Here is a 56230-nt window from a genome sequence, read left to right as displayed (position 1 = left end):
TGCTCGTCGTCGGCGGCGGCGTCACCGGCTCCTACACCGCGCTGGACGCCGTCAGCCGGGGGCTGAAGGTCGCCCTCGTGGAACGGGACGACTTCGCCTCGGGCACGTCCTCCAAGTCCTCGAAGATGGTGCACGGAGGCCTGCGCTACATCGAGCAGGGCAACCTTCCGCTGGTGCGGCGCTCGCTGCTGGAGCGGCAGCGGCTGCGCCGCAACGCCCCGCATCTGGTGCAGCGGCTCCCCTTCGTGTTCCCCGTGCTCACGCAGGACGGCGTGTTCGACCCGCGCATCGCCAAGGCGTTCGAGGGCCTGCTGTGGACCTATGACCTGGCGGGCGGCTGGCGCATCGGGCGGCTCCACCGGCGGCTCACCGCGCCGGAGGTCCTCGTCCGCGCGCCCCGGTTGCGCGCCGACCGCCTCCGCGGCGGCCTGCTCTACTACGACAGCCGCACCGACGACGCCCGTCTCACCCTGACCATCGCGCGGACCGCCGCGCACTTCGGCGCGGCCGTCCTCAACGGCGCCGCCTGCCGCGGCCTGGTCCGCGAGGGCGGGCGCGTGCGCGGCGCCACCGTCCATGTCGACGGCCGCGATATCGACGTGCGCGCCGGAGTGGTCGTCAACGCGACGGGGGTCTGGTCCGACACGCTCGACGCGCTGTCGGATCCCGGCCACCGGCCGCGCGTCCGACCCGCCAAGGGCGTGCACATCGTGGTGCCGTGGACCCGGCTGCCGATCGACGGGACCGTGACGGTGCCCGTTCCCGGCCGGGCGCGCCGCGCCACGTGCACCCGATGGGGCGACGTGGTGGTGGTCGGCACCACCGACACCGACTACGACGGGCCGCTGGACGAGGTGCTGTGCACGCGCGAGGAGATGCAGTACCTCCTCGACGGCGCCAACACCGCGTTCGACGCCGGACTGGGCGCGGACGACGTCGTCGGGTCGATCGCCGGGCTGCGGCCGCTCGTCGGCGGCAAGGAGGGCGCCACCCTCGACATGAGCCGCGACCACCAGATCACCACCGACGCCCACGGGCTGGTGACCGTGACCGGCGGGAAGCTCACCACCAGCCGCCACATGGGCGAGCTGGTCGTGGACGAGGCGCTGAAGGAGCTCGGCCGCAAGGCGCGCTGCCGCACCGTCCGCCTTCCGCTGCTGGGCGGGGCGGGCTACGACGCGGAGGCCACCTCGGCGACCGGGGGGCTGGGCGCGCACCTGGGCGAGCGGTACGGCACCGAGGCCCGCTTCGTCGCCGACCTCATCGCCGAGGACGCCTCGCTGGCCGAGCCGGTCATCGAGGGCGGCGGGCACCTGCGGGCCGAGGTCGTGTACGCGGCCCGGTGCGAGATGGCGCGGACCGTCGACGACGTGTTGTCGCGCCGCACCCGGATGCGGCTGTTCGCCCGTGACCTGTCGGTCAAGGCGGCCCCGGAGGTCGCGCGGCTGCTGCAGCGGGAGCTGGGGCTGTCCGACGAGGAGGCCGGGCGGCAGATCGAGGACTACGTCTCCGGCGTCGAGCGGGAGCGGACCGTACTGATGGAGGAACTCAGTTGATCAGCAGGCAGACCATCACCCACCCCTTCAACCGCGGCGACTACGTCGTGGGGGCGCCCACGCCGCCGCGCTGGGCCGCCGACTGCCCGCCCGGCGACGGCGAGGCGAGCCTGCAGGAGGGCGTGGTCCGGGTGCCCGAGGCGGTCGTCGCCGAGCTGCGCGCGGCCGCGGCCGCCGTGCACACCGCCCGGGACGAGGTGGTCCGGCGGACCCGCGACTGGTGGGCGGGCACGTCCATCGGCGAGACCGACGGCCGCCCGGCCACCCCCGAGGCGGTGGTCGTCGAGGCGGCCGACGAGGAGCAGGTGGCCGCCGTGGTCCGGATCTGCGCCGCGCACCGCGTCCCGCTGACGGTGTCGGCGGGGCGCAGCAACGTGCTCGGCGCGGCGCTGCCGGTGTCCGGCGGGGTCGTGCTCGACGTCTGCCGGCTCGACCGGATCCTGTCCTTCGACGCCGAATCGATGATCGTCGAGGTGCAGGCGGGGATGTTCGGCGACCTGTTCGAGCAGGAACTCCAGGAGGTCCACGGCGCCACCGCGGGGCACTGGCCGTCGGCGTTCGCGATCTCCACGGTCGGCGGCTGGGCGGCCTGCCGCGGGGCGGGCCAGCTCTCCACCCGGTACGGCAAGATCGAGGACATGGTCGTGGGGCTGGACGTGGTCCTGCCCGACGGATCGTCCGCGAGCTTCGGGACCCACCCCCGGGCGGCGGTCGGCCCCGACCTGCGGCAGTTGTTCATCGGCTCCGAGGGCACGCTCGGCGTGATCACCCGGCTGCGGCTGCGGACCCACCGGCTGCCCGCTTACGCGTCGGGCCTGGCGTACGGGTTCGCCACGTTCGCCGACGGGCTGGACGCCTGCCGCGAGATCCTCCAGCGCGGCGCGACCCCCGCGGTGCTGCGCCTGTACGACGCGCACGAGAGCGGCACCCATTTCGGCGAGCCGGACACCAGCCTGCTGCTGATCGCCGATGAGGGCGACCCGGTGCTGGTGGACGCGACGATGGCCGTGGCGAAGGAGGTCTGCGCGGCCCGCGCTCCGGTGACGCTGGACGGGGACGCGGTCCTGGCCCGCTGGCTCGACGAGCGGATGATCGTGGGCAAGTCGGGCGACGGGTTCGCCAAGGGGCCCGGCTTCGTCGCGGACACCTGCGAGATCGCGGCGCCGTGGTCGTCGCTCACGGCGCTCTACGACGAGGTGATCGCGGCGGTGGAGGCCGTTCCGGGGACGCTGCGCGCCTCCGCGCACCAGTCCCACGCCTACACCGACGGGGCCTGCCTGTACTTCTCCCTGCGCGGCGACGTGGAACGCTCCCGCCGGCGGGAGTGGTACCGGGCCGCCTGGGACGCCGCCAACGATGTGCTGATCCGGCACGGCGCCGCGATCAGCCACCACCACGGCGTGGGCCTGCTCCGATCGCCCTACGTGCGGCCCTCCCTGGGCAGCGGCTTCGGCACCCTGGCGGCGGTCAAACGAGCCCTCGACCCGAACGGGATCATGAACCCGGGGAAGCTGGGCCTGCCCGGATTCTCCGAGGACATCTGAGCGCACATAGGGTGATTTTGTGGGTCATCGTCCGAAACGTCCCGTGGACCGGCGGCTGCTCGCCGCGCTGGCCGAGCACCCGGTCATGGCTTCGATCGTCGGGGTCGCCATGGCCGAGCGGTTCGCCGCCCGGTCGGCGCCGCTCGGCATCCTGGCGTCCGTCCCGCTCGGCGAGCTGGAGGCCACGGTGGCGGCGACGGTCGCCGCACGCAAGATCGTCTTCGTGAACATGGACTCGACGCCCGGCCTCGGGCACGACCCGGGCGCCCTGACCTACCTCAAGGGGATCGGGGCGATCGGGGTCTGCTCCACCCGCGCGGCGATCATCGAGCGCGCGGGCGGGCTGGGCCTGCTGACCATGCAGAAGGTCTTCGTCACGGACCGGTCGAACCTGCACCGCAGCGTGCAGTCCATCGGCCGGTCCCACCCGGACCTCGTCCAGCTCATGCCCGCGGTCATGCTGCGCTACATCGAGCGCGAGGCCCGCGACCTCGGCGTGCCGTACCTGGCCGCCGGTTTCGTCCAGGAGGAGGCGGACGTCTCCGAGGCGCTCCGCCACGGCGCCGCGGGCGCGTGCACCTCCGACGACGCCCTGTGGGATCTGCGCCGGTCCGCCCTGCGCACGTCCTGATCGCTCTGCGCACGTCCTGACCGCTCTCCCCCGGCCGACGCGCCGGCCCGCCCACCCGTGCCGCCCCCGCGGCCGGGCGGGCCGGTCGCGTGTGCCCGCCCCGTAACGGAAGGACCCTCGATGAAGCCGGGGACCCCCGCTCCTCCCCCGCCGACCAGCACTCATAAGCCCGCCGACACCGCCCAGAGGAGGGACGGCCACCGGAGGACGAGGGCAGGAGCGGCGCTGGCGCCCGCCCTGTTCACCGTCCTGTGGAGCAGCGCTTTCGTGGCGGGCGTCCCCGGCGTCAGGGCGGCCCCGCCGCTGCTGCTGATGTTCGCGCGGTTCTCCGTCGCGGGGGCGCTGCTCGCCGCGTACGCCCTCGTCACGCGGGCCCGGTGGCCGCGTGGGCGGGCGCTGGCGCACGTCGCCGTCACGGGACTGCTCATCCAGGCGGTGCAGTTCGGCTGCTTCTACACGGCCCTCGCCCTGCACTACCCGGCGGCCGTGATCTCGCTCGTCCAGGGCCTCAACCCGGTGGTGATCGCGTTGGCGGCGCGGCTGCTGGGCGAGACCGTCACCCGGCGGCAGGCCCTGGGCTTCGCCCTCGGCGCTGCGGGCGTGGTGCTCGCGGTCGCCGACCGGGTGAGCCTGTCTGCCTGGGGCGTCCCGCTGTGCCTGGCGGGCCTGGGCGGGCTCAGCCTCGGCACCCTCTACCAGAAGCGTTTCGTCCCGGACATGGACATCCGGACCGGGACCGCCACGCAGGTCCTCGTGAGCGCGGCGGCCGTGGGCCCGCTCAGCCTGGCCCTGGAGAGCCCGCGCGTGTCGGACTGGACGGCGTTCGGAGGGTCGGTCGCGTGGATGGTGCTCGTCAACTCCATCGCGGCGTTCCTGCTGCTCAACTGGATGCTGTCGCGCTCGTCGGCGACCAGGGTGAGCACGGTGTTCTTCCTGACCCCGTCGGTGACGGCGGTGCTGGCCTGGCTGGTCACCGGTCAGGCGCTGGGCCCGCTGGTGATCGCCGGCCTCGGGCTCGGCGGCGCCGGAGTCCTGCTCGCCGCCGGGCGGGGACGATAATGGTCGTCCACCATCCGACGGAGGAACTGCAACGATGGCCGATGCCGGTCCCAAGCCGCGGTTGCGCGCGCCGGCCCGCCGGGCCCTGATCACGGCCGCGGCCGTGAAGGTCTTCGCGGCCAAGGGGTACCACGGCACGTCCCTCGGTGAGATCGCGGCGGCCGCCGGGGTGGCGAGGACGGTCCTGTACGACCACTTCCCGTCCAAGCGCGTGCTGCTTCTGGCGGTCATGCAGGAGGAGAACGCGTCACTGATCGAGTACGTAGGGGGCCGGATCAGGGCCTCCGGCACCGCCGAGGACCGGATGCGGTCCACGATCGAGGCCTACTTCAGCTTCGCCCAGAGCCGCCCCGACGCCCGGCGCCTGCTGTTCGACCGCACCGGGGAGGACGATCCGGAGGTCCAGATCGTCCGGCAGGGCATCCGCGAATCGCGGACCCGCGCGGTGACGGCGCTGCTGGCCGACGACGTCCGCACGGTGGGGGTGGAGCCCGGCGAACCGATCGCCGAGGCCATGGTCGAGCTGATCATCTCGGGGCTGGACGGGGTGGCGCAATGGTGGGAGCGCAACCCCGACATGCCCAGGTCCATGCTGGTCGACGGCGCGATGCGGCTGCTGTGGACCGGACTCGGCGGGTGAGCGCTCAGCCCACGCTCGTGTCGTGGTGGTCGTAAGGAGTCCCGGCGACCCCGGACCTGGCGGCGAGCTTGGACGCCAGGGCGACACCCCGCCGCTGCCACGCGTCACCGTGGCGGGTCCTCGCGTCCCTCCTGCGCCGGGCGCCGGGCAGGCGGTCACCGATCCGGCGCACGGCCACGTTGAGGTGGACGAGGCGTCCGGCGATCCATTCCCAGGGCTGGAGGCGCAGATTCGCGAAGGGTGAGGCGCGGAGCAGGGCCCGGACGAGCGGTTCGCCGGTGAGGGCCGAGACCAGGCCGAGCAAGGGGGCCGATGCGTGGATCTGGAGGCGGCGCAGCACCAGGTTGCGGCTGAGGATGTGGTCGCAGGCCGCCCTGACCGTGATGTCGGTCCATCCCGTCGGGCCGCCCGCCGTGAGGATCATGTGGTGGGCCATCTGGAGGCCGTCGACGGCGCCGCGGGGGATGAGCTCGTCGGCGACGCCCATCAGATGGGCGATGTAGGCCCAGTAGAGCATGACGCTGTCGAGGTCGCCTGGCGTGACCCGCCGGCCGTGGGCGTGGTCGAACAGGAGCGGGAGCAGGCCGAAGGTGACCGCGGCGCCCATGGTCATGGCGTTGGAGATGGGGTTGCCGTGCCGGGCGAAATGCTCGTCCCCCCAGATCCGGCGCAGCGCGAGCCGCGCCTGGGCGTGCATCAGCCTGACCCGGACGATGCTCTTGAAGACCTCGGAATGCCGGTCGGCGCCCCCGGGCCGGGTGACGTCGTGGAACCAGGTGACGGTCTCCAGTTCGCGGCGGCGGAAGTCCGCGAGGAACCTGCGCGTCTGCCCGGTCGCCGCCGACACCTCGGCGCCGACGAAGGTCCCCATGGCGTCGCTGAGCATCATGGTGGTCTTTCCGGCGAGGGACGCGTTGATCCACAGGCGCCGTCCCCGCTCCCAGGTGCCGGCGTCGAACCATTCCGGAGGACGGTCCAGGTGGCGGAAGAGGTCGACGAGCGCGGGCGGCGCGTCCTCGACCGTGTCGATGCCGTTGTCGAGGGCTTGGTCGAGCATCCTGCGGCCACGCGACATCCCGATCTTCGTGAAGGCGAGGACGACGGCGTCCATCGGCTCGTCGCCCTGCCAGCGGTGGTCGTCGAACAGCCGGGTCAGCGGTGTCCCCACGGGATCGGCCCGCACCGGGATCCAGGGTGAGAACTGCTCGATATGGGGCTCGGTCAGCCAGAGCGGTGAGGCCTGCGCGGTCTCGGGCGCCGGCCGCAGCGCCATGCCGTCCCGGTAGTAGTAGTCGTGAGGGTGCATAGGGATCCCGTACTCCGCGTCCATCGGGGCGAGCGGCCCCCATCAGTGTTCGAGGTGGTAGTCGGTGGGGTCGAGACGGCGGGTGCGGCGGCGGTAGCCGGTCATGGAGCCGGGCCAGTTGTTGGTGTTGCGGCGGTCGGCGTCGAGGTACCAGCTGTCGCAGCCCCCCTCGTTCCAGACGGAGGTGGACAGGCGCTCCTGGGCGGCGGCGTCGAAGCGGTCGAGGACGTCGGCGCGGACGTCCATCGAGGTCGCGCCTCCCGCGAGGAGGCGGGCGGCCTGGACGATGTAGGCGGCCTGGCTTTCGAGCATGTGGACGATGGAGCCGGAGCCGACGTTGGTGTTCGGCCCGTACATGAGGAAGAAGTTGGGGAATCCGGTGACGGCCAGGCCGAGGTAGGCGCGGGCGCCGTCCTTCCAGGCGGCGTTGAGCTCCTGTCCGTGCGCGCCGAAGACGCGCATGGGCGCGACGAAGTCCTGGGAGCGGAACCCGGTGGCCCAGATGAGGGTGTCGAAGGCGTGGCGGCCGCCGTCGGCGGTCCGGGCGCCGTGGCCGGTGATCTCGACGATGGGGCTGCCCACCACGGCGACGTCGGGGCGGTTCAGCGCCGGGTAGTACTCGCTCGAGGTGAGGATGCGCTTGCACCCCGGCTCGTAGCGGGGTGTCAGGCGCCGCCGCAGCCGCGGGTCGCGGACGGACCGGAGCGCGTACCGGCACAGCAGGCGGACGGGCGCCGACAGGACGCGGCGGCCGCGCGGGGAGACCAGCGCGGGGTTGAGGACCAGCTCGAACCACAGGAAGATCCCCAGCCTCGACAGCCTCTGCACCGCGGGCAGGCGGCGGTTGAGGGCGTGCCGCCGGCGCGGGTAGAGGCGGTCGGGTTTCCGGCTGATCCAGTGCGCCTCCCGCTGGAAGATCGTCAGGTGCGCGGCGGCGGGGGCGATCAGCGGGACGAACTGGACGGCGCTGGCGCCGTTCCCGACGACGGCGACGCGCCTGCCCTCCAGGGCGTGGTCGTGGTTCCAGCGGGCGGAGTGGAACGCGGTACCGGCGAAGCGGTCCAGCCCGGGCAGGCGGGGCACGGCCGGGTTGGACAGTTGCCCGCAAGCGGCGACGAACAGGTCGTACTCGTGAACACCGCCATCGCCGGTGTGCAGGCGCCAGCGTCCTGTCGCGGCGTGGAAGTGCGCGTCGGTGACCGTCGTCCGGAACCGGAAGTGCGGCGTCAGGCCGTACTTGTCGGCGCAGTGCCGCAGGTAGGCGAGGATCTCGTGCTGCTCCGCGAACCGGCGTGACCAGTCGGGTTTGGGTTCGAAGGAGTAGGAGTACAGGTGGGAGGGCGCGTCGCAGGCGGCGCCGGGGTAGGTGTTGTCGCGCCAGACGCCGCCCGGCCCGTCGGCCCCGTCGAAGATGGTGATGTCCTCGAAGCCGGCCCTTTTCAGGGCGATGGCCAGGCCTATTCCGCTGAACCCGCTGCCGACGACGGCGATCGAGATCGTGCGGCGCCGCACGCGTGGGCCTCCCGCCCCGCCGGGCCGACCGGGCGCCGGCCGCGGTCGCGCTTTTCCGACACTCGTGTCGGTTAGGGTGGCCGCACCGGAGGACGGGAGTCAAGACCATGGGCAAGAATCCGCCCAGGACGCGGATGCGGGGGCCGGCGCGGCGGGCGGTCATCACCGGCGCGGCGCTGGAGCTCTTCGCGGGCAAGGGCTACCACGGGACGTCGCTGGGCGAGATCGCCGCCCGGGCCGGCGTGGCCCGGACGGTCCTGTACGACCACTTCCCCTCGAAGCGCGGCCTGCTGCTGGCCGTCATGCAGGAGCAGAACACGGCGCTGATGAGCCACGTCGGTGCTCGCATCACCGCGGTGGGAGCGGCCGAGGATCGGATGCGGTCAACGATCGACGCCTATTTCAGTTTCACCGAAACGAGGTCCGCCGCGCGCAGACTGCTGTTCGACCACGCGAACGAGGACGATCCGGAGATCCGGATCGTCCGCCAGGGCATCCGGGAGTCCCGGGCCCAGGCGGTGACCTCCCTGCTCGCCGACGATATGCGCGCGATGGGCGTCGACCCCCGCGAACCGATCGCCGAGGCGATGGTCGAGCTCATCATCACCGGTCTGGACGGCGTGGCGCAGTGGTGGGAGCGCAACCCCGACATGCCCAGATCCCTGCTGGTCGAGGGGGTCGCGAGGCTGCTGTGGAACGGTCTCGGCCGGCCGCGGTGACTCACCGCGCCCGCCAGCGGAGATCGCGCCGGGGGGCTTGACGGCCCGCGGCGGCGTGCTCATAGTGAGGGGCCATCCGCAACCGACATGAGTGTCGGTTAGCACACCACCCCCCAAGGAGTGCGCTGTGGAGGACAAGACTCCATCGCAGAACCCGTCGCCCCAGAGCGAGCCGGAACCGAGCGGGCGGGCGGGCGCCGGCGGCGGGCTGGACCGCCGCCGGTTCGTCACCGGGGCGATCGCGGCGGCCGGGGCGCTCGCCGCCTCCGGCGCCCTCGGCGCCGGGCAGGCCGCGGCGGCCGCGCCCACCGCGCGCCGGGCCCCCCGCACCGGCCGCGCGGCCGCCGGACGCCGGGTAGCGATCTTCGGCGGCGGGATGGGCGGCCTGTCGGCCGCCCACGAGCTGGCCGAGCGCGGCTTCCAGGTGACCGTCTACGAGCGCAAGGCCTGGGGCGGCAAGTGCCGCAGCATGCCCGTCCCGAACACCGCGGGCGGAGGCCGCCAGGACCTGCCCGCCGAGCACGGGTTCCGGTTCTTCCCCGGCTTCTACCAGAACCTCCCCGACACCATGTCCCGGATCCCGCTGCCCGGCGGCGGCAAGGCCTTCGAGAACCTGGTCGCGGGCGACCAGGTCGCCGCCTTCTACAAGGGCACCAAGTTCACCCTTCCGGCGAAGGGCAGCATCATCGGCACGCTGAGCCCGGACTCGCTGCTGGCCTTCCTGCAGACCGCGCTCAACGTGGTCGGCGCCGTCCCGGCGGTGGAGGTCGGCTACTTCCTCCAGAAGATGATCGCGTTCGTCACCAGCGGGCCCAAGCGCCGCTACCAGCAGTGGGAGAACATGAGCTTCTCCCAGTTCGTGCACGCCGAGAAGATGTCCAAGCCCTACAACGAACTGCTGGTGGAGATGTTCACCGGCACCCTCGTGGCGGCCAAGCCCGACAAGGCCAACGCCCACACCATGGGCCTGATGGCCGAGGCGTGGGTCTACAGCACCCTCGGCCTGGGCGGCTACAAGGCTCCCGACCGGCTGCTGAACGCCCCGACCAACGAGGCGCTCATCGACCCGTGGGTGGCCTACCTCAAGTCGCTCGGCGTGACCTTCCAGTCCGACGCCACGCTCACGCGGCTCGACGTCCAGGACAAGAAGATCAGCGGCGCGGAGATCACCGGTGCCTCCGGAAGCGGCACCGTCGACGCCGACTTTTACGTGCTGGCGGTCCCGGTCGAGCGCGCCGTGCCGCTGCTCAACGACCAGATCCTGGCCGTCGACCCGAGCCTGCGGTCGCTGCGCGAGCTGACGACCGACTGGATGAACGGGATCATGATCTACCTGCGGCAGCCGATCGACCTGGCCAAGGGGCACGTCGCCTACGCCGGGCAGCCGTGGGCGCTGACCTCCATCAGCCAGGCCCAGTTCTGGAAGAAGAGGTTCGGCACGACCTACGGCAACGGCGAGGTCAACGAGTGCCTGTCGATCGACCTCTCGGCCTGGGACAAGCCCGGCATCCTCTACGGGAAGGCGGCCAGGGACTGCACCCCCGACCAGATCTTCAAGGAGGTCGTCGCGCAGATCCGCAAGGCTCTCCCCTGGAACGGGATCATCCTCAACGACGCCAACATCCACTCCTACTTCATCGACCCGGCCATCACCGGAAACGGGACCTCGCAGGCCGCCAACGACGAACCGCTGCTCATCAACAGGCCCAGCTCCTGGAACTACCGGCCGGAGGCCGCCACCGCCCTGCCCAACCTGTTCCTGGCCTCCGACTACGTCCGCGCCGACATCAACCTGGCGACGATGGAGGGCGCCAACGAGGCCGGCCGGAAGGCCGCCAACGCCATCCTGGACGCCTCCGGCGCCTCCGGCACCCCGGCCAAGCTGTTCAAGCTCTACCAGCCGAACGAGTTCAAGGGCTTCTTCGACGACGACGACCGCCGCTTCGACCGCGGCGAGGCCAACTTCTTCGACCTCTACGACCCGGCCAGGCCGTGATCCGCGAAGTCCCGCTATGAGCCGCCGCCCGCGGCCCGGCCGAGCGCGCCGACCGGCCGGAGCCGCGGGCGGCCTGGGGAGGTGGCGTGGCCGATGACCGCGCCCGAGTCGCCGCCCTTACCCGGACGGCCCCTGGACGAGCACGCGGTCAGGTGCCTGCGCGAGAGCGTCCCGCACATCGCCGCCTCCGCCGCGGACGCCGCGCGCTCCCGGATTCCGGGCTACGGGTGGGCCCGCCGGACGGCCGACCGCGATCTTCTGCGCGGGGCGATCGCCCTCGCGCTCAGCGGTTTCCTCGATCCCTCCGCGGACTGGTCCGGCGAGCCCCGGCCGGCGGTCCTGGAGGCCTTCCGGGACCTGGGCGAAGCCGAGGCCGCCGAGGGCCGCGCCCCCGACGACCTGCAGGCGGCCCTCACCGTCGCGACCGGCGTCGCCGCCGAGCACCTCACCCGGCAGGCCCTGCGGCGCGGGCTGGCGCTCACTCCGCGGCACGGCGGGACGGCCGTACAGAAGGGCCTGGCCTACACCGACCGGCTCCGGCGGGCCGCGGCGGCCGGCCATCTGTCGGCCACGGCGCGCGGCGCCGCCCAGGGCGGGCCAGAGCAACGACGCCTGATCGACCTGATCCTGAGTCCGCACTGCGAGATCCGGACCCTGCGCGAGGCCGCCGCCCGTGCGAACCGGCCCCTTCCGCGGACCGTCGCCGTCATCGCCGTCGACGGTCGCCGCCGGGACGCTGCAGCGCCGCGCTTCCTGCCGGAGGACGTCCTGAACGGGCTCCACCTGAAGGTGCCCTGCCTGGTGTTCCCCGACCCTGAGGGACCCGGTCGCCGCGCCGCCCTGGAGGCGATGCTGGGCGACCATCCGGCCGTCGTCGGCCCCGCGGTCGCCGTCACCCGCGCCGCCCTCTCCCTGCGTCTGGCCCGGCGCGGTCTCGACCTGCTCCCGCCCGCCGTGCTCGCCGCCGGCACTCCCGTGCACGTGGGCGAGCACATCCCCGCGCTCCTGCTCGTCCAGAACCACGATCTGGCCCGACGCCTCGTCGACCGCAAGCTGGCGCCGTTACGCCGGCTGCGCCCGGCCCAGCAGGACCGGCTGGCGAAGACGCTGCTCGCCTACTTCGAATGCGGCTTCAACGCCTGCACCACCGCCGCCCGCCTGCACACCCATCCCCAGACGGTCCGCAACCGCCTTCGCCTGCTCGAACCTCTCTTCGGCCCCGAGCTCTACGCCCCCGCCAGCGCCCTCGACTACCTCATGGCCCTGCACGCCTGGCAACTCCTCACCGACCGGCCGGAAGCCGGCCCCGGGAAGAGACCGCCGCATACTTAGCCGTTGCGCTAACCATGACGCTCGGGCAATACTTAGCTTTATGGCACAGTATTCGCCGGAGCTGGACGGCGTGTTCGTCGCCCTCGCCGACCCGACCCGGCGCGCCGTCGTCCGGCGCCTCGGGCTCGGGCCGGCGAGCGTCGGCGACCTCGCCCGCGAGTTCCCCATGACCCTCCCCTCGTTCATGAAGCACGTGCGGACTCTGGAGTCGAACGGGCTCATCCGCACCCTCAAGTCCGGTCGGGTGCGCACCTGCGTGCTCAACCGCGAAAGGCTCGATCTCGTCGACGACTGGCTCGCCGAGCAACGCCGGATCTGGGAGGGGCGCACCGACCGCCTCGAACAGTTCGTCACCGACCCGAAAGAAGAAGGCCGATGAACCCCGATCTCGACCTCGGCCTGGAGCGGATCATCCGCGCTCCGCGCGCGACCGTGTGGCGCGCCTGGACCGATCCATCCCAGCTCGAACAGTGGTGGGTCCCTGCCCCGTCCCGCTGCCGGGTGGACCGTCTGGACACGCGGCCCGGCGGAGCGTTCGTCACGCGGCTGAGCGATGACGGCGCCGACTTCGGCCCGCACATGGACGCGTGCTTTCTCGCCGTCGAGGAGCCCCACCGGATCGTGTTCACCAACGCGATCGACAGCACGTGGCGTCCCGCGCACCCCGCACCGGTCGCGATGACCGCCACGATCACGATGGACGACCATCCGGACGGCACGGCCTACCGGCTGGTCGTCCAGCACCGCGACCCCGAGGCCCGCGCCCGCCACAGCGAACTCGGCTTCGCCGACGGCTGGACGACGGTCGCCGGCCAACTGGCCGCCTTCGCGGAGAGGATCACCGCACGATGAAGATCACCCTCACCGAGTTCGTCACGCTCGACGGAGTCAGCCAGGGCCCCGGCTCGCCGGACGAGGACACCACGGACGGTTTCACCCGCGGCGGCTGGCTCGTGCCCCACCTGGACGCGACGTTCGTCCGGCGCGCCTCCGAGTGGCTCGACCTCGCCGACGGCCTGCTCCTCGGCCGGCGCACCTACGAGGCATTCGCGCGCGACTGGCCGAAGATCACCGATCCGGCCGACCCCTTCACCGGACGGATGAACGCGCTGCCGAAGTACGTGGTGTCCGACACCCTCACCGAGGTGACCTGGCACCCCGCCACCGTGCTCGCGGGCGATCCGGTCCAGACGGTCGCCGGCCTCAAGGCGCGACCCGGGCGGGAACTCCAGATCCACGGCAGTTCCCGCCTGGGGGACTCGCTGCTGTCGGCGGGCCTGATCGACGCGCTCCGCCTCGTGGTCGCGCCCGTCGTGGTGCGGAGCGGCCGGCGCCTTCTGCACGCGCAGGGCGCCCCGAACGGGCTGCGCCTCGTCCGCCACGAGGCCACCCCGGCGGGCGTGCTGCTCCTCGAATACGAGACGACCGGCCGAGCACCTCAAGGCCAGTACGAGGGAGTCGCAGCGTTCACCTAGTACGGGAGAAGGACGACCCACGGGCGGCGGCTCGACGGGCTCCGAGTGAGTCCGTCGAGCCGCGGTCCGCCGTTCGGGTCAGCCGCGCTGGGATCGGACGGTGACGCGGCGGATGAGCTGCACGTCGGTGAGCGGGCCCGTGGACGCGGCGAAGCCGAACTTGACGGTGTTCGGGACGGGCGCGGGAGCGGCGAACCTCAGCACCCGCTTGAAGCCGGCACCGTCCCGGAAGTCGATGTCGACCGTCGCCACCGGGTTCGGTCCAGGCGACACCGCCACGCGGACGACCCGCTTCACCGGTTCCAGGAGCCTTTCGGCCCGGCTCGGCGTGACACCGGCGGGCATCGTCTTCAGGTCGCCGTGGAGCCGCCCGGGAAGGGACGACCGCCAGGGGCCCCGGGTCGTCTTGTTCTTGGTGGTCGCGCCGAGCAGGCAGTATCCGGTGACGCCGTTCCCGGGCCCGCGCGCGGTCACGACGTTGGGGCCGGGGGCGGGCGGGCGGAACGCCGTCCCGGCCGGGGAACGCCGCTCGCAGCCGTTCCCGCGCCCTTCCCCGTCGCCGAAGTAGTCGCCGAGCACATCGAGCCCGATGCCGAGGTACCCGCCGTCGACTCCGGGAATGAATTGCCCGCCGGCCCGGCCGCCCGGCAGTTTCTGGGCGTAGCCGAGGCTTCCGCCGAATGCGCCCGGCGTATTGAGGCTCCTGGCGCCGTCGGTCAGGAAGAACGAGATCCCGTCGGCCGGGGCGCGCGTGGTGTTGCCGTACTGCCATTGTTCGAAGGTGACCTCCAGGCCGCCCCGCGTGGGGATCGGCGAGTCGAACAGCGCGGCGCCGGTCTCTTCGAAGTGGGCGTCGGTGAGCTGGAGGTATCCGCGCGACGCGGCGTTGCCCGGCGGCACGGGGCCGACCGGGTCCCGGCGGCAGCCCCCGAGCGGGTGGTTCGTGGCCTCCGCCGCGGCGCTCCCCCGCGCCGCGCCCGTCAGGCAGGCCGCCCCGTACCCGACGAACCGCGCGTCCGCGGTGGCTCTGGTGAACGATTCCTGGACCAGCACCGATCCCGGACGCCGGTCCGCCGCCGACGCGTGCCCGAATGACGCGACGGCCGCGACGACACCGACCGCCGCCGTGATGCAAGCTCCCCGATGCCTCATGCCGTTTCTCCCCACGGAGGTCCGAAGCGATCTTCCTTCCGCGTTCATCTGAACACACGATCACGTCGAGACCCCCGGATTGCCGGTATCGCGGCAATACATGAAGTCATTCTTTACCGGAATGCATGGCATCCCATGAGATGGCCGAGCTTTCACCACGAAAGCAGCGAACGGGGTACCACCGAGTACGCGACGGCCATTTCGGAGCGGGCGGAGTCGCCTCATCCCAGCCGGGTCAGGGCTTGCGGGCCAGCCCTCCCGAGCAGGACACCTCGGGGACGTCCTCCTGGCCGGGGTCGGGCCGCCATCGCGTCACCGGCACGACACCCGGCTCCAGCAGTTCCAGGCCCTCGAAGTAACCGGCGATCTGCTCCTGCGTGCGGGGGATGTAGGGGACGGCGCCGCTGGCGGAGTTGTAGGTCCGGATGGCCTCGGTGTAGGCGGGGTCGGCATCGGTGCCGTCATAGACGGCCAGGTAGCTGCCGGACGGCAGGGCCGCCATGAGCCGGTCGACGATCGAACGGGCCTGGTCGTAGTCGCCCACCAGCCCCAGGATGCCCATGAGCATGAGCGCGACGGGCTCGTCGTAGTCGAGGGTGCGGGCGGCTTCGGTGAGGATGGCGCCGGGGTCGCGGACGTCGGCCTCGATGTAGTCGGTGGCGCCTTCGGGCGTGCTGGTCAGCAGCTTCCGGGCGTGCGTCAGCACCAGCGGGTCGTTGTCGACGTAGACGATGCGGGAGGCCGGCGCCAGCCGCTGGGCGATCTCGTGGGTGTTGTCCATGGTGGGCAGCCCGGTCCCGATGTCCAGGAACTGGCGCACGCCCGCCTCGCCCGCCAGGTGCCGCACCACCCGCCGCAGCATCCGCCGGGACTGCCGGGCCATGGCGACCATGCCGGGAAAGACGGCGAAGATCCCCTCTCCGGCCTGGCGGTCGACGGGGTAGTTGTCGGTTCCGCCCAGCAGGAAGTTCCAGATGCGAGCCGAATGCGGCACGGTCGTGTCGATCTCGGATTGTGAGCTCATCGCGGACGGCCCCCGGGGTCTCGGATTCCTTGCCGGCTCTATTACCCATCTGCGCCCCGCTGAGCGCCGCCGGGCGGGCGGGGTATACATGAGCGCTGTTATATTAGCGCTGTGACATCTATGGATCCGACCGCGACGCCGGGACGGTGGCATGCGCTGCACACCCTGCTGGCGGGCCTGGACGCCCAGATCGAATCCCTGTACACCGACCGGGGCGTCCGAGGGGTCCGCCCCCGCTTCGCCTACCCCCTGATCCGGCTCGCGCATACCGGCCCGCTGACGATCCGCGAACTGGCCGCCTCGCTGGACCGCTCCCACTCCGCGATGAGCCAGACGATCGCGGCGATGCGCCATGAGGGGCTGGTCACCACCGAGCCCGGCACGGACGCCCGCACCCGGCGCGTCACCCTGACCGACCGCGGCCGCGCCCTCGTCCCGTTCCTCGAGGCCGAGTGGCGCGCGACCGAGGCGGCGGTCGCCGAACTCGACGACGAGGTGCCGCACCCGCTCAGCGCCGTCGTCACCGAACTGGAGCGCGCGCTGGCCCGGCGGCCGATGAAGGACCGGATCCTCTCCCACCTCGACGCGCCCCCGGCCGGGCCGTAACCGTGGCCTTGCGCGAGCGGCTCGTCGACGTCCGCCCGCTGCGCGGGAGCAGGCCGTTCCGCGCCCTGTGGGCCGGGTCGGTGCTCGCCTCGATCGGGCAGCAGATCGCCGTCGTCGCCATCCTGCAGCAGGTCTGGGAACTGACCCGCAGCCCGCTGTGGACCGGGGCCATCGGCCTGGCCACGGGCGTCCCGCTACTCGTCCTCGGGCTGGTCGGCGGATCGCTGGCCGACGCCGTCGACCGCAGGAGCCTCGTCCGCGCCGCCACCGGCGGCCAGGCCCTGGCGGCCCTCGGCCTCATGGTCCAGGCCGCCGCAGGGAACCGGTCGGTGACGCTCCTGCTGGCCCTGGTCGCCGCCGGGGCCGGCTGCTCGGCGCTCGGGGCACCGGCCCGGCGCACCTTCCCCACCCGGCTGCTGCCCGCGGACCAGGTCGCCGCCGGGCTCGCCCTGCAGAACGTCGCGTTCCAGGCGTCCATGCTGGTCGGCCCCGCCGTCGCCGGGCTCGTGCTCGCCCGGTGGCACTACCCCGCCGCGTACGCGATCCAGGCCCTGACCACCGTCGCCTCGATGATCGCCGTGATCCGGCTGCCCGCGATGCCCGCCCCGGGGCGCGGCGAGCGGCACCCGGCGGGGCGGGGGCGTCGCGGGCCGCCGCCGGGAGGGTGGCTCATCGCCTTCCGGCATCCGATCCTGTGGGGTTCGTTCGGCGTCGACCTCGCCGCCACCGTCCTGGCCATGCCCATCGCGCTCTTCCCCATGGTCAACGAACTCCGGTTCGGCGGCGATCCCCGGACGCTGGGGCTGTTCCTGTCCGCGGTCGCGGTCGGCGGGCTCGGCGCCGGCCTGTTCTCGGGGACGGTCACCCGCCTGCGCCGCGGCGGCCTGGCCCAACTCGCCGCCGCCACGGTCTGGGGCCTGGCCCTCGCCGGTTTCGGCCTGGCGGAGCCCCTGTGGCTCGCGCTGTCCTGCCTGGCGGCGGCCGGCGCGGCCGACACCATGGCCGTGATCACCCGCGGCGCCCTGATCCAGGTGGAGACCCCCGACCACTTCCGGGGACGGGTGTCCTCGGTCGAGCACGTCATCGGCGTGGCCGGCCCCGAAATCGGCAACTTCCGCGGGGGCCTCCTCGCGTCCCTCACCTCCGCGCCGCTGGCCCTCGTGGCGGGCGGACTGGTGGCGGCGGCCGCGGTCGTCGCCGTCGGTCTCGCGAATCCTCCCCTGCGCCGGCACCGGACGACGCACGGGCACGAGGACGTGCGACCGCCCGCCGCACCGGCCCCGGAGCCGGCCGATCCCCGCCGTCTGGTCGCGGCGGACCGCCCCGAGACCCCGAGCGGGGACCGCGATGGGGTCTGAGAGCACCCTGGGCTGCGCCCTCACCGGCGAGTTTCGCCTAGGGTCATGTCCGGTTGGGTCTGAAAACATGTCCAAAACCTCATGGGCGGCGATCAAGGACGGCCAGAGGGCGGTACGCGCGTGCCGTGCATGCTTCGGGCGGCCACGGAGATCATGGAGAAGGCGGGAGAGGGTCATGGACGTCGAGCGGACTTCGCTGCCGGGCATCGGGCTGCGGCACGTGTTCACCACGGGGCGGGGCCGGCAGATCGGCGTGGTGTCGCACCGCACGGGCCGCCGGGATCTGGTGATCTACGACAAGGACGATCCCGACACCTGCGTGGTGTCGGTGGCGCTGGCGGCCGAGGAGGCCAACGCCGTGGCCGAGCTGCTCGGCACCGGCCGGGTGGTGGAACGGCTGGCCGAGCTGAACCGGCAGGTCGAGGGGCTGGTGACCGAGCAGATCCTGCTGACGGCCGCCTCGCCGTACGCGGGCCGCCGGCTGGGCGACACCCGGGCCCGCACCCGCGCCGGCGCCTCGATCGTGGCGGTGGTCCGCGACGGCGAGGTCATCGCCAGCCCGCGCCCGGACTTCGAGTTCCGCGCCGAGGACGTCGTGGTGGTGGTCGGCACCGACGAGGGCACCGCCGCCGTCGCGACCATCCTGCACGGCGGGTGAGAGGACCATGCACGCTGCGACACAACTGATAGAACTCGGGGCGATCGTCCTGGCGCTGGGCCTGCTGGGCGCGGTGGCGGTCCGCTTCTCCATCTCCCCCATCCCGCTGTACCTGGTGGCGGGGCTGGCCTTCGGCTCGGGGGGCATCCTGCCGCTCGGCGCCAGCGAGGAGTTCGTCTCGCTCGGCGCCGAGGTCGGCGTGATCCTGCTCCTGTTCACCCTCGGCCTGGAGTACACCGCGGGGGAACTGGTCGGGACGCTGCGCACCTCGGCCCCGGCGGGACTGGCCGACCTGGTGCTCAACGCCGCTCCCGGGGTGGCGGTGGCGCTGATCCTGGACTGGGGGCCGGTGGCCGCGGTGGCGCTCGGCGGCATCACCTACGTCACCTCGTCCGGGATCACCGCCAAGGTCATGGGGGACCTCGGCTGGCTGGGCAACCGGGAGACCCCGGCGGTGCTGTCCATCCTGGTGTTCGAGGACCTGGCGATGGCCGCCTACCTGCCGATCCTGACCGCGCTCCTGGCCGGGGCGTCGCTGGTCGCCGGGGCGACCACGCTCGGCATCGCCGCCGCCACCATCACCGTGATCCTCTACGTCGCGCTGCGGCACGGCCGCCTGGTGGAGCGGTTCGTGACCAGCCCCACCGACGAGGTGCTGCTGCTGAAGGTGCTGGGGCTGACCCTGCTGGTCGCCGGGCTGGCCCAGCAGCTGCAGGTGTCGGCGGCGGTCGGGGCGTTCCTGGTCGGCATCGCCCTGTCGGGACCGCTCGCCCACACCGCCCGGGAGCTGCTGGCTCCGCTGCGGGACCTGTTCGCCGCGGTGTTCTTCGTGTTCTTCGGCCTGCACACCGACCCCGGCCAGCTGCCCCCCGTGCTGGGTGTGGCCGCGCTGCTCGCCGTGGCCGGGATCGCCACCAAGCTCACCTCGGGCTGGGTGGCCGCCCGCCGCGCGGGCGTGGCCGCCCGCGGCCGCCTGCGCGCCGGAGCGGCACTGGTCCCGCGCGGAGAGTTCAACATCGTCATCGCCGGGCTGGCCGTGTCCGACGGCGTCAACCCCCGGCTCGGGCCGCTGGCCGCCGCCTACGTACTGATGCTGGCCATCGCCGGGCCGCTGATCGCCCGTGGCGTCGAACCCTTCATCCGCTGGCGCGGCATCCGGCCCTCGCGCACCCGGCCGGGCGCGGCACGGGGGGAGCACGCCGTCCCCCGGCCCGCCGACGGCGCGGCCGACGACCGGGTCGACGGGCAGGAGGACGTGGAGGACGTGGAGGACGTGGACCGTCCACCGGCGCCCGACCGGCACTGACCCCGGGCCGGCCTCTCAGCGCCCGGGCCGCGGAGGGGTGAAGGTGCAGGGCAGGCGCTTGTAGCCGTTGATGAAGCCGGACATGAGCCGGTCGGGCTCCCCGGCGGCGATGTCGGGCAGGCGCGTGAACAGCTCGCGGAACATCACCGTGATCTCCCGCCGCGCCAGGTTGGCGCCCAGGCAGAAGTGCGGGCCGGGGCCGCCGAAGCCGACGTGCGGGTTCGGCGAGCGCGTGATGTCGAAGCGGTCGGGGTCGGCGAAGACCGCCTCGTCGCGGTTGGCGGACCAGTAGAACAGCGTCACCCGGTCGCCCTTGCGGAAGGTGTGGCCGTTCATCTCGTGGTCGCGGGTGAGGTTGCGCCGCATGAAGATGACCGGGCTGCTGAAGCGCACGATCTCCTCGACGGCGCCGGCGATGCGCCCGTCGAAGTCGGCCAGCAGCAGCTCGCGCTGGTCGGGGTGCTCGGTGAACAGCTTGAGGCCGTGCGCGATCGCGTTGCGGGTCGTCTCGTTCCCGGCCACCACCAGCAGCAGGAAGAACGTGGCGAACTCGCGGGGGGTCAGCCGTTCGCCGTCGACGTTGGCGTTCACCAGCGCCGAGGTCAGGTCGCCGGTGGGAGCGGCCCGGCGCTCCCGTCCGAGCCGGGCCGCCAGCCGGTGCAGCCGCCACCCCGCCGACGCCACCGTGCCCAGCATGCGCAGCGTGCCGAGCCGGCCCAGCTTCGGGACGCCGTCCCTGTACTCGACGGTGGCGCCCACGTACTCGGGGTCGCTGTAGCCGACGATGATGTTGGTGAGCTCGACCACCCGCCGGTGGTGCCGGGCGGGGATGCCCAGCATGTCGCAGATGACCTCGACCGGCAGCCGCGCGGCCGCCCCGGACACGAAGTCGCCGCCGCCGGCCTCGATCAGCTCGTCCACGATCCGGGCGGCCCGCCGCGCGATGTCGTCCTCGGCCTTGGCGAGCATCTTGGGGCTGAACGCCCGGGAGACGATCCGGCGGATCTTGGCGTGCCGCGGATCGTCCATGTCGATCATCGAATTGAAGTAGCCGTCCATCCAGCGCGGCATGTCGGCCGGGCTGGTGGCGCTGGGCTCGCTGCTGAACACCTCCGGGTGGCGGCTGGCCTCCGTCACGTCGGCGTGGTGGACCAGCGCCCAGGACCCGGGGCTCTGCCCGAGGAAGGGGAGCTTGGGCAGGGTGAAGAACACCGGACCCGGCTGGGCGCGCAGCAGCGCGAAGGCCCGCGCCCGCTCCTCCAGCGGCCGGGCCCAGAACCGCAGATCGCTCAGGTCGATGTCCGCCAGCTCCGGCTGCGGGGGGATCTCCGTGGCCACCGGGCCTCACGCTCCCGTCTCGTCGCGACCCAGATTTCTGGTGAACCAATACACCAGAAATATCTGGTGTGTACCGTCTCCAGATTTGCGGGGGAAGTCAAGGGATGCGGCACAATCGGGTGGTGACGTCCCAGGCCCCCGGCGCGCGCCCCTACCGCGGCGTGCCCGCCGACCAGCGCCGGGCCCGCCGCCGCGCCGCGCTGCTGGCGGCCGGGCTGGAACTGCTGGGCACCCAGGGGTGGGCCGCCACGACCGTCCGGAAGGTGTGCGCCGAGGCCGGGCTGAACGATCGCTACTTCTACGAGAGCTTCCCGGACCGCGACGCCCTGCTCCTGGCGATCGTCGACGAGCAGGTCGCCCAGGGCACCGACGTGATCCTTTCCGCCGCCCGGCGGGCGCCGCGCCACCCGCAGGCCCGCACGCGCGCCGTGGTGACCGCCGTGTTCGACTTCCTGACCACGGACCCGCGCCGCGCCCACATCCTCACCCACGCCTTCCCCTCCTCCCCCCTGCTCCAGCGGCGGCGGATCGAGATCATCCGGACCATGGCGGCGATCTTCACCGTCCAGACCCACGAGACGCTCGACCAGGTCCTGCTGCCCGACGTGGACGTGGAACTGACCGGCCTGACCCTCACGGCCGGCCTCTGGGAGCTGTTCACCACCTGGTTCCGCGGAGACCTGGACGTCGATCGCGACCACCTGATCGACTACACCGTCGCGCTGATGCTGAGCACCATCGAGCTGGCGGCGCCCCTCCACCACCGCCTCCACTGACGACCGCACCGGCCGCCCCACCGCCGGCACCCGGCGCGCGGGAGCATGAAAGGGGCGCGGACGCGGAGTGAATTCATCCTGAAGAGAGCATAAAAAAGAGGTCATGACTCTCGTTTTGACATGAAATTCCATTGCCGGTGATGAGATCGATGTCACTCGTTCCGGAGGGCGTTTCCGCGACCGCCCGCGCCACGGGACGTGCTTTCTGATGCGCCGATCGCCGATCGCGGCACGGATACGCCTGTCCGGACAATAGATGCACAGCGCAAGTATTGTCGTGGGCAATGATGGAGAGTAACGTCCAGCGATCGGTGGCTCGCGTGCCCGTCGACCTCCCGATCCGCGTCATGACCGCGTACTCCCCGGTCGTCGGCCCGCACGGTGGCCTTGGACCAGCGGGAAGGAGCGTCTGGCATGGCACTTCGTGGAGCCGGCGAGAAGGGAATGCAGGCGGCCGACGCCGCCGCGGAGCGATTGCCCCGGGCGGGCGGACTGTTACGCCGCGCCGTCACGACACCGGATATGCGCGCCGTATATCGCCCCGACCAGAAAGTGAATGATTCTCCCTATCGACAGCGCGCTGGGCGCACGACAAAGTGGTGCGTTCCACGCATGGAGTGAACTGCACCGGATCGTGCTCCTGGAAGGTGTACGTCAAGGACGGCATCATCACCTGGGAGACCCAGCAGACCGACTACCCGTCGGTGGGGCCCGACCGTCCCGAGTACGAGCCGCGCGGCTGCCCCCGGGGCGCGTCGTTCTCCTGGTACACCTACTCGCCGACCCGCGTGCGCCACCCGATGGCGCGCGGCGTCCTGGTGGAGATGTACCGGGAGGCGCGCGCCCGGCTCGGCGACCCCGTCGCCGCCTGGGCGGAGATCACCGGGGATCCGTCGCGCCGGCGGCGCTACCAGCGGGCGCGCGGCCAGGGCGGCCTGGTGCGGATCGGCTGGGACGAGGCGCTGGAGATCGCGGCGGCCGCGCACGTGCACACGATCGCCGAGCACGGCCCGACCGGATCGCCGGGTTCTCCCCGATCCCCGCGATGTCGATGGCCTCGCACGCGGTCGGCGCCCGGTTCATGGCACTGATCGGCGCGCCGATGATCTCGTTCTACGACTGGTACGCCGACCTGCCGATCGCCTCGCCGCAGGTGTTCGGCGACCAGACCGACGTCCCCGAGTCGGGCGACTGGTGGGACGCCGCGTACCTGATGCTGTGGGGCTCCAACGTCCCCGTTACGCGCACGCCCGACGCGCACTGGATGGCCGAGGCGCGCTACCGGGGCCAGAAGGTCGTCGTGGTCTCGCCCGACTACGCGGACGCGACGAAGTTCGCCGACGAGTGGCTGCACCCCCACCCGGGCACCGACGGCGCGATGGCGATGGCGATGGGCCACGTGATCCTCACCGAGTTCTTCGTCCGCGAGCAGGTGCCCTACTTCACCGACTACGTCCGCCGGTTCACCGACCTGCCCTTCCTGGTGGAGCTGGACGAGCGCGACGACGGCACGTCCGTCCCGGGCAGGTTCCTGACGGCCGCCGACCTCGGCGACGGCACCGGCGACGATGCCGATGCCGACCGGTGGCGCCCCGTCGTCCTCGACGCGGCGACCGGGCGGCCCGTCGCGCCGAACGGGACTCTCGGCGACCGGTGGTCCGACCGCGGCGAGGGCCACTGGAACCTCGACCTCGGCGGCATCGACCCCGCACTGACCTTCCACACCCCGTCCGGCGACACCGCCGAGATCCTGCTGCCGCGCTTCGACGCCGATCCGGCGGCCGCGGAGGCGGGGACGATCCGCCGATCGGTCCCCGTCCGCACGATCGGCGGGCGCCGGGTGACCACGGTGTTCGATCTCATGCTCGCCCAGTACGGCGTCCACCGCGAGGGGCTCGGCGGCGACTGGCCGGACGGGTACGGCGACGCGTCGCGGCCGTGCACCCCCGCCTGGCAGGAGACCGTCACGTCCGTCCCCGCGAGGGCGGTGATCCGCGCGGCGCGGGAGTTCGCGCGCACTGCGGAGAGGACCGGCGGCCGCTGCATGATCGTGATGGGGGCCGGGACGAACCACTGGTTCCACTCCGACACCGTCTACCGGTCGTTCCTGTCGCTGCTGCTGCTCACCGGCTGCCAGGGCGTCGACGGCGGCGGCTGGGCGCACTACGTCGGGCAGGAGAAGGTCCGCCCGCTGACCGGGTGGCAGCAGCTGTCCACGGCGGCCGACTGGGTGCGGCCGTCCCGCCAGATGGCCGGTACGCCCTACTGGTACCTCCACACCGACCAGTGGCGATGCGAGCGGCACCGCGCGGACGCCCTCGCGTCGCCGACCGGGCGCGGCCTGTTCGCGGGCCTGCACACCGCCGACCTCGTGGCGCGGTCGGCGCGGCTGGGCTGGATGCCGTCCTACCCGACGTTCTCCGCGAACCCCCTCGACCTCGGCCGGCGCGCACGCGAGGACGGGCGCCCGCCCGCGCAGTGGGCGGCCGCCGAGATCGAGGCGGGCCGGCTCCCGTTCGCCTGCGAGGACCCCGACGACCCCGCCAACTGGCCGCGCGTGCTGACCGTGTGGCGCGCGAACCTCATCGGCTCGTCGGCCAAGGGCAACGAGTTCTTCCTGCGGCACCTGCTCGGCACCGCCGACAACGCGACCGCGGAGCAGGCCGCCCCGGGCGACCGGCCCGCGGAGGTCGCCTGGCGGGAGGAGGCGCCCTGCGGCAAGCTCGACCTGCTGCTGGCGCTGGACTTCCGGATGACCTCCACCACGCTGATGGCCGACCTGGTGCTGCCCGCGGCGACCTGGTACGAGAAGCACGACCTGTCCAGCACGGACATGCACCCGTACGTGCACGCGTTCTCCCCCGCGATCAGCCCGCCGTGGCAGGCGCGCACCGACTTCGAGATCTTCCACGGGCTCGCGGCCCGGCTGGGCGAGCTGGCCGCCGGACGGCTGGACACCGCGCACGACCTGGTCGCCACCGCGCTGCAGCACGACACGCCCGGCGAGACCGCGCAGCCGGGCGGCGGCGTCCCCGACTGGCGGGACGGGCACCGCGCCGTGGCCGGGGTCAACCTGCCCGTCCTCACGCTCGTCGAGCGCGACTACACCGCGGTCGCCGACAAGCTCGCCGCGCTCGGCCCGGTCGCCGAGCGCGACGGCATGACGTCCAAGGGCGTGACCGTGCACCCGGGGCCTGAGGCCGGCTGGCTCGCCGCCCGGTCGGGCACGGCCGCCGGCGGCCCGGCGCGAGGCCGCCCGCTGCTGGACACCGACGTCAAGCTGTGCGAGGCGATCCTGGCGCTGTCGGGCACCACCAACGGGCGGCTCGGCGCCGAGGGGTTCTCCGCCCTGGCCCGGCGCTGCGGCCCGGGCACCGGTCTCGGCGCCCTCGCCGAGGCGGTCGCCGAACGGCGCATCGTCTTCTCCGACACCCAGCAGCGCCCCGTCCAGGTCAGCGCCAGTTACGAGTGGTCGGGGAAGGAGGCCCCCGACCGCCGCTACGCGCCGTTCACCGTCAACGTCGAGCACCGCAAGCCCTGGCACACCCTCACCGGCCGCCAGCACTTCTACCTCGACCACGACTGGGTCGCCGAGCTCGGCGAGCAGCTGCCCGTCTACCGGCCGCCGCTGGACGCCGCCATGGTGGGCGGCGCGCCGCCGCCCGGCGGCGGGCGGTCGGTGACCGTCCGCTACGTCACGCCCCACTCCAAATGGTCGATCCACTCGGAGTACCAGGAGAACCTCCTGATGCAGACGCTCGCGCGCGGCGGCCCGGTGATCTGGATGAGCGTGCCGGACGCCGCCGCGATCGGCGCCGCCGACAACGACTGGATCGAGGCGGTCAACCCCAACGGCGTCGTGGTCGCCCGCGCGGTCGTCTCGCACCGGATGCCGCCCGGCACGGTGTTCATGTACCACGTCCAGGAACGCCTGGTGAACGTGCCCAAGTCGCAGGCGACGGGACGGCGCGGCGGCGTCCACAACGCCCTCACCCGGCTGCTGATCAAGCCCACGCACCTCATCGGCGGGTACGGGCAGCTCTGCTTCGCCCCCAACCACTACGGCCCCACCGGCAACCAGCGCGACGCGGTCACCGTCATCCGCCGCCGCTCGCAGAACGTGGAGTACTGAGATGCGCGTCATGGCGCAGGTGGCCATGGTCATGAACCTCGACAAGTGCATCGGATGCCACACCTGCTCGGTCACCTGCAAGCAGACATGGACGAACCGGTCCGGCACCGAGTACGTGTGGTTCAACAACGTCGAGACCCGCCCCGGCCTCGGGTATCCGCGCGGGCACGAGGACCAGGAGAAGTGGAAGGGCGGCTGGAGGCTGCGGCGCGGGCGCCTCGTACCGCGCGCCGGAGGGCGGGCGCGGCGGCTGGCCCGGCTGTTCGCCAACCCCGAACTGCCGTCGCTGGACGACTACTACCAGCCGTGGACCTACGACTACGAGAACCTCACGTCCGCGCCCCTCGGCGACGACGTCCCCACGGCCCCGCCGCGGTCGCTCGTGGACGACCGCCCGACCGCGGTGACGTGGGGCCCGAACTGGGACGACGACCTCGGGGGCGGGCCGGAGCTGATCGGCGCCGACCCGATGCTGGCGAAGATGAACGAGCGGGTGCGGCTGGAGTACGAGCAGGCGTTCATGTTCTACCTGCCGCGCATCTGCGAGCACTGCCTGAACCCCTCGTGCGTCGCCGCGTGCCCGTCCGGCGCCCTCTACAAGCGGATCGAGGACGGCATCGTCCTCGTCGACCAGGACCGGTGCCGCGGGTGGCGGATGTGCGTCAGCGGCTGCCCCTACAAGAAGGTGTACTTCAACCACCAGACCGGCAAGGCCGAGAAGTGCACGTTCTGCTACCCGCGGGTCGAGGCGGGCGAGCCGACCGTCTGCTCCGAGACGTGCGTGGGACGGCTCCGCTACCTCGGCGTCATGCTCTACGACGCCGACCGGGTCGGCGAGGCGGCGAGCGTCCGCGACGAGCGCGACCTGTACGAGGCGCAGCTCGGCTGCTTCCTCGACCCGGACGACCCGGGCGTCGCGCGCGCCGCGGAGGACGCCGGCGTCCCGCATGACTGGATCACCGCGGCGCGCCGCTCCCCCGTGCGCGCGCTGATCTGCGATCACAGGGTCGCGCTGCCGCTGCACCCGGAGTACCGGACGATGCCGATGGTCTGGTACGTCCCGCCGCTGTCCCCGGTCGTCGACTCGCTGACGGCGGGCGGCCACGACGGCGAGGACCCGGTGAACCTGTTCGGCGCGATCGACTCGCTGCGCATCCCGCTGGAGTACCTGGCGAACCTGTTCACCGCCGGGGACACCGAGCCCGTCGAGGCCGCGCTCTGCCGGCTGGCCGCGATGCGCGCCCACATGCGCCGGATCAACCTCGGCGAGGAGCGCGACCCGCGGATCGCCGAGGCCGTCGGCATGGACGGGAGGACCATCGAGGAGATGTACCGCCTCCTCGCGCTGGCCAAGTACGAGGAGCGCTACGTCATCCCGACCGCCTACAACGGGTCGGTCCCCCGCGACGGCGACGCCGGATGCAGCCTGGAGGGCGACGGGCGGCCCGGCATGCTCGCGGACGGAGCGGAGGGGTTCCACGCTTCGCCCGTGCCCGAGCCCGCGGGCGCGTCCGCGCTGCGCGGCCGGATCAACCTGCTGAACTGGGACGGCCGCGGCCGTCCCGGCGGGCTGTTCCCGCGCAGGTCCGGGAAGGCGGACTCGTGACGCGGGCGCTGGCCTTCCAGGCGGGGTCGCTGCTGCTGTCCCATCCCGACCCCGAGACCTGGCACGAGCGGACGGGGGCGGTGCGGGCAGCCGCGCCGCTGCTCCAGGCCCGCCTCGCGGATCCGCTGCTGCGGTTCTGCGACGCCGTGGAGGGCGTCCCCTGGGTCGACCTCGCCGCCCGGTACTTCGCGACCTTCCACCGCACCCGGCGCCGCACCCTGGACCTGACCTACTACACCGACGGCGACACCCGCCGCCGCGGGGCGTCCCTCGCCCGCGTCAAGGCCGTCATGCGCGAGCACGGCTGGGAGCCCGGCGACGGCGGGCTGCCCGACTTCCTGCCCACCCTGCTGGAGTTCGCGGCGCGCTGCGGCGAGCCCGGGGAGCGCCTGCTCGCCGAGCACCGGCCCGCGCTGGACCTGCTGTGGCACGCCCTGGACGACCACGGCAGCCCGTACGCCGACGTTCTCCTGACGGTGCGCGAGGCGCTGCCGGGCGGTCCGACGCGCGCGGACCGCGCCGCAGTCCGGGAACTGGCCCGCACCGGCCCGCCCGCGGAGGCCGTCGGGCTGGAGCCGTTCACCCCGGCCGGAGGAGATCTCCGATGAACCATCTGAACATCGCCCTGTGGGGCGTCCCGCCCTACCTCGTCCTGGTGACCATGTTCGCGGGGACGGCCTGGCGGTACCGCTACGACCGGTTCGGCTTCACGAGCCGATCCAGCCAGCTCCACGAGTCGCGGCTGCTGGGGATCGGCGGGCCGCTGTTCCACTGCATGCTGCTCCTCGTCGTGGCCGGGCACGTGTCGGGCCTGTTCGTCCCGGAGAAGATCACCGACGACGTGCACGTCACCGAGCCCGAGTACCACGCCGCCGCGCTGCTGATGGGCGGGACGGCCGGCGTCCTGTGCGTCGCCGGGCTGGCGATCCTGCTGTACCGGCGGCTGCGGGTGCCGGCGGTGCGGCGCGCGACCTCCCGGAGCGACCGCGTGATGTACGCGCTGCTCGGCGCCGCCATGCTGGCCGGGCTCGCCGCGACCGCGTCCACCATGGCGAACCCCTACGACTACCGGCTGGGCGTCTCGGTCTGGTTCCGCAGCCTGTTCGGCCTCGACCCGGACGTGGCGGCGATGGCGGCGAGCCCGCTCGTCTACAAGCTCCACGCCCTCCTGGGCATGGCGCTTCTCGCGCTGTGGCCGTTCAGCCGTCTCGTGCACGCGTTCACCGCGCCCGTCGGATACCTGGTCAGGCCCTACATCGTGTACCGCTCGCGGGGCATGCGCCACGCGCGTCCCGCCGCGCGCCGGGCGTCCGGTTCCGGATCACCCGTCCGCTGAGGCGGCCGCACGGCGCACTGTGACGCAGCACACTCGCGCCGGTGTTATGGACGCGCCGCCCGCGGTGTCCTGTGGACGTCGGCGCCCTTCCCGAAGCGAACCGACCGGCCCGTCGGCCGGGGGCGCCGGATGCGCGGGAAAGGATGGACCCATGAGCGACAACGCCGCCGACCCTGCGACCGAGGCCTTCGTCGCCCACCGCAACCTGCTCTTCACCGTCGCCTACGAGATGCTCGGCTCCGCGGCCGACGCCGAGGACGTCCTCCAGGAGACATGGTTGCGGTGGGTCAAGGTCGACCTGGAGCAGGTGCGCGACCGGCGCGCCTACCTGGTCCGCATCACGACCAGGCAGGCGCTCAACCGGTTGCGCACGATGACGCGCCGCAGGGAGTCCTACGTCGGTCCCTGGCTGCCCGAGCCGCTGCTCACCTCGCCGGACGTAGCGGAGGACGTCGAACTCGCCGAGAGCATGTCCATGGCGCTGATGCTCGTCCTGGAGACGCTGGGGCCGACCGAACGCGCCGTCTTCGTGCTGCGCGAGGTCTTCGCCGTCGGCTACGAGGAGATCGCGGCCGCGGTCGGCAAGAGCCCCGCGGCCGTCCGCCAGATCGCCCACCGCGCCCGCCGGCACGTCGACGCCCGCCGGCCCCGCGAGGCGGTCTCGCAGAGCGAGACCCGGGCGGTCCTGGAGTCGTTCCGGCGCGCGCTCGACACCGGGGACCTCCAGGGGCTGCTCGACGTCCTCGCTCCCGACGTCGTGATGGTGGGCGACGGCGGCGGCCTCAAGCAGGCGGCGCTGCGGCCGGTCACCGGCGCCGAGAAGGTGGCCCGCTACATCATCGGCGGGACCGGCAGGGTGCCGAGCACGGTCACCGCCGACCAGACCGTCGTCAACGGCAACCCGGCGCTCGTCATGCGGCTGGACGGCGAACTCGACGGCGTTCTGGCGGTCCGCGTCGAGGGCGCCCGCATCACCGGCCTCTACTACGTCCGCAATCCCGAGAAGCTGACCCGCGTCGAGTCCGAGACCCCGCTCACGCGGTGAACCGCCGGAGGCGCCGGCGGCGCCGGCGGCTCAGCCCGCCGGCGGGCCGGGCAGGAGCCGGTCGAGGAGGTGCGCGACGGTGATGACGCCGATCATCGGCGCGTCGGTGCGGTCGGCCTCGCCGCTGACCGCGACGACGGGGCTGCGGTCGGCCGCCATGACGCTGGCGATCTCCATGACGGTGGCGTCGGCGTCGACGACGGGCAGTGCCTTCTGCCCCTCGACGAGCAGATCGGCGACGCTCTTCTCCCCGAGCCTGGCGCACAGCATGTCGGCATGGCGCTCGTCGTAGACCCGGGCCAGGGCGGGGTCGTCCCGGACATGCGGCGGGATGATCGACCGCAGCAGCTGCGAACCCGGGACCACCGCGACGGGCCGGCCGCCGGGGCCGACGACGATCAGACCGGCGAGGCGGTGCTCGGCCACCAGCCGGGCCGCGTCCAGCGCACTGCTGTCCGGGGTGACGGTCGGGTACTCGACGGCGAGGTCTCGTGCGCGCACGGCTCCAACGTAGCCGCCGGCGTCGCGGGCCCGCGCGCCGGGACGGGTTCAGTGGTCGGCGGTGTCCCGGTCCCGGGCGGCGGCGTGGAGGTCGAAGACGGCGCGGCGCAGGTCGTCGATGGCGTCGTCCAGTCCGGTGAGGGCCGCACGGACGCCCTGGCAGGCATGGGGGTCCTGGATGCGGGCCAGGGCGCAGTGCAGTTCCAGGCCGATGCCGAACAGCCGGCGGGTGATCTGGTCGGCCAGATCGTGGGCGACGCGCCGCGCGTCAGGCGATCCGCATGCGTGCCCGGGCGCAGGTGACGGATAGGTCATCCCTCTGCCCTCTGGACGGGGAGCGAACGGTACACGCAGGAGCATTCCCCCGACCGCACCCCGAACCACGCCCGCGAGGTAGTGGTTTGCGGGCATTTTGTTGATTCTGTCCGCAATCGTGAGTCCGGTTCCAGGGCCGAAGGTCCCTCGAACCCGGGACAGCGGCCCCTGCCCGCGCCTTTTCGCCCGGGGGAAGGCTGGACACACCGACAGGGGGAGGGATCGGCCATGAACGATCACGCGAGGACGGGCACCGTCCTGGTCGGGTACGACGGGTCGCCCGTCGCGGACGAGGCGCTCCGCTGGGGGGTGCGGGAGGCCCTGTTCCGCCACCTGCCCCTCACGGTCTGCCATGCCTGGCACTGGCCCTATCCGCTGCGCCAGCCGGACAAGGACACGCTGGAGGTCCTGCGCGGCGCGGGCGCGATCGTGGCGGACGAGGGCGTGCGCAAGGCCCACGGCCTCGCCGAGGGCCTGGACGTCCGCTGGCGCCTGGAGCGGGGATGGGCTTCGGCCGTGCTGCTGGAGGCGTCGCGCGAGGCCTCCCTGGTCGTGCTCGGCTCGCGGGGGCACGGCGGGTTCGACGCCCTGACGGTCGGCTCGACCGCGGTCCAGGTCGCGTCCCATGCCGACCGCCCTGTCATCGTCGTCCGGCCCGACCTGCCCGCCGCCCCGAAGGGCCGCGAGCGACTGGTGGTGGGCGTGGACGGCTCGACGGGCGGCGAGTCGGCCGTCGGCTTCGCCTTCGAGGAGGCCGCGCTGCGCGGCGCCTCGGTGACGGCCGTGTGCAGCTGGTGGGACCCGGCCGCGTTCCGCGGACCGGACCGCGTCCCCTTCAGCGATCCCCAGGTGATCAGGCGCGAGGCGATGGCGCGCTTCGAGGAGGACGTCGCGCCCTGGCGGAGCCGGTATCCGCAGGTGCCGCTGGAGACCGAGTTCGTCGTCGACACTCCGCGGGAGGCACTGGCCGGCGCCGCCCGCGGCGCGGCGCTGCTGGTGGTGGGCGCGCGCGGAATCGGCTCGGGGCCCCAGACGCTGCTCGGCCCGGTGACCCAGGCCGCGCTGCAGGAGGCGCCCTGTCCGGTGGCGGTGGTGCCCGCCGAAGGAGCCGGGCGGCGGAGGGCCGCCGAGACCGCGGGCGCCTCGGCGCGCGGCGGAACGGGCTGAGGGAGGCGTCCGGACGCCCGTCCGGGCCGCCGGAGCGACCGATCCGTCCGAGCGGGCGGTCCATCCAACGGGGAGGGAACATGCGGGTCAGCAACGTGTACCGGCCGACGGTCTTCACCTGCCGGGCGGACGAGCCGCTCGGCGACGTCGCGCGGCAGATGATCGAGAGGGAGGTCGGCGCGCTGGCGGTGCTCGACGGCGAGCGGGTCACCGGGATCATCACCGAGCGCGATCTGGCCGGGGCCCTCGCCTTCTCGGCCGACCCGGCCTCGCAGGAGGCGGCGGGCTACGCCTCGACGCGGGTCGAGACCGCCGCGCTGGACGAGGACGCGCGGGACGTCGCCCGCCGGATGCTGGAGGCGGGCATCCGCCACCTGCCGGTGGACGACCACGGGCGGCTGGTGGGGATGGTCTCCATGCGCGACCTGCTGGCGCTGGAGACCTGGGCGGCCTGAGCTCCGCGGCCCGGCGGGCGGACGGCCGTCAGGCGGGCCGGGCGATGAGCACCGGGCAGCCGCACCGGTGGATGACCGTATAGGTCACCGACCCGAGCGGCATGAGGGGATCCCTGTGGTCGTGGGGCCCGACCACGACCAGCTGCGCGCCGGCCGACACCCGGGGCAGGGCCTTGCGGGCGCTGTCGTTGACGACCTCGGCCGTCACCGGGACCTCGGGGAACCGCGTCCGCCAGCCGGCCAGCGCCTCCTCGATCCGCCGCTCCTCCGCCCGCCGGTGGCGCCGCAGGAGCGCGGCGAGTTCCGCGGAGTGCACCGGGTCCGGGACCTGGAAGAACCGGAAGGCGTGCACGACCCGCAGCGGCGCCCGCCACAGCGAGGCCTCCCGGAAGGCCTCGGCCAGCACCGCCCCCGCGGACGTCCCGTCCAGACCGGCGACGATCTCGGGGCGGCCGGTCGTCGGCTCGCGCACGGCCGACGCGAGCGCCACCGTGACCGGGGAGTGGGCCGCGACCTTGAAGGCCACCGAGCCGAGCATGAGGCCGGCGAGGCCGCCGCTCCCCCGGGTGCCGACGACGACCATCCCGGCGTCCCGGGCCCGCGCGACCAGCGCGCTCGCCGCGTCGCCCTCGACCAGCTCGCCCGTCGCCTCGACGCCTTCCACGCGGCGGCGAACCCGCTGCTCGGCGCGGTCCAGCAACCGCCGCGCCTCGTCCCGCTCGGGCCCGTTCCCCCGCCCGGCACGAGGCTCCGGAAGGGCATGCAGGAGCCGGAGTGCGACCCGCCGGACCCCGGCCTCGCCGGCCGCCCAGTCCAGCGCCCGGGTGCCGGCCTCCGACCCGTCCACCCCCACCAAGATCGGACCATCCACCGAAATCCCCCCAACCGAAGGTCCATGCCGCGCGCCCCCGAGGACCACCGCTCCTACGAGATGCTGCCCCGATCCGCCCCCGGGCTCACGCGGTGTGCTGGGACGCCCGTTCGAGCAGCCTGGCGGCCTCCACCTCGGAGACCGGCGCGAAGTCCAGGTAGAAGTCGCTCGCGGTGACGAAGAACGTCGGCGAGAGCGGGCACACCACCTCGTCGGCGACGGTCCACAGATGGTCGACGGTGTCGGGCGGCGCCGCGGCCACGGCGAAGACGACCCGCCCGGCGCCCTGGGCCCGGGCGTCGCGGCACGCGACCTCGGCCGCGAGGCGGCCTGCCGCTCCGTCGTCGACGACGATGACGTCGCGGCCCGCCGGCGGGAGGCTCGGCCGCCGCCCGCGCAGCCGGAGCCCGAGGGCCCGCGCCTCGACACGGGCGTCCCGCTCCAGCTCCCGGATCCGCGTCTCCCCGGCCCCCGACCGCCGGACGGCCTCCTCGTCCAGGACCCGCGCCGGGCCCTCCGCGACCGCGCCCACCAGGACGCCGGGAGGCCCCGGGACGACGAGCTCGCGCACGACGAGCGCGTCCAGCGCGCAACCGAGCCGCGCGGCGGTCTCGGCCGCCACCGGGACGCCGCCCCCGTGAAGGCCGAGGACCCGGACGTCACCACCCGTGTACCGCCGCAGGTTGGCGACGAGCTGCCGCCCCGCGTCCTGCCGATCGGAGTACATCGCCCCACCTCGTTCGCCGGCTCTTCACCCACCAGCATTCGATGGGGGCGTCGGTGGTTCCAGTGCGCATCGGCCCTCCCCCGGGCCGACCTTCGTCCCGGCCCTTCCCGGCGGTCAGGCCCCGCGGGTGAGGTAGGCGACGCAGCCGTCCAGTGTGGCCAGCTCCGGATAGTCGTCCTCGTCGATGCGCAGGCCCGCGGCGTCGCTCAGCCCCTCGACGAAGCCGAGGAAGTCGAGCGAGTCGAGGCCGAGGTCCTCGCGCAGGTCGGCGTCACCGCCGACCGCCGAGGCGTCGATGTCGGGCGCCGCCTTCTCCAGCGAGCGAGCGGCCAGGTCTCGTGCCTGCCGGGGTGTCACAGCTCCTCCGGGCTCTGCAGCAGCCGGTCCACGGCCTCCAGGAGGCGCGCGCCCGTGTGGCCGTCGCTGGCGCGGTGATCGGCGGCCAGCGTGGCGGTGACCACCGGCCGGACGCCCAGCAGCCCCTCCACCGCCCACGGCCGCTGGACGATCTTGCCGAAGCCGATCAGGGCCACCTGGGGCGGGAAGATGACGCCGGTCACCGACTCCACGCCCTGGTCGCCCAGATCGGTGACGGTGATCGTGGCGTCGGCCAGCTCGGAGCCGCGCAGCCGGCCCGTCCGGGCGCGCACCAGCATCTCCTTCAGAGCGGCCATCAGCTCGTCCAGGGACAGATCGTCGGCGCCGCGCAGGGTGGGGGTCATGAGCCCGCCGCCGCGCAGCGCGGTGACGATGCCGAGGTGGACGCCGTCCCCCTGGACGAACGCGTCGTCGAGCCAGTGCCCGTTGAGCTCGGGGACCTCGCGGGCCGCCAGCGCGCTCGCCCTGAGCAGCAGCGCGGCCGGGAGGAGGCGCTTCGCCACCGGGAGCTCGCGGTTGCGCGCCCAGAGCCAGGCCGTCGCGGCGCTCATGTCGATGGTGGTGCCGAGGTAGTAGTGCGGGATCTCGCGTTTGCTCCGGGCCATGAGCTCGCCGATCGCCCGCCGCATCGCGGCCTGCCTGCCCGCCTTCGCGGGAGGCGGGGCCGCCGCCTTCCGGCGCGGCCGCGCGGGCGGCCGCGGCGTCCCCGCGGCGGCGCGGACGTCGTCGGCCCGGATGGCGCCGCCGGCCCCGGAACCGCGCACCCGCCCCAGGTCGACGCCGAGCTCACCGGCGATCCGGCGGGCCATGGGCGACGCCTTCGGACGGGACGCCGGGCGGGCGGCCCGCTCGACGTCCGCGCGGACGACCCTGCCGTCGTGGCCCGTGCCGTGCACCGAGGCCACGTCGACGCCCTGTTCCTCGGCCAGCCGCCGGACGAGCGGAGTCGCCGCATGCCGGGGCTCGGGAGCGGGAGCGGGAGCGGGAGCGGGAGCGGGCTCCTCGCTCACCGGCTCCGGGGCCGGCGGGGCCTCCGGAGCCTCCGGAGAGGTCAGGCGGGCTAGCGGGGCCCCGACCGGGACGCTGGTGCCTGGCTCGACGAGGAGGGCGTCGACCACGCCGTCGTCGAAGCACTCCACCTCGATGTCGGCCTTGTCGGTCTCGACGACGGCGACGGCGTCGCCCCGGTTCACCCGGTCCCCCGGCCCGACCAGCCATTCGGTGAGGGTGCCGCGGTCCATGTCGGCGCCGAGCGAGGGCATCGTGAAGTCAGGCATCGCCGCTCACCACCCGGTGCGCGGCGGCGACGACGTCGTCCGGCTGCGGCACCGCCGCCTCCTCCAGGTGCCGCGGGTACGGGATGGGGATCTCCGCGCCGCACACGCGGGCGACCGGCGCGTCGAGCTCGTAGAACACCTGCTCGGTGACGCGGGCGCTGATCTCCGCGGACAGGCTGCCCGACCGCCACGCCTCGTCCACCACCACCGCGCGGTGGGTGCGGCGGACCGAGTCCATGATCGTGGCGTCGTCCAGGGGGCGCAGCGACCGCAGGTCGAGCACCTCGGCCTCGACGCCCTCGGAGGCGAGCCGCCCGGCCGCCTCCAGGGTCTTGTGCAGGGTGCCGCCGTAGGTGATCAGGCTGACGTCCGAGCCGGGCCTGCGCACGGCCGCGCGGTCGATGTCCACCGCCCCGGCGCCCGGCGGCAGCTCGCCGGACAGGGTGTACAGCGACCCGTGCTCGAAGATCAGGACGGGGTCGGGGTCCGCGAGGGCGGTCCACAGCATGCCGCGGGCGTCCTCCAGGGTCGCGGGCGCGACGATCCGCAGACCGGGGATGTGGGTGTACCAGCCTTCGAGGCTGTGCGAGTGCTGGGCGGCCAGCTGCCGGCCCGCCCCGGTCGTCATCCGGATCACCAGCGGGACGCCGAACTGCCCGCCGGACATGTGCGACAGCGTCGCGGCGTTGTTGAGGATCTGGTCGAGCGCGAGCAGGCTGAAGTTCACCGTCATGATCTCCACGATGGGGCGCATGCCGGCGAGGGCCGCGCCGATGCCCGCGCCGACGAACGCCGACTCCGACAGGGGCGTGTCGCGGACCCGCTCGGGGCCGAACTCCTCCAGCAGGCCGAGGCTGACGGCGAAGCAGCCGCCGTAGCGCCCGACGTCCTCGCCCATCAGGAACACGCGCTCGTCCTTCGCGAGCGCCTCCCGCAGGGCCGCCCGCATGGCCTCCCGGTAGGTGATGCCGCCGTTCGCGCCGGCCGCCGGAGCGCCGGGAGCGGTCCGGGTGGTGGTCATGGCCGCACCGCCCTCTCGGAGTAGACGAAGCGGGTCAGGTCGGCGACCGGCTCCAGCGGGGCCTTGCGCGCCGCCTTCACGGCGCCGTCGATCTCGGCGGCGATCTCCTTGTCCATCGCGGCGAGGTCGTCGCCGCCGAGGTCGCCGTCGGCGCGCAGCCGGGCGGCGAGCGCGTCGATCGGGTCGCGGCGCCTCCACTCCTCGATCTCGGCCTTGGTCCGGTAGCGGTCCGGGTCGTACATCGAGTGGGCGCGGTACCGGTAGGTGCGCATCTCCAGGAAGTGCGGGCCGCCGCCCCAGCGCACCGCCTCGGCCGCCCGCCGCGCGGCCGCGGAGACGGCGAGCGCGTCCATGCCGTCCACGGCCCACGCCACCAGGCCGTACGACGAGGCGCGCAGGGCCAGGTCGGTCTCGGCGTGCTCGCGGGCGAGCGCGGTGCCCATCGCGTACTGGTTGTTCTCGCAGACGAACAGGACCGGCAGGCGCCAGAGCGCGGCCAGGTTCAGGCATTCGTGGAACTCGCCCTCGGCGGCCGCCCCGTCCCCGAGGAAGCACGCCGTGACGCGGTCGGCGCCGCGCATCCGGTCGGCGAGCGCCAGCCCGACCGCGAGCGGCAGCCCGCCGGCCACGATGGCGTTGCCGCCGTAGAACCGGGTCGCCGCGTCGAACAGGTGCATCGAGCCGCCGCGTCCGCGGCTGCAGCCGGTGGAGCGGCCGAACATCTCCGCCATGATCGCCTCGGCCGGGATCCCGCGCGCCAGGGCGTGCCCGTGCTCGCGGTAGGTGGTGACGACGGCGTCCTCGGGGCCGAGCTCCGGCATCACCCCGGCGGCAACGGCCTCCTCGCCGATGTACAGGTGCATGAACCCGCGGATCTCGGCCGCGCTGTACAGCTCGACGCAGCGCTCCTCGAAGCGCCGGATGCGCAGCATCTCGTGGAGCAGGCTCCGGCGCTCCTTCGCCGCCGCATCCCGCGCCGGCCCGCCCGCCGTCCGGGCGGCCTCCCCAGCGGCGCCGCCGGGCTCGGTCTTCACCGTCTTCTTCGTGGTCATGGGCTCTGCTCCAGTGTCGACACGTCCCCTTCGGGGAGCCCGAGCTCGCGCGCCTTCAGCAGCCGCCGCATCACCTTGCCGCTGCGGGTGTGCGGGAGGTGCCGGTCGAACGTGATCTCCTTGGGCGCCAGCGACGCCAGCCGCCGGCGGCCGAAGGCGATCAGCTCGCGGCGTGTCTCCTCGTCCGGCTCGTAGCTCGGGCGCAGGGTGACGAACGCCTTGACGACCTCGCCCGCGACCGGGTCCGGCCGTCCGATGACCCCCGCCTCGGCGACGGCCTCGTGCTCCATCAGCGCGCTCTCGACCTCGAACGGGCCGATCAGGTGCCCGGCCGACTTGATCACGTCGTCGGCGCGGGCGACGAACCAGTAGTAGCCGTCCGCGTCCCGGCGGGCGATGTCCCCGGTGAGGTACCAGCCGCCGGCGAAGGCCCGGGCGTAGCGCGCGTCGTCGTGCAGGTAGCCGCGGAACATCGACGGCCACCCGGGCCGCAGCGCGAGCTCGCCCTCGGCCTCCGGGCCGCGCGCCACGGTCACCCGCCCGCCGGCCGACACCCGCGCGCGCCCGTCCGGGCCGCGTTCCAGCAGCGCGGCCTCCACGCCGGGCATCGGACGGCCCATCGAGCCGGGCCTGATGTCCATGGACGCGTAGTTGCCGATCATGATCGCGCCGGTCTCGGTCTGCCACCAGTTGTCGTGGACGGGCAGGCCGAACGCCTCCACGCCCCACACGACGGCCTCGGGGTTGAGCGGCTCCCCCACGCTGGCGACGAACCGCAGGGCGGACAGGTCGCGGTCGCGCGCCGGGCCGGACCCGTACCGCATGAGCATCCGCAGCGCCGTCGGCGCCGTGTACCAGACCGAGACGCGCTGCTCCTCCAGGATCCGGTACCAGCGCCGCACGTCGAACTCCGCGGCGTCCACCAGCAGCGTCGCGCCGTGGGTGAGCGGAGCGATGATCCCGTAGGAGGTGCCGGTGACCCAGCCGGGGTCGGCCGTGCACCAGAACACGTCGCCGCGCTTCAGGTCCAGCGCGTACGCCGCGGTCGCGTGATGCGCCACGACCGCCTCGTGGACGTGGACCGCGCCCTTGGGCCGTCCGGTGGTGCCGCTGGTGAAGTGCAGCAGCGCCATGTCCTCGGGGCCGGTCGGGGGGATCTCGAAGTCCGCGGCGGCCTCGTCCATGACCTCCCGGTAGGAGACCGTGCCGGGCGGCGCCCCGGACCCGCCGACGATCAGCACGTGCCTCAGCTCCGGCAGCTCGTCCCGGATCTGAGCGATCTTCCTGGTGTACAGGTCGAGGCTGGTGACCAGCACCACCCCGTCCCCGAGGCGGAGCCGGTCGCGGATCGGCTCCGGCCCGAACGCGGGGAACAGCGGCGACAGGACGCTGGTGTTCTTCAGCGTCCCGAGCGCCGTCACGTACAGCTCCGGAACGCGTCCCAGCAGGGTGAACACCCGGTCCGCCTTGCGGACTCCGAGCGCGCGCAGCACGTTGGCGAACCGGCAGGTCTCGTCCCGCAGCCGCGCGTAGGTGAGTTCGGTGACCCGGTCGTGCCGGTCCAGGCAGCGCAGCGCCACCCGGCCGGCGAGCGGGCCCTCGGCGTGCCGGTCGACCGCCTCGTGGGCGATGTTGAGGCCCCGGCCGCCCGGAAGGCCGTCCATGGCGGCGCGCGCCTCGTCCCAGCGGAAGCGGACGTAGACCTTCTCGTAGTCGTCCAGGTTCGGCGGGAGGACCGGCCGCCCGGCCTTGGCGATGGGGTCCCAGCGTGGTCCGGCGACGTTCACGAAGGTCCCGCGAACTGGGCGATGTCCTTGTCGGCGACCCCGTGGAGCCGGCCGGCCAGATCGGCGAGCGCCCGGCTCACGGCGAGCTCGTCGCCGATCTCCGGGACCTCGCGGTCGGCCGGGTTGCGGCGGGCGTGCCCGCGCCCGGTGGTCCTCTTCTCGCCGCCGCTGAACAGGACCGCCTGCGCGACGGTGTCCGAGCCCTCCTCGGTGATGTAGAGCTCGACGCTCCACTCCTTGGCCTTCATGACGAACCTCCTTCGCTCGGCCGTTCACCCTCCATCGTCGGAAGGGGGCTGGGGCGCCCCTAGGGGCGGAAGTCCCGAATCCGCTGATCAGAGCGTTGGGAAGGGACCTTCGGCCCCGGTCCGCGGGACCGATGGGGGCGGGCGGCCGGGCCCGGGCGGGGAAGGCTCGACCCGTACCGGGGCGGATCGACGGGCGCGAGGACGGACCTATGAGCGGCGGACTGCTGACCGACCTGTACGAGGTGACGATGGCGGCGAGCTACCTGCGCCGCGGCATGACCGGGGCGGCGACGTTCAGCCTCTTCGTCCGCAAGCTTCCCCCCGACCGCGGTTTCCTGATCGCCGCCGGGCTGGAGGACTGCCTGTCGTTCGTCGAGGACTACCGGTTCTCCCAGGAGGATCTCGACTACCTGGCGGTGGAGCAGGGATTGGACGACGCCTCGCTGCGCGCTTTCGAGCGCCTCCGGTTCACCGGTGAGGTCCGGGCGGTCCCCGAAGGGCGCGTCGTCTACCCGGGCGAACCGCTTCTGGAGGTCACCGCGCCGATCGCGGAGGCCCAGCTGGTGGAGACCGTGCTGCTGAACCACGTCACGTTCCAGACCACGGTGGCCACGAAGGCCGCCCGCTGCGTGCGGGCCGCCGCCGGTGCGCGGGTCATCGACTTCTCCTTCCGCCGGACGCAGGGGGTCGACGCCGCGATGGCCGTCGCGCGGGCCTCCTACCTCGCCGGCTTCGCCGGCACCAGCAACGTCGAGGGCGCCCGGCGCTACGGCATCCCGGCGACCGGCACGATGGCCCACTCCTACGTCGAGGCCTTCCCCGGCGAGGGCGAGGCGTTCGCCGCCTTCGCCGCCGACTTCCCCGACCGCACCACGCTGCTGGTCGACACCTACGACACGCTCGCCGGGGTCGAGGCGGCCATCCGGACGGCCCGCCGGGCCGGGCTGCCGTCCCTGGCGGGGGTCCGGCTCGACTCCGGGGACCTCGGCGACCTGGCGGTCAAGGCGCGCTCCATGCTGGACGGGGCCGGCATGACCGGCACGCTGATCGTGGCCAGCGGCGGGCTGGACGAGCACCGGATCGCGGACCTCGCCGCCGGCGGCGCGCCGATCGACGTCTACGGGGTGGGGACGAAGATGGGCGTGTCCGCGGACGCCCCCTATCTCGACAGCGCCTACAAGCTCGTCGCCTACGCGGACCGGCCGGTGATGAAGCTGTCCACCGGCAAGATCACCGCACCGTGCGCCAAGCAGGTCTACCGGGGCGCGGACGGCGACGTGGTCGCGCTGCGGGACGAGCCCGCGCCGGACGGCATGGAGCCGCTGCTCGTCCCCGTCATGGAGGCGGGGCGCCGCCTCGCCGGACCGGACCCGCTCGATGCCGTGCGCGAACGGTGCGCCGCCGAGATCGCCGCCCTTCCCGACCGGATCACGCGGCTTCGTGACCCCGAATCCCGTCCGGTCCGGCTGAGCGCGCGCCTCCGGCGAACCCGGGACCGGCTCTACGCGGAACTCGCCGCCGGGCACCGAGCCGCCGGCGCAGACCTTCCCAAGTGGCAGTGACGGCGGCCTACCGGGGCCCGCCGACGAGGGCGACCGGGCACTCGGCGTGATGGATCACCCCGTGGCCGATGGAGCCGAGCCGGAACAGGCCCCAGCGGTGCGGGTGCGCGCCGACGACGACCAGGTCCGCCGCCCGCGACGCCCGGACCAGTTCGGACACCGGGTGCCCCACGAGGACGTCGTTGACCACGTCCACCAGCGGATACCGCTCGTGGAGCGGAGCGTAGGCCTCGATGACCCGCGCCCGCCGCTCGTCGTTCAGGCGCTCCTCGTCGAGGGCGTAGGCGGCTTCGGCCATGTCCACGGACAGCTGCCACGCGTGCACGACGCGCAGCCGCACGCCGCGGACCGCGGCCGCGTCGAAGGCGTACCTGAGCGCCTCACCCGGCTCCGCGGCGACGTCGTGGCCCACCACGACCTCGCCGCGATCGGCGGCGCCGTCACGCACGATCACCAGCGGGACGGCGGTCCGCCCCGCCATGCGCAGCCCGACCGAGCCGAGCGGGAGCCCGGGGAAGCCGCCGTGCCCGCGGTGCCCGAGCACCAACTCGAACGCCTTCTCCGACTCGTCGCGCAGCGCGTCCGGCGTCGCGTTGACGACCAGGGCGGTCGTCACCCGCAGCTCCGGCCGGCGCTCCAGGACGCGGCGCTCGGCCTCCAGCAGCACGGCCCGCCCGGACGGTGAGGTGCGCTCGGCCGCGTCCGGCGGGACGAAGCGCCGGACCTGGTACGGCCAGATCTCCGCCGCGTGGACGATGCGCAGCGGCCGGTGCCGCAGCGCCGCCTCGCCCGCCGCCCAGTCGACGGCCCGGCCCGCGGCGGCGGACCCGTCGGTCCCCACGACGATCGGTGCGGACATGGCCCCTCCGGCGATCACCCGTCTTCTCACGGCCTCCTCCCAGCCTTCGCGCCCGGCGCCGGCACGGGCCAGGGACCAAGGTCCGCCGCGGCGGGGACCTTCGCCGCGGCCGGTCCGCGCCTGTTCTTGACCGTTCACGCGGTATGCGCTGGCCGCCGTAAGGGCAGGTCACAGCAGGTGGGGGCAGGGAACGGCGTCACGGGCGACGCGCTGGCCGGGGAGCGGTTCTTCGGCGGCATGCCCGAACGGCACCGCGCGGCCCTGGCCGCCACCGCCCGCGCGGTGGACGTCCCGGCCGGGCACCGCTTCTTCGAGGAGGGCTGGGCCGCCGAGCACTTCTGGCTGCTGCGTTCCGGGACGGTCGCCCTCGACCTCCAGGTGCCCGGACGGGGCGCGGTGGTGGTGGAGACGCTGCCGGCCTCCTCGGTGCTGGGCTGGTCGTGGATGTTCCCTCCGCACGTCTGGAGGTTCGGCGCCGTCTCCCTGGAGCCGGTGCGGACCCTGCGGTTCGACGGGACCGAGGTCCGGGAACTGTGCGCCGCGGACCTCCGGCTCGGCTACGACCTGACCCTGCGGTTCGCCGCCGTGCTGCTGGACCGTCTCGAAGCCACCCGGGTCCGCGTCCTGGACCTGTACGCGCACCCGGAGCAGCGGGCATGACCCCGGCGGCCGCGTACGGCCCCATGGTCCCCGTCCCCTACCGCGTGACCGCCCGGCGCGCGGAGACCGCCGACACGGTGACGCTCGCGCTGGAGCCCGTCGGGGCGCCGATCCCCGAGCCGGCGCCGGGCCAGTTCACGATGATGTACGCGTTCGGTGTGGGCGAGGCGCCGATCTCCGTCAGCCGGACAGGGCCGTTCGATGGGACGCCCGCCTCGGGGGTGCTGGAGCACACGGTCCGAGCCGTGGGGGCGGTCACCCGGGCCGTGTGCGCGGCGCGGCCCGGCCAGGTCCTCGGGCTTCGGGGCCCGTTCGGGGCCGGCTGGGGACTGGACGAGGCCCGCGGGCACGACCTGGTCGTGGCGGGGGGCGGGATCGGCCTGGCCCCGCTGCGGCCGGTGGTGCTGCGGGCCCTGGCCGACCGGGACGCCTTCGGCCGCATCGCGGTCCTGGTCGGCGCCCGCACCCCCGGCGACCTGCTGTTCCGCGGGGAACTGGACGCCTGGCGGGAGCGCGGGGCCCAGGTCGAGGTGACCGTGGACCGGCCGGCCCCGGGCTGGACCGGCCAGGTCGGCGTGATCACGGCCCTGGCGGGCGCCGCGGACGTCGACCCCGCCCGGGCCGCCGCGTTCGTCTGCGGGCCGGAGATCATGATGCGGCTCACCGCGCGGGCGCTCACCGAGCTGGGGGTGCCCGCCGGGAACGTCCGGCTCTCCCTGGAGCGCAGCATGCGGTGCGGGGTCGGCTGGTGCGGGCACTGCCAGCTCGGCCCGCTGCTGGTCTGCCGGGACGGGCCCGTCGTGCCCTACCCGCGTGCCGCCGCGCTGATGACCGTCAGGGAGCTGTAGCCATGGGACGACCGACGCTGGCCGTGTGGAAGTTCGCCTCCTGCGACGGCTGCCAGCTCACCCTCCTGGACTGCGAGGACGAACTGCTCGCGCTCACCGGCGAGATCGAGATCGCGCACTTCCTGGAGGCGTCGAGCGCCGCCGGGGACGGGCCCTACGACGTGTCGCTGGTCGAGGGGTCGATCACGACGCCGGCGGATCTGGACCGCATCCGGCACGTGCGGGCCGTCTCACGGAAGCTGGTCACGATCGGCGCGTGCGCGACCGCCGGGGGGATCCAGGCGCTGCGCGACTTCGCCGACGTCGAGGAGTTCGCCTCGGTCGTCTACGCGCGGCCCGAGTACGTCGCCACGCTCGCGCGGTCCACCCCGATCGCCGCGCACGTCCCCGTGGACTTCGAGCTGCGGGGATGCCCGATCGACCGCCGCCAGCTCCTGGAGGTGCTGGCGGCGCACCTGGCCGACCGCACGCCCGACGTCCCGTCCCACAGCGTCTGCTTCGAGTGCAAGATCCGCGGGAACGTGTGCGTCATGGTCGCCCGCGGCACGCCGTGCCTGGGCCCGATCACCCACGCGGGCTGCGGCGCGATCTGCCCCGCGTACGCGCGGGGCTGCTACGGCTGCTTCGGCCCGTCCCCCGCGTGGGGCGAGGGGCGGCCCAACACGCGCGGGCTGCTGCCGTGGCTCGACATGACCGAGGGCGAGGCGCACCGCGTGCTGTCCACCTTCAACGTCACCGCCTTCCGCGAGGAGGCCCCGGCCGAGGGACGCGGCGATGACGCACCGCAATGAGAGGACGCTGACCGTCGGGGCCCTCGCGCGGGTCGAGGGCGAGGGTGCGCTGTACGTCCGCGTGCGCGGCCCGGACGTCGAGGAGGTGCGGCTCGACATCTACGAGCCGCCGCGGTTCTTCGAGGCCTTCCTGCGCGGCCGCGCCCACACCGAGCCGCCCGACATCACCGCCCGGATCTGCGGGATCTGCCCGGTCGCCTACCAGATGAGCGCCTGCGAGGCCGTCGAGGCCGCCTGCGGCGTGAGCGTGGACGGCGCGCTCGGCGAGCTGCGCCGGCTGCTCTACTGCGGCGAGTGGATCGAGAGCCATGCCCTGCACATCTACCTGCTGCACGCACCGGACTTCCTCGGCTATCCCGGCGCGGTCGAACTGGCCCGCGACCACCGCGCCGCCGTGGAGCGGGGGCTGCGGTTGAAGAAGGCGGGGAACGCGCTCATGGAGTTCCTCGGCGGCCGCGCGATCCACCCCGTGAACGTCCGGGTCGGGGGGTTCTACCGGACCCCGGCGCCCGCCGAGCTGGCCCCGCTCGCCGAGACGCTGCGGGAGGCGCGCGACGACGCCCTGGCCACCGTGGAGTGGGCGGCGGGCTTCGAGTTCCCCGACTTCGACCACGGCCACGAGTTCCTCGCGCTGTCGGCCGACCGCTACCCCCTGGAGCGCGGCGTCGTCCGCGGCGGCACGGGACGCGTCTTCCCCGCCGCCGAGTTCGAGCGCCACGTCGTCGAGGAGCAGGTCCCGCACTCGACCGCGCTGCACGCGCGCTTCACCGACGGCGGCCGCTACCTGACCGGCCCCCTGGCCCGCTACTCCCTGAACCGCGACCGGCTCTCCCCGCTCGCGCTGGAGGCCGCGGACCGGGCCGGGCTCGGCGCCGAGTGCCGCAACCCGTTCCGCAGCATCCTGGTCCGCGCCGTCGAGGTCGTCTACGCGGCGGACGAGGCACTGCGGCTCATCGCCGGCTACGAGCCGCCGGCCCGTCCGGCCGTGCCGGTGCCGCCGCGGGAGGGCACCGGCCACGGCGTCACCGAGGCCCCGCGCGGCCTGCTCTACCACCGCTACGACCTGGGCCCGGACGGGCTCATCCGGGCCGCCCGGATCGTCCCGCCGACGTCGCAGAACCAGGCGGCCATCGAGGACGACCTGCGCCGCTTCGTCGCGGCCCGCCTCCACCTCGACGACGAGGCCCTGACCCGGCGCTGCGAGCAGGCGATCCGCAACTACGACCCCTGCATCTCCTGCTCCACCCACTTCCTCGACCTGACCGTGGAGCGCTCGTGACCATCGTGATCGGCGTCGGCAACGACCTGCGCCGCGACGACGGCGCCGGACCCGCCGTGGTCGAGGCGCTCCGCGGCCGGGTCGGGGCCGGGCTCGCCGTCACCGACGGCGAGCCCGCGAGGCTCGTCGCCCTGTGGGCGGACGCCGACCTCGCGATCGTCGTGGACGCCGTGCGCGCCGACCCGCCCACCCCCGGCAGGGTCCGCGAACTGGACGCCGAGACCGCGGCGCTTCCCACGCGGCCGGTCACCGATCACGCCCTCGGTCTCGGCGACGCCGTCGCGCTCGGGCGGGCCGTGGGCCAGATGCCCGCCCGGCTCCGCGTGATCGCGATCGAGGGAGACGACTTCGGGTTCGGCGAGGGGCTGACCCCGAGCGTCGCCGCCGCGGTCGGCGCGGTCGCCGACCGCCTGGCCGGCGCGCTCGCGTCCCCGGGCGGGACGGCGCTCCCGGCGGATGACAGGACAGGAAGGGAAGACGGATGACCGCTCCGACGGACGCACCGGGGCCCGGCGGCCCGGCCGCGCTGGAACTGAGGAGTCTCCGCCCGCTCTGCGAGGCGCTGCGGCAGGCGGGCTACACCGTCATCGGGCCGACCGTGCGCGACGACGCGATCGTCCTCGCCGAACTCGACTCGGCCGACCGCCTGCCCCACGGCTGGGGCGTCACGCTCCGCGCGGGCGGCTACCGGCTGCGCCGGCGGGAGGACGGCGCGGCCTTCGCGCACGCGGCCGGGCCGCAGTCCTGGAAGCCGTTCCTGCACCGGTCAAGGGTCAAGCTCTGGGAGGCGGACCGGACGCGGGACGGGTTCCAGGTCCAGGAGCAGCCGCCCGAACCGGCCCGGCTCGCGCTGCTCGGCGTCCGGCCATGCGATCTGCGCGCGATAGCGATCCAGGACCGCGTGCTCATGGGCGGCCGCCACGTCGACCCCTCCTACGCAGCGCGGCGGCATGACAACTTCGTCATCGCCGTCAACTGCACCGAGCCCGGCGGGACGTGCTTCTGCACCTCCATGGGAACCGGCCCGCAGGCGGGCCCCGGGTACGACCTCGCGCTCACCGAGCTGGCCGGCGACGGCGGCGTCCGCTACGTCGTCGACGTCGCCACCGAGGCGGGCGCCGCCCTGATGGACGACCTCGGCTCCGCCCCCGCCGAAACCGCCGACGTCGACCGCGCCCGCGCGGAGGTGGCGGCGGCGGCCGGCCGGATGGGCCGGGAGATGCCCGCTCTCGGGCTGCGCGAGCTCATGGCCGGGACGCTGGAGGCCGACCGCTGGGACGAGGTGGCCGAACGCTGCCTGAGCTGCGGCAACTGCACGATGGTGTGCCCGACCTGCTTCTGCACGAGGGTCACCGACACCACCGACCTGACCGGCGACCACGCCGAACGCTGGCAGCTCTGGGACTCCTGCTTCGATCCGGACTTCACCCATCTGCACGGGGGCGACGTCCGGGCGTCCGCCAACAGCCGCTACCGCCAGTGGCTCACCCACAAGCTCGGCACGTGGCACGACCAGTTCGGTTCCTCCGGCTGCGTGGGCTGCGGGCGGTGCATCGTCTGGTGCCCGGTCGGCATCGACCTGACCGTCGAGGTCGCGGCCCTGCGCACCGAGGCCGCCGGGGAGGGCCCCCATCGCCCCGAGGGGTCCAAAGACCCATAAATATGAGCAATTCGCCCCTGACCGGTGGGCGGGCCCTCGCGCGAGCCTGGTGGCGTCGGTAGGAGGCTCGCGATGAAGCAGACGTTCAGATTCGGCACCTTCCGCGGGATCCCGGTCGGAATGCACTGGTCGGTTCTGGTGATCATGCTGTTGATCGCCGAGATCCTCGGGCGCTCGGTCCTGCCCACGGCAGCCCCGGGCGCGCCGCCCGGCGTGCGCTGGGCGGCGGCCGCGCTGGCCGCGGTGCTGTTCATGGCCTCGCTGGCCGCGCACGAGATCGCGCACGCGCTGGTCGCCCGCCGCCACGGCGTGGGGGTCGCCTCGATCACGCTGTGGGCGCTGGGCGGTCTCGCGGAACTGGACGGCGAACCCGCCACCGCCCGCGCCGACCTCCAGATCGCCGGGGTCGGCCCGCTGACCAGCGCGCTGGCCGGGGGGGTGTTCGCCGGGGCCTGGGCCGCCGGGCACGCGCTGGGCGCCCCCGTCATCGTCACCGCCTCGCTGAGCTGGCTGGCGGCGACCAACATCCTGATCGCGGTGTTCAACCTGCTCCCCGGAGCCCCGCTGGACGGCGGGCGCATCCTGCGCGCGCTGCTGTGGGGCCGGAGCGGGAACCGCGCGAGCGCGACCCGCAGCGCCCAGCGCGCCGGGATGGTGCTCGGCCAGACCATGATCGGCGCCGGGCTGCTGACGCTGCTGCTGTGGAGCTGGTTCAACGGGCTGTGGCTGGCCGTGATCGGCTGGTTCATCTCCAGCTCGGCGCGGGCGGAGGCGCGCTACACCGATCTCCGCGAGGCCGCGAAGGACCTCCGGGTCGCCGAGGTCATGACGCGCGATCCCGACCACGGCTGGGCCTGGCAGCCCGCGTCCGCGTTCGTCCAGGACGTGGCGGTGCGGTCCCGCCAGACGGTGTTCCCGGTCGTGGGCGTGTCCGGCGACCCCGTCGGCGCCGTCACGGTCGACCGGCTGGCCCGCGTCCCGGAGCCGGACACCGGCGTCACCCTCGGCGATCTGAGCGTCCCGCTCGGACCGGACCGGGTCGTCGGCCCGGAGCAGCCCGTGGACGCCCTGCTCCAGATGGCCCCCGTCGCGGGCGACCTCGTCGCGGCGGTCGCCGCCGACCACCACCTGCTCGGGATCGTCACCACCGAGGACCTCCAGCGGATGATGCGCCGGACCCGGCTCAGCCGGGGCAGCCCCGCCCCTGCCTGAGACCCCGCGTGGACATGCCGGTCCCGTCGGCGGAAGGAACCGCCGACGGGATCGGCACGGGGTCAGTGGGCGGGAACGACCGCGACGGGGCACTGCGCGTGGTGGATGACCCCGTGGCAGGTCGACCCGAGCTGCGGAGCGCTCCAGCGCCGGTCGTGGGCGCCCACCACCAGCAGGCGGGCGCTCTGCGAGGCGTTGGCCAGCGCGGTCACCGGGTGCTCCAGCACGATGTCGTCGGCGACCTCGACCCCCGGGTGCGTGCGCCGGACGGGCTGGTAGGCCGCGACGACCTCCTTGCGAAGATCGTCCTCGATCTGGTCCGCGTCGACGGCATAGCCCGCCTCGATCAGCGTCGCGAACGTCTGCCACGCGTGGACGATGCGGAGCCGGGCGCCGTGGAGCGCGGCGGCCTCGAAGGCGTAGTCGAGGACCGGATCCATCTGCCGGGCCAGGTCGATCCCCACCACGACGTCGCCGCGGTCCGCGCCGCCGTCGCGCACGATCACCACCGGCACCGCGGAGTGGCCGGCCAGGCGAAGGCTCGTGGACCCCAGCATCAGGCTGGAGAACCCGCCCCGGCCGCGGCTGGCCACCACGAGCTCGAACGCCTTCTCCGACTGCGCCCGCAGGGCCTGCCACGCCTCCTCAGCCACCAGCTCGGTCGTGATCTCCAGGTCCGGCCACCGCTCCTTGACGCGCTCGCGCGCGGCCGCCAGGAGCGTGCGCCCCGCGCGGGTCAGGCGCTCGGCGGTCTCGGGCGGCGCGAACAGCGGCGTCTTGTAGGGCCAGCTCTCCACGGCGTGGACGATGTGCAGGGGGCGCTCACGCGAGGCGGCTTCGGCGGCGGCCCAGTCGAGGGCGCCCGCCGCCTCGTCGGAACCATCGGTCCCGACGACGATCGGCTCGGACATCGGTTCTCCTCCCGGCTCAGCGGCTGTCGCTTCCTTCGACGCGACCCCGCGGGCACAGCGGCACGGCCGCTCCTTTCCACGCTCCATCGCGGGCCGGGGGCGGCCCTAGGGACGAAGGTCCCCATGTCAGGCACCCTCTCGTCCCCCCGGCCACGAGCCGACCGCCCCTGAGACCCCCGGCCGCGGCGTGGAAGCGTGGACGGCACGGACTCCGCGCAGGCGGCGAGGTGGGTATGGCGGTGTGGATATGGCGGTAAGGGCCGCGTTCACGCGGAACGCTCACGAGCTGCTCTTCGCGCTGACCGGCGCCGGGCTGGCGGCGGGCGCCGCGCTGCGCTGGTCGGTGGGCGCCGGCGCCGGGGACCTGGTCTGGGTGCTGACGACGGCGGTCGCGCTCTGCCCCGCCGTGTGGTGGGTCGTGGACGGGCTCCTGCACCGCAGGTTCGGCAGCGACGTGATCGCCGTCCTCGCGCTGGCCGGGACGATCGCGGTCGGCGAGCCCTTCGCGGGCGCAGTCATCGCCGTGATGCTCACCGGGGGCCGGCTGCTGGAGGAGCGGGCCGGGCGGCGCGCCCGCCGCGACCTCGGCGCGCTGCTGTCGCTCGCGCCCCGGGTGGCGCACCGCCGGACCGGCACCGGCCTGGACACCGTCGACGTCTCCGAGGTGCGGCCGGGCGAGCTGCTGCTGGTCCGCGCCGGGGAGACCGTGCCGGTGGACGGGCTGGTCGAGCGCGGGGCGGCGGTGCTGGACGAGTCCACGCTGACCGGGGAGTCGCTGCCGGTGGAGCGGCCCGCCGGGGACGCGGTGCGCGGCGGGACGGTCAACGCCGGAGACCCCTTCGAGCTGCGCGCCACCAACGACGCCCGGTCCAGCACCTACGCCGGCATCGTCCGGCTCGCCGAGGAGGCCGCGGCCGAGAACGCGCCGTTCATCCGGATGGCCGACCGGTACTCGGCCCTGTTCATCCCCGCCACCCTGCTGCTGGCCGGAGCGGCGTGGATCGCCGCCGCCGACCCCGTGCGGGCGGTGGCGGTGCTGGTCGTCGCCACTCCCTGCCCTCTGATCCTCGCGGCGCCCATCGCCTTCGTCTCCGGCCTGTCGCGGTGCGCGCGGCGGGGCGTGGTGGTGAAGGGCGGCGGCACGCTGGAGCGGCTCGCGCAGGCCCGGGTGCTGCTGTTCGACAAGACCGGCACCGTCACCACGGGGCGTCCCGCGCTCACCGAGATCATCGCCGCCGACCCGGGCCGCCGTGAGGACCCGCTGCTGCTCGCGGCCTCGCTCGACCAGGTGTCCCCGCACGTGCTCGCCTCGGCGATCGTCCGCGGCGCCCGCGAGCGCGGGCTGCGCCTCACCGCGCCGGAGGACGTCGTCGAGCGCGCCGGGCAGGGCGTGCAGGGCACCGTCGACGGCCACCGGGTGAGCGTCGGCAAGGCGAGCTGGGCGGGGCGGGCGGACCCGGCGTGGCTGGACCGGGTCCGCGGCCGGGCCGCCGCCCGCGGCGCGATCACCGTGTTCGTCGGCGTGGACGGGCGGCTCGCGGCCGTCCTGCTGCTGCGCGACCGCGTGCGGCCGGACGCGGCGCGGACGTTCCGGCTGCTGCGCCGGGCGGGGATCGGCCGGGCGGTGATGGTGACCGGCGACCGCGCGGACGTCGCCGGGCCGATCGGCCGGCTCGTGGGGGCCGACACCGTGCACGCCGGGCTGTCGCCGGCCGGGAAGGTCGAGATCGCCCGGGACGAGAGCGCCCGCGCGCCGACCGTGATGGTCGGCGACGGGGTCAACGACGCGCCCGCGCTGGCGGCGGCGGGCGTCGGCGTCGCGCTCGGCGCCCGCGGCGCGACGGCCTCGTCCGAGGCGGCCGACGTGGTCGTCACCGTGGACCGGCTGGAGCGGCTGGCCGAGACCCTCGCGATCGCGCGGCGCACCCGGTCGGTCGCGCGCCAGAGCGTCCTCGTCGGGATGGGGCTGGCGCTGGCCGCGATGGTCGTCGCGGCGCTCGGGTTCCTGACCCCGGCGGCGGGGGCGCTGCTCCAGGAGGGCATCGACGTGGCGGCGATCCTGTCCGCCCTGCGCGTGCTGGGCCCGGGCCGCGACCGGGCGCCGCGCCTTCGCGGTGACGAGGCCGAACTCGTCCGGCGGCTGGACGAGGAGCACCGGGCGCTGTGGCCGCGGATCGAGCGGCTCCCCGCCCTGGCGGACGCGGCGGCCGGCCCCGCCGGGCAGGACCGGGACGCCGCCATGGACGCGCTGTCGGGGTTCCTGGCGGACCTGGAGGCGCACGAGCGCAAGGACGAGAGGCTGCTCTACCCGGCGGTCGCGCGCGTCCTCGGCGGCTCCGACCCCACGGGGGCGATGAGCCGCGGGCACACCGAGATCGCCGAGCTGGCGCGCCGGATCGGCGCGCTGACGGCGGAGCTCCGCGCCGCGCCCGAGGCTCCGGAGCCCGCCGGCGACCTGCGGCGGACCGTGCAGGAGCTCTACGCGGTGCTCCGCCTGCACTTCGCCCAGGAGGAGGAGAACTACTTCGTCCTCGCCGACGTGCACGACCCGGCAGGGCCCTGACCATCCGGCGGCCGAGCCGGGACGTTCGACTCTGGGGAGGGGCGCCGCCAGGGCCGAGGCTGAAGGCAGGACACCGCCGGAGGTGAGGAAAGTGACCGTCTTGGTGGGATACGCCAGTGCACACGGCTCCACGCGGAGCATCGCCGGACGGATCGGCACGGTGCTGGCCGAGCGGGGGCTCCAGGCCGACGTCCGCTCCATGGCCGGGGTGGAGGACGCCGGAGCCTACGAGATGTTCGTGCTCGGCAGCGCGATCCACGACCGCACGTGGCTGCCCGAGGCGCTCGACTTCCTCGCGCGCGAGCGCGACGTCCTGGCGATCCGGCCGGTGTGGCTTTTCAGCGTCGGGGCGCCCGCGGCCCTGCGCGGCCCGTGGCGGCACTTCGGCGCCAAGGAGGAGGGCCTCGTGCGGGACGAGCTCCGGACGAGGGTCACGGCCGTCGACCACCGCCTGTTCTCGGGCGTCTTCCTCCGCGAACACACCTCCCTGCTCGGGCATCTGCTCTTCAAGGCGCTCGGATGCCGGTACGGCGACTACCGCGACTGGCCGCGGGTCGAGGCGTGGGCCTCGACGATCGCCGCGCGGCCGGGGTACGCCGCGCGGAGCCGCCGGGGCCCGGCGGACCTCGGCGGCGGGACGCGGGGACCTAGGTCCCTGGTGGCGGACCGTCCGGCAAAGGAGTCTTGGGGGCATTCGGGAAAGGCCTAGGGGGAAGGCATGCAGACGCGAAGGATCCGGCGGGAAGCGTTCGGGGAGCTCGTCACCATGATCGACGGCGGGGACGGCGGGCCGGCGCGGGTGACGGCCCGCGGCGAGCTGGACATCGCCTCGTCCGCCGCGTTCGGCATCGAGCTGGCGAGGCTGATCGGCGAGCGGGGGCCCGACGTCGTCATCGACGTCTCCGGCCTGATCTTCTGCGACGCGCGGGGCCTCGCCGCGCTCGTCGCCGCCGACGAGCTGGCGCGCCGCCACGGCGGCGCCGTCACCCTGACCGGTCCCCGCCCGCAGATGGCGAAGATCCTGCGGCTCACCGGCCTCGACCGCCGGTTCGCGCCGGCCCGCACGCCCGTCCGCCGAGGCGGCGCCCCAGGTACCCCTACCCCGTAACGACAAGGGATCGTCCGCGGAGAGTGCCCTAGACCACGTTCGCTCCAATCCCCCATGCCTTGCGGTTTCGGGTATACCCCCCTAGGGTAAGCCCGAATCGTTGATACCCCCTAGGGGTACATAGGAGGGGACATGTCCGCTCGTTCCGTGCCGCCCGCCGCCCGCCGGTGGTGGGCCCTGGCACTCATCGCGACCGCCCAGTTCATGGTGATCATGGACACCTCGATCATCGGGGTGGCGCTGCCCCGCATCCAGGACGACCTGGGCTTCTCCCAGCAGAACCTGTCCTGGGTGTTCAACGCCTACGTCGTCGCCTTCGGCGGCCTGCTCCTGCTCGGCGGCCGGCTGTCGGACCTGTTCGGCGCCCGCCGGCTCTTCTCGGCCGGCTGGGTGGTCCTGCTCGCCGGCTCCGCGGTGGCCGGGGCCGCCGGCACCGTCGGCGTCGAACTGACCGGCCGCGCCCTGCAGGGCGTCGGCGCCGCGCTCATCGCGCCCGCCGCGCTCACCCTGCTGATGATGCTGTTCGGCTCCGAGCCCCGCGAGCTGACCAAGGCGCTGTCGCTCTACGGCGCCGCGGCTCCCGCCGGGGGCACCGCCGGGGTGTTCCTCGGGGGCGTCATCACCGAGTACGCGGCCTGGCCGTGGGTCTTCTACATCAACATCCCCATCGCCGTGCTGGCGCTGGCCGCCGCGCCGGCGCTGATGCCCGGGGGCAGAGGGGGCGCCCGCGGCTCGGTGGACGTGGTCGGCGCGCTGACCGTGACGGCCGGGCTCGGCGCCGTCGTCTTCGCCGTCGTCCGCGCCCCCGAGGTCGGCTGGGACGCGGCGTCGACCTGGACCGTGCTGGCCGGAGGACTCGTCCTGCTCGGCGCGTTCCTGGCCGTCCAGGCGTCCCGCCGCGCCCCGCTGATGCCGCTGTCGATCTTCCGGGCGCCGAACCTGGGCGCCGCGAACCTCGCCCAGCTCCTGCTCGGCGGCGCGTGGATCCCGATGTGGTTCTTCCTGAACCTCTACCTGCAGCGGGTCCTCGGCTACAGCGCCTTCCCCTCCGGGGCCGCGCTGGTCCCGATGACCGCGCTGATCATGCTCGGGATGATCGTCCTGGCGCCGCGGGCCCTGGGGCGCCTCGGCCCCAAGGCCTCCATCGTCACCGGGCTGCTGGTGCTGGCCGCCGGCATGGGCTGGCTGGCGCTGATCCGCCCGGACGGGAACTACTGGGTGGACGTCCTGCCCGCGTCGCTGGTGGCCGCGCTGGGCATGTCGCTGGCCTTCATCCCGTCCCTGGGCACCGCGCTGTCGGCCGCCCGCCCGGAGGAGGGCGGGCTGGCGTCCGGCATCGTCAACACCAGCTACCAGGTCGGCTCGGCCCTCGGCCTGGCCGCGATGACCGCCATCGCCGCCTCCTTCGGCGCCGACCGGCCCGGCGACCTGCCCGCGCTCACCGACGGCTTCTCGGCGGCGTTCGCCGGCGCGGGACTGGTCGCGCTCGCGGGCGCGGCGCTGGCCGCCGTCACCCTGCGCACCCCGCGCCCCGAGCACGCGCCCGCGCCGGTGACGCCGGCGGAGCACGAGAAAGCCCCGGGGCACTGACCGGCACGTCCGCGGGGTCGCCGTCGGCGGCCCCGCGGAGCCCGTGCGCGGGGACCGGGCGCGCCCGCGCTCAGGTCGCGTGGACGACCGCGACCGGGCAGGGCGCGTGGTGGATCAGGGCGTGGCTGACCGATCCGAGCAGCAGGCCGCGGAAGCCGCCGAGGCCCCGCGAGCCGACGACGAGCAGGCGCGCCTCCTCCGCGGCGTTCATCAGCACCTCGCGCGGCGGCCCGGTCACGATGTCGACCTCGACCTTCACGTCGGGGTGGAGCTCACGCGCCGGGATCATCAGCCGGGCCAGCCTGGCCGCGGCGGCGTCCCGCATCCCGGTCTCGTCCACCAGCGGAGGGACGTCCTTCTCGGGCACCGCCTCCCAGGCGACGACCGCGTGCACGTCCCAGCCGTGCGCGCCGGCCTCGGCGAAGGCCAGCGCCAGCGCCTCGCGCGACGCCGGCGAACCGTCCACGCCCACGACGACGTGCCCGTGCGCCTGCTCCGGCGGCGGGACGAGGTCGCCCCGGACGATCACGACCGGGCAGGGCGCGTGCGCGGCCACCTGCGCGCCGACGGAGCCGAGCACCAGCCCGACGAACCCGCCGAGCCCCCGCGGGCCGAGCACGATCATGTCCGCGCCGTGTCCGGCCTCGATCAGCCGGGCGGCCGCCTGCCCCCGCGCCAGCACTCCCCGCACGCTCAGCTCCGGCGCCGCCTTCCGGGCGTGCTCGACCCCGTTGTTGAGGTTCTCCTCGGCCACCGCCCGCAGGTCGACGACCGGCATGGCGATCGGGCCCCCGACGTAGACGTCCCACACGTGGAGCACGGTCAGGGGCAGGCCCCGGGTGCGGGCCTCGGCGGCGGCCCACTCCAGGGCCTGCACACCGCCGGTGGAACCGTCGTAGCCAACGACCACACCAGTGATCGGCTCATCGTTCATGGAGAACTCCCCTTCAGGGTTCCTGCCTGGTCGAGTCAAGCCTCGCCTGCCCGCACGCCGCGCAGGAGGGTCGAGGGTCCGCGGGAATCAGGGACCTTCGGCCCTCTCGTCCTCGCGGAGCGGCACCACCGCGATCGGGCAGACCGCGTTGTACAGCAGCCACTGCGCGACCGAGCCGAACGCGGGGTGCGCGGCCCCCACCACCAGGAGCCGCGCCTCCTGGGCGGCCTCCCGCAGCGCTCCGGGCGGGGGCGCTAGCTGTAGTGACCATGGACGTTGGTGACGGCGACACGGCTCGATGAGCTTGATATAGACGAGGACCTCCTGGCGAGGTGTGTGTCACCACA

At 74.0% G+C, this 56230-nt stretch carries 52 protein-coding genes and 1 pseudogene (1 of these 53 cut by a window edge); 35 read left to right on the top strand and 18 right to left on the bottom strand.

The genetic code is table 11. From position 1 onward, the window contains the following. The 5 genes from AB0C84_RS27760 to AB0C84_RS27740 all read left to right on the top strand — a co-directional run. Positions 1 to 1556, top strand: partial view of a glycerol-3-phosphate dehydrogenase/oxidase gene (locus tag AB0C84_RS27760; RefSeq protein WP_361072046.1) — the 3' portion only. The gene continues 118 nt to the left of window position 1, outside the view; 1556 of the gene's 1674 nt are visible here — the last part of the coding sequence; the start codon falls outside the window, past its left edge; the stop codon is at positions 1554 to 1556. Beyond that, entirely contained in the window at positions 1553 to 3100 is a 1548-nt protein-coding gene (locus AB0C84_RS27755) for an FAD-binding oxidoreductase (protein WP_361072043.1), read from the top strand. Before AB0C84_RS27760 ends, AB0C84_RS27755 begins: the two co-directional genes overlap by 4 nt. Positions 3101 to 3119: 19 nt before the next feature. Continuing rightward, positions 3120 to 3731 carry a glycerol-3-phosphate responsive antiterminator gene (locus AB0C84_RS27750; RefSeq protein ID WP_218905107.1) on the top strand — a complete coding sequence of 204 codons (612 nt, stop codon included), beginning with the start codon at positions 3120 to 3122 and terminating at the stop codon, positions 3729 to 3731. Between the two features lie 120 nt (positions 3732 to 3851). Further along, complete coding sequence (locus AB0C84_RS27745) at positions 3852 to 4790, top strand: DMT family transporter (RefSeq protein ID WP_361072039.1); 939 nt, start codon at positions 3852 to 3854, stop codon at positions 4788 to 4790. 34 nt (positions 4791 to 4824) lie between these two features. Beyond that, positions 4825 to 5430, top strand: coding sequence for a TetR/AcrR family transcriptional regulator (locus tag AB0C84_RS27740; RefSeq protein WP_361072036.1), 606 nt, complete (start codon positions 4825 to 4827; stop codon positions 5428 to 5430). A 4-nt stretch (positions 5431 to 5434) separates the two neighbouring features. On the opposite strand, the gene AB0C84_RS27735 is transcribed toward AB0C84_RS27740, so the two are convergent. Both AB0C84_RS27735 and AB0C84_RS27730 read right to left on the bottom strand, forming a co-directional pair. Next, complete coding sequence (locus AB0C84_RS27735) at positions 5435 to 6736, bottom strand: oxygenase MpaB family protein (protein WP_361072033.1); 1302 nt, start codon at positions 6734 to 6736, stop codon at positions 5435 to 5437. A gap of 42 nt (positions 6737 to 6778) precedes the next feature. Continuing rightward, complete coding sequence (locus tag AB0C84_RS27730; RefSeq protein WP_361072030.1) at positions 6779 to 8248, bottom strand: NAD(P)/FAD-dependent oxidoreductase; 1470 nt, start codon at positions 8246 to 8248, stop codon at positions 6779 to 6781. 107 nt (positions 8249 to 8355) lie between these two features. On the opposite strand from AB0C84_RS27730, the gene AB0C84_RS27725 reads away from it, so the two are divergent. From AB0C84_RS27725 to AB0C84_RS27700, 6 genes are all read left to right on the top strand, one after another. Further along, the gene (locus tag AB0C84_RS27725) at positions 8356 to 8967 is read left to right on the top strand and encodes a TetR/AcrR family transcriptional regulator (protein ID WP_361072027.1); all 612 of its coding nucleotides are present in this window, start codon (positions 8356 to 8358) and stop codon (positions 8965 to 8967) included. Between the two features lie 127 nt (positions 8968 to 9094). Then, on the top strand, positions 9095 to 10963 hold the full coding sequence (locus AB0C84_RS27720; RefSeq protein ID WP_361072024.1) for an FAD-dependent oxidoreductase: 1869 nt from the start codon (positions 9095 to 9097) through the stop codon (positions 10961 to 10963). A gap of 93 nt (positions 10964 to 11056) precedes the next feature. Next, a complete protein-coding gene (locus AB0C84_RS27715) occupies positions 11057 to 12295 on the top strand; it encodes a helix-turn-helix domain-containing protein (RefSeq protein WP_361072021.1) in 1239 nt (412 codons plus the stop codon). Positions 12296 to 12335: 40 nt separating this feature from the next. After that, entirely contained in the window at positions 12336 to 12674 is a 339-nt protein-coding gene (locus AB0C84_RS27710; protein WP_361072018.1) for a metalloregulator ArsR/SmtB family transcription factor, read from the top strand. After that, positions 12671 to 13147, top strand: coding sequence for an SRPBCC domain-containing protein (locus AB0C84_RS27705; protein WP_361072015.1), 477 nt, complete (start codon positions 12671 to 12673; stop codon positions 13145 to 13147). Before AB0C84_RS27710 ends, AB0C84_RS27705 begins: the two co-directional genes overlap by 4 nt. Continuing rightward, on the top strand, positions 13144 to 13770 hold the full coding sequence (locus tag AB0C84_RS27700) for a dihydrofolate reductase family protein (RefSeq protein ID WP_361072012.1): 627 nt from the start codon (positions 13144 to 13146) through the stop codon (positions 13768 to 13770). The genes AB0C84_RS27705 and AB0C84_RS27700 overlap by 4 nt, the downstream gene beginning before the upstream one ends. 78 nt (positions 13771 to 13848) lie before the next feature. Here AB0C84_RS27700 and AB0C84_RS27695 read toward each other — a convergent pair whose 3' ends face one another. Together AB0C84_RS27695 and AB0C84_RS27690 are read right to left on the bottom strand one after the other, a co-directional pair. Next, positions 13849 to 14922: a hypothetical protein gene (locus tag AB0C84_RS27695; RefSeq protein WP_361072009.1), complete on the bottom strand. Its 1074-nt coding sequence runs from the start codon at positions 14920 to 14922 to the stop codon at positions 13849 to 13851. A gap of 235 nt (positions 14923 to 15157) precedes the next feature. Continuing rightward, on the bottom strand, positions 15158 to 15946 hold the full coding sequence (locus tag AB0C84_RS27690; protein WP_258941685.1) for an SAM-dependent methyltransferase: 789 nt from the start codon (positions 15944 to 15946) through the stop codon (positions 15158 to 15160). 120 nt (positions 15947 to 16066) lie between these two features. On the opposite strand from AB0C84_RS27690, the gene AB0C84_RS27685 reads away from it, so the two are divergent. From AB0C84_RS27685 to AB0C84_RS27670, 4 genes are all read left to right on the top strand, one after another. Beyond that, positions 16067 to 16552, top strand: a complete 486-nt coding sequence (locus tag AB0C84_RS27685) for a MarR family transcriptional regulator (RefSeq protein ID WP_361072139.1) — start codon at positions 16067 to 16069, stop codon at positions 16550 to 16552. A 2-nt stretch (positions 16553 to 16554) separates the two neighbouring features. Beyond that, positions 16555 to 17910, top strand: coding sequence for an MFS transporter (locus tag AB0C84_RS27680; protein WP_361072006.1), 1356 nt, complete (start codon positions 16555 to 16557; stop codon positions 17908 to 17910). Positions 17911 to 18085: 175 nt separating this feature from the next. Continuing rightward, complete coding sequence (locus AB0C84_RS27675; protein WP_179842483.1) at positions 18086 to 18568, top strand: cation:proton antiporter regulatory subunit; 483 nt, start codon at positions 18086 to 18088, stop codon at positions 18566 to 18568. 7 nt (positions 18569 to 18575) lie between these two features. Beyond that, positions 18576 to 19874, top strand: coding sequence for a cation:proton antiporter (locus AB0C84_RS27670; RefSeq protein ID WP_361072003.1), 1299 nt, complete (start codon positions 18576 to 18578; stop codon positions 19872 to 19874). A gap of 15 nt (positions 19875 to 19889) precedes the next feature. Here the strand turns inward: AB0C84_RS27670 and AB0C84_RS27665 are convergent, their stop codons facing one another. Then, a complete protein-coding gene (locus AB0C84_RS27665; protein ID WP_361072000.1) occupies positions 19890 to 21212 on the bottom strand; it encodes a cytochrome P450 in 1323 nt (440 codons plus the stop codon). Positions 21213 to 21334: 122 nt separating this feature from the next. On the opposite strand from AB0C84_RS27665, the gene AB0C84_RS27660 reads away from it, so the two are divergent. The 6 genes and pseudogenes from AB0C84_RS27660 (at position 21335) to AB0C84_RS27635 (ending at position 30107) form a co-directional block, all read left to right on the top strand. Next, complete coding sequence (locus AB0C84_RS27660) at positions 21335 to 21988, top strand: TetR/AcrR family transcriptional regulator (protein WP_338742718.1); 654 nt, start codon at positions 21335 to 21337, stop codon at positions 21986 to 21988. A 444-nt stretch (positions 21989 to 22432) separates the two neighbouring features. Further along, positions 22433 to 26120, top strand: a pseudogene (locus AB0C84_RS27655) (nitrate reductase subunit alpha). 1 nt (position 26121) lies between these two features. Next, entirely contained in the window at positions 26122 to 27726 is a 1605-nt protein-coding gene (gene narH / locus AB0C84_RS27650; protein ID WP_361071997.1) for a nitrate reductase subunit beta, read from the top strand. After that, a complete protein-coding gene (gene narJ / locus AB0C84_RS27645; protein WP_361071994.1) occupies positions 27723 to 28334 on the top strand; it encodes a nitrate reductase molybdenum cofactor assembly chaperone in 612 nt (203 codons plus the stop codon). The genes narH and narJ overlap by 4 nt, the downstream gene beginning before the upstream one ends. After that, positions 28331 to 29062, top strand: a complete 732-nt coding sequence (gene narI, locus AB0C84_RS27640) for a respiratory nitrate reductase subunit gamma (RefSeq protein ID WP_361071991.1) — start codon at positions 28331 to 28333, stop codon at positions 29060 to 29062. The genes narJ and narI overlap by 4 nt, the downstream gene beginning before the upstream one ends. 151 nt (positions 29063 to 29213) lie before the next feature. Beyond that, positions 29214 to 30107 carry an RNA polymerase sigma-70 factor gene (locus AB0C84_RS27635; protein ID WP_179842486.1) on the top strand — a complete coding sequence of 298 codons (894 nt, stop codon included), beginning with the start codon at positions 29214 to 29216 and terminating at the stop codon, positions 30105 to 30107. A gap of 30 nt (positions 30108 to 30137) precedes the next feature. Here the strand turns inward: AB0C84_RS27635 and AB0C84_RS27630 are convergent, their stop codons facing one another. Both AB0C84_RS27630 and AB0C84_RS27625 read right to left on the bottom strand, forming a co-directional pair. Further along, on the bottom strand, positions 30138 to 30608 hold the full coding sequence (locus tag AB0C84_RS27630; protein ID WP_179842487.1) for a CBS domain-containing protein: 471 nt from the start codon (positions 30606 to 30608) through the stop codon (positions 30138 to 30140). Positions 30609 to 30656: 48 nt separating this feature from the next. Continuing rightward, on the bottom strand, positions 30657 to 30923 hold the full coding sequence (locus AB0C84_RS27625) for a histidine kinase (protein WP_361071987.1): 267 nt from the start codon (positions 30921 to 30923) through the stop codon (positions 30657 to 30659). 228 nt (positions 30924 to 31151) lie between these two features. On the opposite strand from AB0C84_RS27625, the gene AB0C84_RS27620 reads away from it, so the two are divergent. Both AB0C84_RS27620 and AB0C84_RS27615 read left to right on the top strand, forming a co-directional pair. Continuing rightward, complete coding sequence (locus tag AB0C84_RS27620; RefSeq protein ID WP_361071984.1) at positions 31152 to 32090, top strand: universal stress protein; 939 nt, start codon at positions 31152 to 31154, stop codon at positions 32088 to 32090. A gap of 80 nt (positions 32091 to 32170) precedes the next feature. Continuing rightward, a complete protein-coding gene (locus AB0C84_RS27615; protein ID WP_361071981.1) occupies positions 32171 to 32545 on the top strand; it encodes a CBS domain-containing protein in 375 nt (124 codons plus the stop codon). 28 nt (positions 32546 to 32573) lie between these two features. Here AB0C84_RS27615 and AB0C84_RS27610 read toward each other — a convergent pair whose 3' ends face one another. The 8 genes from AB0C84_RS27610 to AB0C84_RS27575 all read right to left on the bottom strand — a co-directional run bounded on the left by AB0C84_RS27610 (position 32574) and on the right by AB0C84_RS27575 (position 39906). After that, positions 32574 to 33398 (bottom strand): universal stress protein, encoded by an 825-nt coding sequence (locus tag AB0C84_RS27610; RefSeq protein ID WP_361072136.1) that lies wholly within the window; start codon positions 33396 to 33398, stop codon positions 32574 to 32576. 103 nt (positions 33399 to 33501) lie between these two features. Then, positions 33502 to 34143: a phosphoribosyltransferase gene (locus tag AB0C84_RS27605; RefSeq protein WP_361071978.1), complete on the bottom strand. Its 642-nt coding sequence runs from the start codon at positions 34141 to 34143 to the stop codon at positions 33502 to 33504. 114 nt (positions 34144 to 34257) lie between these two features. Beyond that, positions 34258 to 34500 (bottom strand): acyl carrier protein, encoded by a 243-nt coding sequence (locus AB0C84_RS27600; RefSeq protein ID WP_361071975.1) that lies wholly within the window; start codon positions 34498 to 34500, stop codon positions 34258 to 34260. Next, complete coding sequence (locus tag AB0C84_RS27595) at positions 34497 to 35798, bottom strand: dihydrolipoamide acetyltransferase family protein (protein ID WP_361071972.1); 1302 nt, start codon at positions 35796 to 35798, stop codon at positions 34497 to 34499. The genes AB0C84_RS27600 and AB0C84_RS27595 overlap by 4 nt, the downstream gene beginning before the upstream one ends. Next, a complete protein-coding gene (locus AB0C84_RS27590) occupies positions 35791 to 36819 on the bottom strand; it encodes an alpha-ketoacid dehydrogenase subunit beta (RefSeq protein WP_361071969.1) in 1029 nt (342 codons plus the stop codon). Before AB0C84_RS27590 ends, AB0C84_RS27595 begins: the two co-directional genes overlap by 8 nt. After that, positions 36816 to 37871, bottom strand: a complete 1056-nt coding sequence (gene pdhA / locus AB0C84_RS27585) for a pyruvate dehydrogenase (acetyl-transferring) E1 component subunit alpha (RefSeq protein ID WP_361071966.1) — start codon at positions 37869 to 37871, stop codon at positions 36816 to 36818. Before pdhA ends, AB0C84_RS27590 begins: the two co-directional genes overlap by 4 nt. After that, positions 37868 to 39658, bottom strand: coding sequence for an acetate--CoA ligase (gene acsA, locus AB0C84_RS27580; RefSeq protein WP_361071963.1), 1791 nt, complete (start codon positions 39656 to 39658; stop codon positions 37868 to 37870). Before acsA ends, pdhA begins: the two co-directional genes overlap by 4 nt. Continuing rightward, on the bottom strand, positions 39655 to 39906 hold the full coding sequence (locus tag AB0C84_RS27575) for a DUF1876 domain-containing protein (protein ID WP_179842497.1): 252 nt from the start codon (positions 39904 to 39906) through the stop codon (positions 39655 to 39657). Before AB0C84_RS27575 ends, acsA begins: the two co-directional genes overlap by 4 nt. A 209-nt stretch (positions 39907 to 40115) precedes the next feature. Between AB0C84_RS27575 and AB0C84_RS27570 the strand changes: the two genes are divergently transcribed. Further along, positions 40116 to 41468, top strand: coding sequence for a nicotinate phosphoribosyltransferase (locus AB0C84_RS27570; protein WP_361071960.1), 1353 nt, complete (start codon positions 40116 to 40118; stop codon positions 41466 to 41468). 7 nt (positions 41469 to 41475) lie between these two features. Here the strand turns inward: AB0C84_RS27570 and AB0C84_RS27565 are convergent, their stop codons facing one another. Beyond that, positions 41476 to 42327 (bottom strand): universal stress protein, encoded by an 852-nt coding sequence (locus tag AB0C84_RS27565; RefSeq protein WP_361071957.1) that lies wholly within the window; start codon positions 42325 to 42327, stop codon positions 41476 to 41478. Positions 42328 to 42504: 177 nt separating this feature from the next. On the opposite strand from AB0C84_RS27565, the gene AB0C84_RS27560 reads away from it, so the two are divergent. The 7 genes from AB0C84_RS27560 to AB0C84_RS27530 all read left to right on the top strand — a co-directional run bounded on the left by AB0C84_RS27560 (position 42505) and on the right by AB0C84_RS27530 (position 48777). Beyond that, positions 42505 to 42987 carry a cyclic nucleotide-binding domain-containing protein gene (locus tag AB0C84_RS27560; RefSeq protein ID WP_361071954.1) on the top strand — a complete coding sequence of 161 codons (483 nt, stop codon included), beginning with the start codon at positions 42505 to 42507 and terminating at the stop codon, positions 42985 to 42987. Further along, positions 42984 to 43835: an FAD/NAD(P)-binding protein gene (locus AB0C84_RS27555; RefSeq protein WP_361071951.1), complete on the top strand. Its 852-nt coding sequence runs from the start codon at positions 42984 to 42986 to the stop codon at positions 43833 to 43835. The genes AB0C84_RS27560 and AB0C84_RS27555 overlap by 4 nt, the downstream gene beginning before the upstream one ends. 2 nt (positions 43836 to 43837) lie before the next feature. Next, the gene (locus AB0C84_RS27550) at positions 43838 to 44626 is read left to right on the top strand and encodes an oxidoreductase (RefSeq protein WP_361071949.1); all 789 of its coding nucleotides are present in this window, start codon (positions 43838 to 43840) and stop codon (positions 44624 to 44626) included. Further along, positions 44610 to 45905 (top strand): nickel-dependent hydrogenase large subunit, encoded by a 1296-nt coding sequence (locus tag AB0C84_RS27545; protein ID WP_361071946.1) that lies wholly within the window; start codon positions 44610 to 44612, stop codon positions 45903 to 45905. The genes AB0C84_RS27550 and AB0C84_RS27545 overlap by 17 nt, the downstream gene beginning before the upstream one ends. Next, entirely contained in the window at positions 45902 to 46390 is a 489-nt protein-coding gene (locus AB0C84_RS27540; protein ID WP_361071943.1) for a hydrogenase maturation protease, read from the top strand. The genes AB0C84_RS27545 and AB0C84_RS27540 overlap by 4 nt, the downstream gene beginning before the upstream one ends. After that, on the top strand, positions 46387 to 47565 hold the full coding sequence (locus tag AB0C84_RS27535) for a 4Fe-4S dicluster domain-containing protein (protein ID WP_361071940.1): 1179 nt from the start codon (positions 46387 to 46389) through the stop codon (positions 47563 to 47565). The genes AB0C84_RS27540 and AB0C84_RS27535 overlap by 4 nt, the downstream gene beginning before the upstream one ends. A gap of 72 nt (positions 47566 to 47637) precedes the next feature. Beyond that, a complete protein-coding gene (locus AB0C84_RS27530; protein ID WP_258941661.1) occupies positions 47638 to 48777 on the top strand; it encodes a site-2 protease family protein in 1140 nt (379 codons plus the stop codon). 62 nt (positions 48778 to 48839) lie between these two features. Here the strand turns inward: AB0C84_RS27530 and AB0C84_RS27525 are convergent, their stop codons facing one another. Beyond that, positions 48840 to 49688 (bottom strand): universal stress protein, encoded by an 849-nt coding sequence (locus AB0C84_RS27525; protein ID WP_258941660.1) that lies wholly within the window; start codon positions 49686 to 49688, stop codon positions 48840 to 48842. A 247-nt stretch (positions 49689 to 49935) separates the two neighbouring features. Here AB0C84_RS27525 and AB0C84_RS27520 point away from each other — a divergent pair, with 247 nt between their 5' ends. The 4 genes from AB0C84_RS27520 (at position 49936) to AB0C84_RS27505 (ending at position 54949) form a co-directional block, all read left to right on the top strand. After that, a complete protein-coding gene (locus AB0C84_RS27520; RefSeq protein WP_361071936.1) occupies positions 49936 to 52251 on the top strand; it encodes a heavy metal translocating P-type ATPase in 2316 nt (771 codons plus the stop codon). Positions 52252 to 52342: 91 nt separating this feature from the next. Further along, on the top strand, positions 52343 to 52960 hold the full coding sequence (locus tag AB0C84_RS27515) for a flavodoxin domain-containing protein (RefSeq protein ID WP_361071933.1): 618 nt from the start codon (positions 52343 to 52345) through the stop codon (positions 52958 to 52960). Positions 52961 to 52969: 9 nt separating this feature from the next. Further along, the gene (locus AB0C84_RS27510) at positions 52970 to 53359 is read left to right on the top strand and encodes an STAS domain-containing protein (protein ID WP_361071930.1); all 390 of its coding nucleotides are present in this window, start codon (positions 52970 to 52972) and stop codon (positions 53357 to 53359) included. Positions 53360 to 53491: 132 nt separating this feature from the next. Next, the gene (locus AB0C84_RS27505; protein WP_361071927.1) at positions 53492 to 54949 is read left to right on the top strand and encodes an MFS transporter; all 1458 of its coding nucleotides are present in this window, start codon (positions 53492 to 53494) and stop codon (positions 54947 to 54949) included. 70 nt (positions 54950 to 55019) lie between these two features. On the opposite strand, the gene AB0C84_RS27500 is transcribed toward AB0C84_RS27505, so the two are convergent. Then, positions 55020 to 55883, bottom strand: a complete 864-nt coding sequence (locus tag AB0C84_RS27500) for a universal stress protein (RefSeq protein WP_361071924.1) — start codon at positions 55881 to 55883, stop codon at positions 55020 to 55022. Positions 55884 to 56230 lie beyond the last annotated feature (347 nt).

Origin of the sequence: Actinomadura sp. NPDC048955 (assembly GCF_040649435.1) — a bacterium.
GTDB lineage: Bacteria > Actinomycetota > Actinomycetes > Streptosporangiales > Streptosporangiaceae > Spirillospora > Spirillospora luteofluorescens.
This window is presented reverse-complemented; position numbering and strand designations above follow the sequence as displayed.

What these genes read in the sequence shown, in the direction of transcription:
- AB0C84_RS27700 (WP_361072012.1), top strand. Translation starts at nt 13,144, where the DNA reads ATGAAGATCACCCTCACCGAGTTCGTCACGCTCGACGGAGTCAGCCAG.
- AB0C84_RS27745 (WP_361072039.1), top strand. Translation starts at nt 3,852, where the DNA reads ATGAAGCCGGGGACCCCCGCTCCTCCCCCGCCGACCAGCACTCATAAG.
- AB0C84_RS27535 (WP_361071940.1), top strand. Translation starts at nt 46,387, where the DNA reads ATGACCGCTCCGACGGACGCACCGGGGCCCGGCGGCCCGGCCGCGCTG.
- AB0C84_RS27575 (WP_179842497.1), bottom strand. Translation starts at nt 39,906, where the DNA reads ATGAAGGCCAAGGAGTGGAGCGTCGAGCTCTACATCACCGAGGAGGGC.
- AB0C84_RS27625 (WP_361071987.1), bottom strand. Translation starts at nt 30,923, where the DNA reads ATGACCTATCCGTCACCTGCGCCCGGGCACGCATGCGGATCGCCTGAC.
- AB0C84_RS27545 (WP_361071946.1), top strand. Translation starts at nt 44,610, where the DNA reads ATGACGCACCGCAATGAGAGGACGCTGACCGTCGGGGCCCTCGCGCGG.
- narH (WP_361071997.1), top strand. Translation starts at nt 26,122, where the DNA reads ATGCGCGTCATGGCGCAGGTGGCCATGGTCATGAACCTCGACAAGTGC.
- AB0C84_RS27620 (WP_361071984.1), top strand. Translation starts at nt 31,152, where the DNA reads ATGAACGATCACGCGAGGACGGGCACCGTCCTGGTCGGGTACGACGGG.
- AB0C84_RS27675 (WP_179842483.1), top strand. Translation starts at nt 18,086, where the DNA reads ATGGACGTCGAGCGGACTTCGCTGCCGGGCATCGGGCTGCGGCACGTG.
- AB0C84_RS27555 (WP_361071951.1), top strand. Translation starts at nt 42,984, where the DNA reads ATGACCCCGGCGGCCGCGTACGGCCCCATGGTCCCCGTCCCCTACCGC.
- AB0C84_RS27605 (WP_361071978.1), bottom strand. Translation starts at nt 34,143, where the DNA reads ATGTACTCCGATCGGCAGGACGCGGGGCGGCAGCTCGTCGCCAACCTG.
- AB0C84_RS27735 (WP_361072033.1), bottom strand. Translation starts at nt 6,736, where the DNA reads ATGCACCCTCACGACTACTACTACCGGGACGGCATGGCGCTGCGGCCG.
- AB0C84_RS27715 (WP_361072021.1), top strand. Translation starts at nt 11,057, where the DNA reads ATGACCGCGCCCGAGTCGCCGCCCTTACCCGGACGGCCCCTGGACGAG.
- AB0C84_RS27725 (WP_361072027.1), top strand. Translation starts at nt 8,356, where the DNA reads ATGGGCAAGAATCCGCCCAGGACGCGGATGCGGGGGCCGGCGCGGCGG.
- pdhA (WP_361071966.1), bottom strand. Translation starts at nt 37,871, where the DNA reads ATGACCACGAAGAAGACGGTGAAGACCGAGCCCGGCGGCGCCGCTGGG.
- AB0C84_RS27615 (WP_361071981.1), top strand. Translation starts at nt 32,171, where the DNA reads ATGCGGGTCAGCAACGTGTACCGGCCGACGGTCTTCACCTGCCGGGCG.
- AB0C84_RS27690 (WP_258941685.1), bottom strand. Translation starts at nt 15,946, where the DNA reads ATGAGCTCACAATCCGAGATCGACACGACCGTGCCGCATTCGGCTCGC.
- AB0C84_RS27670 (WP_361072003.1), top strand. Translation starts at nt 18,576, where the DNA reads ATGCACGCTGCGACACAACTGATAGAACTCGGGGCGATCGTCCTGGCG.
- AB0C84_RS27520 (WP_361071936.1), top strand. Translation starts at nt 49,936, where the DNA reads ATGGCGGTAAGGGCCGCGTTCACGCGGAACGCTCACGAGCTGCTCTTC.
- AB0C84_RS27710 (WP_361072018.1), top strand. Translation starts at nt 12,336, where the DNA reads ATGGCACAGTATTCGCCGGAGCTGGACGGCGTGTTCGTCGCCCTCGCC.
- AB0C84_RS27705 (WP_361072015.1), top strand. Translation starts at nt 12,671, where the DNA reads ATGAACCCCGATCTCGACCTCGGCCTGGAGCGGATCATCCGCGCTCCG.
- AB0C84_RS27525 (WP_258941660.1), bottom strand. Translation starts at nt 49,688, where the DNA reads ATGTCCGAGCCGATCGTCGTCGGGACCGATGGTTCCGACGAGGCGGCG.
- AB0C84_RS27695 (WP_361072009.1), bottom strand. Translation starts at nt 14,922, where the DNA reads ATGAGGCATCGGGGAGCTTGCATCACGGCGGCGGTCGGTGTCGTCGCG.
- AB0C84_RS27500 (WP_361071924.1), bottom strand. Translation starts at nt 55,883, where the DNA reads ATGAACGATGAGCCGATCACTGGTGTGGTCGTTGGCTACGACGGTTCC.
- AB0C84_RS27595 (WP_361071972.1), bottom strand. Translation starts at nt 35,798, where the DNA reads ATGCCTGACTTCACGATGCCCTCGCTCGGCGCCGACATGGACCGCGGC.
- AB0C84_RS27510 (WP_361071930.1), top strand. Translation starts at nt 52,970, where the DNA reads ATGCAGACGCGAAGGATCCGGCGGGAAGCGTTCGGGGAGCTCGTCACC.
- AB0C84_RS27590 (WP_361071969.1), bottom strand. Translation starts at nt 36,819, where the DNA reads ATGACCACCACCCGGACCGCTCCCGGCGCTCCGGCGGCCGGCGCGAAC.
- AB0C84_RS27550 (WP_361071949.1), top strand. Translation starts at nt 43,838, where the DNA reads ATGGGACGACCGACGCTGGCCGTGTGGAAGTTCGCCTCCTGCGACGGC.
- AB0C84_RS27565 (WP_361071957.1), bottom strand. Translation starts at nt 42,327, where the DNA reads ATGTCCGCACCGATCGTCGTGGGGACCGACGGGTCCGCCGCCGCGGGC.
- AB0C84_RS27635 (WP_179842486.1), top strand. Translation starts at nt 29,214, where the DNA reads ATGAGCGACAACGCCGCCGACCCTGCGACCGAGGCCTTCGTCGCCCAC.
- narI (WP_361071991.1), top strand. Translation starts at nt 28,331, where the DNA reads ATGAACCATCTGAACATCGCCCTGTGGGGCGTCCCGCCCTACCTCGTC.
- AB0C84_RS27530 (WP_258941661.1), top strand. Translation starts at nt 47,638, where the DNA reads ATGAAGCAGACGTTCAGATTCGGCACCTTCCGCGGGATCCCGGTCGGA.
- AB0C84_RS27685 (WP_361072139.1), top strand. Translation starts at nt 16,067, where the DNA reads ATGGATCCGACCGCGACGCCGGGACGGTGGCATGCGCTGCACACCCTG.
- AB0C84_RS27570 (WP_361071960.1), top strand. Translation starts at nt 40,116, where the DNA reads ATGAGCGGCGGACTGCTGACCGACCTGTACGAGGTGACGATGGCGGCG.
- AB0C84_RS27740 (WP_361072036.1), top strand. Translation starts at nt 4,825, where the DNA reads ATGGCCGATGCCGGTCCCAAGCCGCGGTTGCGCGCGCCGGCCCGCCGG.
- AB0C84_RS27505 (WP_361071927.1), top strand. Translation starts at nt 53,492, where the DNA reads ATGTCCGCTCGTTCCGTGCCGCCCGCCGCCCGCCGGTGGTGGGCCCTG.